We start from the raw sequence: 57,671 nt of genomic DNA on the forward strand, positions 1-57,671 counted from the left end.
GGTTGAAGACGCCGAGCCGGCTCCAGCGAATGAAACGATTATAGATGGTCTTATGCGGCCCGTATTCACGCGGCACGTCGCGCCACCGCAAACCATTGCGCAGGACGAAGATGATGCCGCTCAATACCAAGCGGTCATCGACACGCGGCACGCCATGTGACAGCGGGAAGAAAGGTTCGATCCGGCGCATCTGTGCATCCGACAAAAGCATCAGGTCACTCATGGCAGTGTCTCCTTTTGATCTTAGTGAATCAAAACAAGGGGCACATCGCAAGAGCTTTAATGGGTCCTGAGCCTAGAGTGCTCAATCAGCCATACTATAGCCCTCAAGGCACCTATCTTCCAGCTGGTTTAATTGATTAAGACGCGGTGGCTCTCCGAAATTTGTTGATAGATTGCCACCTCCGGCACATGCCCCACCGCATGGACGGGTGAAGCCAACACGTTCAGCGGTATATTTGCCATCCGACGCCTCCCAGGATCCGGATTCGGTACCGCCGATAACAGCTCCCGCGTATAGGCGTGTTGCGGATTGCTGAAGATTTCAGCGCGCGGTCCGATCTCGACAATCTGCCCCATGCACATCACTGCGACGCGATGGCTAATCCGTTCGACTACTGCCATATCGTGACTGATGAAAAGGTAAGAGAGGCCGAGCTCCTGTTGCAGTTCTATCATCAGGTTGACGACCTGCGCCTGAATGGACACGTCGAGAGCCGAGACAGGCTCGTCTGCAACAATGATCTTGGGAGACAGCGTCAAAGCGCGGGCAATGCACAGGCGCTGCCGCTGCCCGCCGGAAAACTCATGCGGATAACGTTCGAGATGATCCGCAGACAGGCCGACCCGTTCCATCAACGAAACAACGCGATCGCGAAGAACAGACCCGTGATCGACCTTGTGGATCACCAATGGTTCGGCCACTTGATCGAAAGCGGTCAGGCGCGGGTCCAGCGCGGCATAGGGATCCTGAAACACAATCTGCATGTCGCGTCGCCTCGCGCGTAATTTATCGCCGGTGAGGCCAAGAATATTTTCTCCCGCCAACTCGACTTTGCCGGAGGAAGGTTCAACGAGACGCAAGATCGACCTGCCCGTCGTGGACTTGCCGCAACCGGATTCACCCACAAGTGCCAGCGTGTCGCCCTGCCCCAACTCGAAGGAGACACCTTCGACCGCGTGGACATTGGCGACATGCCGTTGCAACGCACCTTTCCGAACGGGAAAACGGGTCACCAGATCGTTGACTTTAAGCAGTGGCTTTACCTTGGCTGGAGCCTCAGCACCATCAGGCGTCGTATCTCCAAACTGGCGCGGACCGGAAAATGCCGCCATTGAACCGAGTTTCGGGACGGCATTCAGCAATTGGCGCGTATAGGTCTCGGCAGGTGCGGAAAACAACTTCTCAGTTCTGTTTTCCTCAACCTTGCGACCATGACGCATGACGACCACCCGGTCGGCGATCTGGGCGACGACACCCATGTCATGAGTAATGAACAGGAGAGCCATGCCGGACTGCTTGGCCAATTCCTGCAATAGATCAAGGATTTGCGCCTGAATGGTCACATCCAGCGCAGTGGTAGGCTCGTCGGCGATGAGCAAACGCGGCGAGCAGGCAAGTGCCATGGCGATGACGACGCGCTGTCGCATGCCGCCGGAGAGCTCATGCGGATACTGGCCATAACGGGTTTCGGCTTCTGGAATGCGAACACGGCGCAGAAGTTCAAGCGCGCGCGCCGTCGCCTCGGCGGAACTGACTTTCCGGTGCTGCCGCACGACTTCGGCTATCTGCTCGCCAATGGTGAAAACCGGATTAAGGCTGGTCATCGGCTCTTGGAAAATCATGGCGATTTCGTCACCACGGATCTGTTCGACCGCCGTTTCCGAGAGGCTCGCCAGATCGGCCACATTACCGTCGCGACGCTGGAAATGCAGTGCGCCGTGATCGATATGGCCACCATTGAAGGTGGTGAGACCGAGGATCGACATGGCCGTCACGGACTTCCCCGAACCGGACTCGCCGACGATTGCCACGCACTCGCCCGTCTGAACGGAAAAGGACAAATCCTCGACCGCGATGACCTTGCCGTTCGAGGTCTCGAAACGGATGCGCAGGTTCTGAACATCGAGCAGCGGTGTGACGGTCATGGATCGATCCCCAGTTTTGGAAATGGGACCGCCCACCAAGGCTGGCAAGCGGTCCGAACGATATTAGTTGGTGGCAGCGTTGATTGCGCCGGCGCGGAAATCCAGCACATAGGGAATGTGGCCCGGCAGCGGCTTCCAGTCGATTTTCTTGCTCATGCCGTAGGATTCGTAAGGACGATAGAGCACCAGCACGGGGGCCTCCTCTTTCACATAGGCCATCATTTCGGCATAGGCCGTCTTGCGCTCTGCTGTGTCGGTCGAGTAGCGGAAGCGTTCCCACATGGCGTCATAGGCAGGGGATGTGCCCCAAGAGGCCTCGGTACCAGCGCCTTTCGGTGCCCACATGGTGCCGAACGATCCAGCAGGGTCAGCGAAATACATCGGGTTCGACCAGTTGCGGGTGTTCATGTCGGCATCCGCACCGGTCCATTTTGGATCGACCTTGAGGTCCATCGGCACACCAACGGCGGCCCACATTTCCTTGATCGCCTGGGCTGCCAGAAGGCCGTTGGTATAATACACCGGGTCGGTGTCGTATCGGATTGGGGAGCCATCGTAACCGGCTTCCTTCAACAGTTGCTTTGCCTTTTCCGGATTGTATTCGAAAGTCTTCAGCTCCGGCATGTAGAGCTCGCCATATTGCGGATAAGTGTGTGTGCTCGGCACCACTGCCTTGCCCTGCCACAGCGCTTCGTTGAGCAGATCGCGGTCGATGGCCATGCTGAGTGCCTGGCGGATGCGCTTGTCGGCCAGCTTCGGATTGCGAGCGTTGAAGATCACGACGTGGAACAGCGGCGTTACGGCACCTTCAACCTTCAGCGCCGGATTGGACGAGATGCCATCCAGCTGGTCCGGTGGAACGTTGGTGATGAGGTCGACTTCACCATTGGCCAGCGCCGTGGTGCGGGTCGCCATTTCGGGAATGCGGCGCAGCAAGACGGTCTCATAGGGCGCCTTTTCGCCGAAAAAGCCATCGAACCGCTTGTAGGTCAACGTTTCGCCCGGCTGATAGTTGGTGATCTGGTAAGGACCGGTGCCGATGGGCTTCAGGCCGAAGGCATCGAAGTCGGACTTTTCGATAGCCTTTGGATCACCGGACAGGCCCATGATGTAATTCTTCGGGACAATCGAGCCTTCCGACGTGTTGAGCAGGGTCTCAAACAAAGGCTCAGGCTTTTGCGTGGTAAACCGCACCGTCTGGTTATCGATGGCTTCAACCTTGGTGAAGTTGGCGAAGAACTGCTTGTGAATTCCGGCAAACTCCGGTGTCATGTCCTGAAGAATACGTTCGAAGGTGAACACGACGTCTTCCACCGTCATCGGATCGCCGTTCTGGAACTTGACGTCCGTGCGGATGGTGACCTCGAACACGGTCGGCGATACGCGCTGCCATTTGGTGGCGATGCCAGGTTTGAAACTGGCTTCGGGCTTTGAATAATCCTTTTCGATCAGCGGATCGAAGGCGTTGTAGTAGATCTGAGAGCCATTATTGCCAAAATCCTTGCCGGGATCGAGGTACGGCGGCAGGTTCTGCGTGGCGACACGCAGTTCTGCCGACATGGCAGACGTGGACAGCAGCACGGCGGAAAAAACGAGAAGGAGCGACTTCGATGTCATGGCGCGTTTCCTTTTGCGGATAAAGCTCTGCCGTCCGTGCGAATGTCTCGGCCCGGCAGAATGGGATTGAAGCGGTGAATGAGCCGGCCAAGCGGGCCGGAATGCCTATTTCAGTTTCACGTCGAGCGTGGCGCGCAGCCAGTCCCCGATCAGCAGGACCAACAGCGAGACAAACATGATGACGAGCGCCGGAACCACGGCGATCCAGGGTGATGAGGCAAGATAATCGCGGCCAAGGCCTACCATTGAGCCAAGCGTTGCGGTTGGCGGCTGGACCCCAAGACCCAGGAAAGACAGCGAGGATTCCAGCAGGATCAGTGACGAAAAGGTCATCGTCCATACCACGATGATCGGTGACGTGACATTGGGCAGCACGTGGTGAAACAGGATGCGAAAATGTGAGGCACCAGCGGCTTTGGATGCCTCCACGAAAGGCTGGCGGGAGACTGTCAACACCTGCGCCCGCACAATCCGAGCATAGACCTCCCACCCGGACAAGCCGATGACGCAGACCAGAATTGGCAGCGCTGTACCGAAAATGGCCACAGCCAAAAGCGCAACCAGCGTAAACGGGACTGCCATCTGAATGTCGACAATAGCCATGACCAGCGCGCCAGTGCGGCCGCGGACGTAACCGGCAATGACACCACAGACAACGCCGACGAGCAGACTGATGACGCTTCCGATGAGAGCGATGAGCATCGTCAAACGCAGGCCGTGAAGCGTGCGCGACAACAGATCGCGGCCCAGTTGATCCGTGCCGAGGGGATGGATGGCCATGGCTCTGTCAAAACTGATGGGTGGGCAAAGGCGTGCCAGAAGTGTCTGGGCGTTTGGATCGAAGGGCACCAACATCGGGCCGAAAATGGCCGCCAGCAGCACCAGTGCGAATGCCAGAAGATAGAGCCGCGTTGTCCAGCGCGCCTTGCTCCAAAGTTTCGCAAGCCCCTTGGGCGGACGGCGGCGTTCAATGGAGGCAACAGGCGATGACAGGCCAGTGGCTTTCAAAGAGGGAGCGATGTGGCTCATGATGCGGTCACCTTCACACGAGGATCGATAAGGGCATAGAGCAGGTCGATCAGCACTGACGTGACGACCACAAGGGTGGCAATCAAAATGACGCCGAACTGAAGCACGGGATAATCGCGGCCGATGGCAGAAAACACCACCAAATCGCCGATACCCTTGGTAGCAAAGACAGCCTCTACGACGACGCAGCGCCCGACCATGCCAGCCACTTGCAAGCCAATGACGGTAACCACCGGAATGGCGGCATTGCGCAGCGCATGTTTGCCGACCACCAGAAATTTCGGCATGCCTTTGGCACGTGCAGTGCGGATATAATCCTGGCCCAGCACATCCAGCATGGCGTTGCGGGTAAAGCGGATGATCTCCGCCAGCATCAGCGCCGATAGCACCAGCGCCGGCATCAGGAAATGCAGTGCCGTCATTGAGCCGGAACTGGGCAACCAGTGCAGTTTCAGCGAAAACACCAGGATCATGATGATGGCGAGCACGAAATTCGGCGTGGCATAACCGATGAAGGCCAATCCCATGATTGCCGAACCGATGGCCTTTCCGCGTTTGAGCGCGGCGGCAATGCCAAGAGGCACGCCAGCGACGACTGAGATAAAGAGCGCGTAGGCAAACAGTTGCAGCGTATTGGGCAGACGTTCGGCATAGATATCGACCACCGGGCGGCGCTCGTAGAAGCTCAACCCCATGTCGCCGTGCAGCAATCCGCCAACGAAGCGGAAAAACTGCACCCAGAGCGGTTGATCCAGGCCGAACTGCTGAACCATGGCGACCTTGGTCTGCGCATCCGTACCCGGGGGCAGCAGATAATCCATGGCGTTGCCAGAAAGACGCGTCGCAAAGAACACCGCCGTCACGACAAAGCAGAGTGTTGCGAGTGCGCCAAGTATCCGGCGCGCCAGAAAATCAAGCACGTTGGCGCTCCATCTCGACAACGCGCTCTTCAAATGGCTGCATTGGCGCGACCCACGGGCGATCACCAGATTTGCGGAATGGCAAACGAGCGTAGAACGGATCGTTGCCATGAACGTCGATGGTGAACTGGTCACCCGTGATTTCCAGGGCGGCATAGGCGGCGGCCGTCAACGGCATGGTGGTGAACCGTTCGCTCAGCGACTGGATGGTGACGTGCTGGATATTGCCGACGTTGGTGACGGTGTTCCAGTGCACATGGCCGGATAGCCAAAGCGCGGCCTTTCCGGTCACTTCCACGGCGGCGCGCACCACGTCATGGTCGGGATAGGTCGAATATTGCGCATTACGCTGGAAGTAATAGTTGCCGATCTGGGAATGACCCGACAGCGGCACATGTGTGGCAATGATGGCCGGACGCTCGTCGGCGTTCAGAGCCTCTACCAGCCAGTCGAGATGCTCCGATGCCCTGTTAAAACCGGTGCCCATGGTGATTTTGACGTTTGGCTGCCATGCGATGAGGCGAACATCGCCCAGATCGGTCACACTGCTGGCCATCGATTGTCCGAAAATAGCTTCGTTGTCAGCAATGCTCAAGTTTTCGACGTCGTGATTGCCGATCACATGCACCCTTTTTCCGGGGAATGTCTTGAAGATTTCGGCCACTTCGGAAGCCACGCGGTAATCATCGGCATGGGTCGTATCGGAGATATGATCGCCCAGATCCAGCACCAGATCGACATTGTCTGCCGTCGCGCGATCAATGAATTGCTGCAGCACTGGCAGGCCGTTCCAAGCTGCGTCCTTGGTATGCGACTGAGGTCCGTGATGGATATCTGTGATGATGGCGATCTTCATGGCTTGCTCCTGATGTCAGGGCTTCTGGCCCGTCCTGATCGGCAGGATTAAACCTCTTGCATGACACTATTATGAATTAGTCTCATTTTTATTTACGGTTGACATTGAGCTTATCTCAATTCACATCAGACATGAAAACGAGGGATTAACGTGTCTGAATTTGCTTTTGATGCCGGTGGTTATCTGATCGATCTTGATGGTACGCTCATCAGCGGGCGAGTGGTTCTGCCGGATGCACGGTGGCTGCTGAAACAGGTGGAAGACCACTATATGGTCGTTTCCAACAATGCCGAGCATACGCCGGACCAACTGTCTCGCATGTTACGTAGCCTTGGCCTGCCACTTGCCAGCGACCGGATCATTCTCGCTGGCACCACGGCCATTGACTGCATCGCGCAAAGACATCCCGGCGCATCCGTTTTGCTGTTAGGCAGTGCTGGCTTGCGCAATTATGCCCGACGCAAGGGACTTAGGCTGCATCAGGAACGGCCCGACATCGTGCTCGTTACGCGCGACCGCAACTTTTCCTACATCAAGATTGCGACTGCTGCGGAGGCTCTTTGTGATGGTGCCGCGTTGTTCGTAGCCGCCCCGGATCTCAGTCACCCCGGGCCCACTGGAAAGCCCGTTCCGGAAACCGGGGCGTTGGCGGCTGCTATCCTTGCGTGTGCAGGCCCGCGCGAATACACAGTTATCGGCAAGCCGGAAAGGATATTGTTCGAGATGGCCTGTAAGCGACTGGGCGTGACGCCTGCTGATGCGGTCATGATTGGTGATAACCCGCAGACGGATGGCCTTGGTGCAAGTCGCGTCGGCATGCAGTTCTGGCAAGTGGATAACGGATTGTTGCGACGTCCCATGCGTCAAGCAGCAGAGTAACGGGAATTCTCATGGCATCGGATAAGACAATGAATAGCCAGGACTTCGCAGGCGTCGTCGACCGCATTCACGCGGTGCGCAAGGATCTGGCCCCCACCGCCGGTCGTATCGCGGATTTCATCACGCTGAATGCGGCAGAAGTCGTGCATATGTCAGTAACGGAAGTCGCGGAGCGCACTGAAGCCAGCGAAGGCAGCGTTATCGGTTTTTGTCAGACGATCGGCGCGCGCGGCTTCCAGCAGGTGAAAATCTCGCTGGCCCGTGAATTGGTGCAGCCCGTTCAGTTCATCCACGAAGACCTGACGCTGGAGGACGACACGGCATCGGTCATCGAAAAAGTGTTCCAGTCTGACATGCAAGCGTTGCGTGACACGCAAAAAGCACTTGATGTCCGCGCCCTTGCAAAAGCCGTCGAGGCCATACGCAAAGCAAAGCGCGTTGAGGTTTTTGGTATCGGCAGCGCGGCGACGGTTGCCGAAGACACCAATTACCGTTTGCTGCGCATTGGCATTCTGTCCCGTGCAAGCGTCGACAGCCACGTGCAGGCAATCACCGCCGCACTGGCTGATAAAGACACAGCAGTGATCACCATTTCACATTCCGGTGCCACAGTTGAAACTTTGACCGCAACGCGACTGGCCAAGGAAGCCGGTGCGACGACAATCGCGATCACCAATTTCGGCAAGTCACCACTGCTTGCCTTTAGCGACATTGTTTTGAACACATTGGCGCGAGAGACCCAGTTCCGCGCCGAAGCAATGACCAGCCGCATCGCCCAGCTTGCGATCGTCGATGCGCTGATCGCCTGCCTCGCATTGGCCGACTATGAGCGGTCCGTGCAAACCATCGCCAAGACTTTTGACGTTTTATCTACGAAACGGGTTTGAGCGCCAAAGAGCTTTCCACACACGCAATGGCTCATGTTTGTGAACGTTACGTATTCATCGACAGGAGGCGTCATCCGGCTGACACAAGTCTCGCATTACAACATGTTCAATGTGGACAACGCAATCTCAGGAGAGACGGCGCATGAATATCAGTGACCCAAGCCAACTTGACCGTATCAAAGCGGAGATCGTCGACAGTTTTGACGAAGAGCTGGAACTACAGATGGATGAGGACCGGCTGGATGACCTAGCTGCTGAGAGCATGAAATCCGCCCCCGGCAGGCTTCTCGACCGCAAGGTCTACTTCCAGGAACTGTTTCGTCTTCAGCACGAACTCGTCAGATTGCAGGATTGGGTTCAGCACCAAAAGCTCAAGGTCGTGGTCATTTTCGAAGGGCGAGACTCTGCCGGCAAGGGTGGTGCCATCAAGCGTGTAACCCAACGGCTCAATCCACGCGTTTGCCGCGTGGTTGCCCTGCCGGCTCCTTCAGAGCGCGAGCGGCATCAATGGTATTTCCAGCGTTATGTGCAACACCTGCCAACCGCAGGTGAGATCGTCCTGTTCGATCGGAGTTGGTATAATCGCGCAGGCGTCGAACGCGTCATGGGCTTTTGTACGGCAGATGAGCTGGAGGATTTCTTTCAATCGGTTCCGCAGTTTGAAAACATGCTGGTTCGCTCGGGCATCATCCTGATCAAATATTGGTTCTCCATCACCGATGAAGAACAGGAATTTCGCTTTAACATGCGCATTCAGGACCCGTTAAAGCAGTGGAAGCTGTCGCCGATGGATCTGGAAAGCCGCGTCCACTGGGAATCCTATACGAAAGCCAAGGAGGAAATGCTGGAGCGGACCCACAAACCGGAATCGCCTTGGTGGGTCGTCGATGCCGTCGACAAGCGCAAAGCGCGCTTGAACTGCATCTCACATCTGCTTCAGCAGATTCCCTATGAGGATGTTCCCAAACCATCCATCCATCTTCCGGAACGCGCCCGCAACTCCGATTACAATCGCGCTCCGGTTCCGGCAGAAATGTATGTGCCGGACATCTTCAGATGACAGAAAGGTTGTAGGACACGGTGACTTCGCATCAGCTTGGCCTTATCCACGCTTCGAGAATCGACGCGAGGCACTGATGACTTCCAATCAAGGTGAGACGAGACCGATGAGAGGCATTGCCCTCGCATCGGCAGGCTACGCCTGTTTTTCATTGCAGGATGCAATCGTTAAATGGTTGGTTGCAGATTACAGTGTACCGGAAATTCTCTTTTTCCGAAGTCTCGTCATCGTCTTAATCGCTGGTTCGCTCGCCTGGTACAGGAAACACCCATCCATATTGAAAAGCAAATACCGCGGAACGGTGGTTTTGCGAGCGATTTTAATGCTTGTGGCTTGGATGCTTTTCTACAACGCGGCCAGAGATCTGGGGCTTGCTGAGCTGACAACGCTTTACTTTTCAGCGCCTATCATTGCCATATTCCTTTCGATAGCAATGCTGGGAGAAAAGGTCAAAATAGGACGCTGGGTCGCCTGTGTCGCCGGGTTCATCGGCGTTTGCGTCGCAGCGAACCCAACCCACTCGCCCAACTTGATACCCGCAGCAATGTCCCTCGCCGCCGGTTTCTGCTGGGCATTGAGTACGATTTACATTCGCCTTGTGAGCAGAACCGAAACAACGCTCACGCAGATGTTCGCCACGAGCCTTTTATTCGGACTTGCCTGCGCAGCATCTTTTCCGTGGATATGGAAAACACCGGACGCAACGGGATGGGCACTGATGACGGCCCTTGGCTTGGTCGCAGCTCTTGGTCAGTATCTGCTTTACGAAGGTTTTCGTCACGCACCGGCTTCTGCCTTGGCACCTGTGGAATATACAGGCCTGATATGGGCATTCTTTTACGGGTACATTTTCTGGGCGGAGATACCGACCGCGAACGTCTTTGTAGGCGCGCTCCTCATAATCACCTCAAGCCTCATTCTGATATTTTGGGAACGCCGCGTAGAAAAGGGTGGAAATGCCCGTCAAAGCTGACGTCGTTTCCACCCATCTAAATTCTGCACTTCTGAGGAAAGTTACGCCCTCAGATCAATCAAGCAGTTCTGCTGGCACCTTGCCACCGTTTTCCGAAAGCTTCTTGAGGAGTGCCTTGTGAAGCCAGGTGTTCATTTCTGCCGAGCCATTGAGCTCGCCCGTGTATCCTAGCTCCTGCGCAAGCTCTTTGCGTTCGGAGAGGCTTGCATCCATGCCCAAAGCTTTCATAAGGTCGGTAATGGAGTGCTTCCAGTCCAGCTTCTGGCCGCTGTGCTTGACCGCGGCGTCAAGCTGGGATGCAACGTCAACGGAATGAGAGCCGGATGCCGTGGGTGCCGATGGCATCGAAGGCGAAGCGCCTGCTGTCGAGGGCACAGTCTGCCCGGTTCCCCCCACTGGCGGCGCGGTTGTCGCAGCTGGTTCGGAGATAGACGATGGTGCCGGGGTAGGCTCTGCCGCTGAAGGCGACGCAGGTGCTGCATGTGCAGAACCTCCAAATATGGCGTCCCTGATCTTGTTGAAAATGCTCATGATGTTTTCTCCTCACACTGATGTAACTGCAAGGTCCAACGGAGGCTGCGCCACATCCGTTCCGAAGAAATATAAGAAAAACCTAACGAAATCTTCGGGGTCATCGTCAATCGCACTGCAAAAAGACCGGATTGATGTTGGAAACGAAGGTTCCGGTCGCTATTTAGAGCCTATGATCTTCTTCACGTCCGATACGCATTTCAGCGACCCCCGCGTTCTTCGAATTGATCGTAGGCCCTTTTCCAACATGGCAGATCACGATGAGGCGCTGATCGCGAATTGGAACAATGTTGTCGGCCCGCAGGACGAGGTCTGGCATCTTGGGGATTTCCGACTAGCGGCAATGGAGACTGCGACGAACTTCTCTCCAGATTAAACGGCCACAAGCATCTCATCGTGGGAAACAACGACCCAGAAAGCACCACCACTGCGCCGGGATGGGCGAGCGTCCAGCAATACGCGGAACTCACGCTTGAGGGTCATCGCCTGATCATGTGCCACTATGCGTTTCGCACGTGGAACCAGATGGGGGAAAAATCGATCAATCTGCACGGTCACTCGCACGGGCGGCTAAAGCCCCTCCCCCGCCAGTTCGATGTGGGCGTGGATGCCCAGTGGCTCAAGCCGGTGACGCTTCAAAATATCCTCGAACGGAAACCGCACTGGGGGGCTGATTGTCACTGACGAAGCTGGCAATGGCCACTCCTTCTACGCTGACAGGTCAGCTCAGAGTTCTGGAGTGATGGAGAAACCCAACACGAACTCGATGACTTTCTCGGAGGACATTTCGCAAGGCTTCAGTATCGCAGCACCAGATTTTATCCTGTAGAGATTAAAGCTGACAATATCTGTCCCGGCAAGTTTCTCTGCGAACAGCCAGATGCGTCTACCATCTGCAGACCGTTTGATCGTAGCGCCCCATAGATGACCATCAAATTTGCCCCGCACATAGCCGTCTGGAATTCGAGAAAGTGCGCTCAAGAAAGTGGCGTCTGTCATCTGAGGCAACAAAGGTATGAACTCACCGCTTGTTGGGTCTGATCTGCTGGCGCAGTTCGACCAGACGGTCAAGGGTGGATAGGGTCCGATCTCTAGTTTTGCCGGCAAGGCCAAGGGTCAGAGCTTCTACGCAAACTAGTGAAGCCCCGTGCATGGCAACCTTTTCATTCTTGGCGCGGGGTAGAACGATCGCGGCCATTGCATGTTGAGTGAGAGCGGTCTCTTCCTTACCCACAATGGCAACGATTGGGATCGAAAGGCGTCCCGCTTCCGTAATCGCCGTCATCACCTCACGATGGGGGCGGCCCTGCGCAAGAACAAGCAGGACATCGCCAGTCTCCATTTGGAGAAGTTGTTCGGCGAGCATGATGCCTGTTTGATTCAACGCATAGGAGGGATAGCCCGCTCTGACGAAGTTGCGCGACGCATAGGTTCCGATAATGCCCGATGCGCCGATCCCGAAGACGCCGATCTTTTTGGCGGTGGACAACAGACTGACAACGTTTGCCATCGCTCGCCTGTTTTCGTCAGACGATAGTGCTTCCATGGCATGACCCATATCTGCTATTACGAAGTCAATGGCGGAATTGGTATCGTCCTGAAGTTCGTTCGTGGTGGCTGCCATTTTCTCGGACGGTGAATCCGTCTCTCCAAGATGGCTTTCCAGCGTATCCTTGAGGTCGACTAGCCCCTCGAAACCGAGGGCTTGGATTGCCCTTATGACCGTGGCGTCCGATGTCCCAATCTCGCGACCTATCTCAAGCGCAGATTTCGCCAGCACCGCATGGCGATGTTTGTCTATGTATTCTGCAACGGCCAAGAGCCCTGGCGAGAGTGCGTCCCGCTTTTTCTTCAGTCGCTCTCCGAAGCGATCTAAGTGACGTTTCTTCGGAAATGAATTGCCCATTGAGACCATTGTCGTTCATGTGAATGTCAATTTGGGCACAATGCCTGACACGGTGCGTTTTTTAAAGTCGAAAGCTTATTTCGCACCAGGGCGTGGTGAGATAGAGGATTTGACGACCGCCGTCATAAGCGCCATGGCCGCATAACTGTTTGAAATGGCTTCTTCTCTAGAGACCATGATGTAACGGCCCTCGACACAGGCTTTCAGGAAGCCACAAAAATCAGGCACGACCTTCTCCATCGCATCGATCTCCTCTTTTGACGTGCCGCCGGTGTCCGAGCGGTATGGATCGAAGATAAAGTCTGCATCGACATCTGGAAGGCGCTCACCGCTAACCTCTATGCGCCCACCGTCGGGGATATTGTCGATAATCTCGGGAAACTTGAAGCCTGCATCTCTCAGCACCTGACCGAGTGCGCGGTAGGTATGATAAAGACTGATCTTTCCATTCAGTGGCTGGATGACCGAGACAGAGACGTCTTTGGTATTGATAGCAGTTTTCAGCTCCTCAATTCCCGCACGGTATCGATGATTGAGAATGGCAAGCCGGTTTTCGGTTCCGGTCAGTTTGGCCAGTTGACGATAGGCATGCGCTGTTCCCAACTTGGTCGGATCGATGACGATGGTTGGTGCTATTTTCTCCAGCGTCGCGATGGGGGTGGGCCGTCCCGTCGAGGTTATGATGACATCCGGCTTTTGTTCGGCCAGCGTCTCCAGGTCGATATCGACTGCGCCAAGAAAGACCATGCCGGAGTTTCCAAAATCGACACCGGTCAGGATTGCACTGGAGCGCAGGTAAGGCTTGCCGTCGATCCCGTTCCTGCCATGGCTGGCAATCGGGATGATGCCAAGTTCGATCAGCGGAATGGTGACGTCGATATCGTGGAGCGATGCAATGCGCGGCGGCCTGTTGGGGACGACGACAGTGCGTCCCGCATCATCCTGGAATGTTCGCGTATCCTGTGCTGCCACAACACTCGGAACGACGAGAAGGAGAAGCGTAAAAACAAGCATTCGCATCATGGGAAACCTTTCACAGTTGATCGCGACGGTGCCAGAGGAGCAGAAGTAAAATCGGGACGCCCACAAGCGCGAGCACGATGCCCGCAGGGATTTGCAACGGCGCGAACGCGGTCCGTCCGATCGTATCTGCCAGGACGACGAGTGCTGCACCGATCAGCATGCTTGCAGCGAGCAGCGCAGTCTGGCCACCGCCAATCGTCATCCGTGCCGCATGCGGCGCGATGAGCCCGACGAAACCGATACTGCCGACGCAGGAAACAGCGGTTGCGGTCATCAGAACGGGTGCCAAAAGGCTTATAATCGCAAATGCTTTGGCTCGAACGCCCAGCCCGATCGTTGCGCTGTCTCCCAGCATCGCAACATCTGCGGAGCGCGCAGTCGCGAATAAAAGGGTGGCACCCACGCATAACCCCGTAACGGCAATTGGGACCATGTCCAGCGTTACGGTGGCAAGGCTGCCTGCCATCCACGTCAAAGCGACCTGAATGCGGTCAATGTCGGAAATCGTCAGCAGCAGAGTGATGGCCGAGGACAAAGCCCAGGAAAATCCGATGCCGATCAGCACGAAACGCAGGCGAGACAGCGATCCTGCCAGGAGTGCGACCGCGGCAGCGACCGCAAATCCTCCAGCCATGCCGATGAATGGCCGCAGCACCAGAGGGGTTTGCGGAAAAGCGATGATGACGGTAACGATTGCAAGTGCTGCTCCCTCTCGCACACCCAGAAGACCCGGATCGGCCAGCCCGTTTCGCGTCAGGGATTGCAACGCCGCACCGGAAAGCCCGAGCATTGCTCCGCAACTCAGCGCCATGATGATGCGCGGCAGCCGAAGGTCTCCGATGACAGATAAGTCGCCCGAAGACGCAGGACCGGTGATGAATGCCACGAGGTCACGGATCCCAGCGCTCCCACTTCCGGATACGAGCGCCAGCAGTACCAGAATGATAACAACCGCCAGAAAAGCCATTGTCATGGCCAGTCTTTTGGGATGTAGCTTCAGACTCACATCAAGAAACTGAAGCAGGCGATAGCCGCCGCCGATCATTTTGGCTTTCATCGCAATACCCGCGTAACGGCTGCGATGAAGACTGGAGCGCCGATGAAAGCGGTCAGAACTCCCGTTGCCAAGTCATGAGGGGCGGCAATGGTTCTTGCGGCGATATCGGCAGCGAGCATGAGATTTGCGCCGAGCATTGCCGCTAGTGGAATCGAGATCATGTGCCGCCCACCAACCATACGGTGAGCAAAACCGCCGACGATGAGGCCGATAAAGCCGATTGGGCCGCAAAGTGATACGGCGGAACCGCAAAACAGTGCCGTGGCTATCAGCCCGATCATCCTTGTCTGACGAACCGGCACACCAAGACCCTTTGCGGTTTTGTCTCCCAGAGACATGATATCCAATCGCGACGTGATCATTGCAGCGGCGATGACGGCGACACCTGTGATCGGCAACACAGCCTGAAGTTCCGACAACGAAATGCCCGAAAGATCGCCCGCAAGCCAAAAACGCATCTGCTCGAGCGTTTCCTGATCGAGAATAAGGATCGCCGAAACGCAGGCCGACGCTAGGGCAGACAGCGCGATACCGCAGAATGTGACTTTGATCATCGACAGGCCGGTGCGTCCTGCCGATGATAGAAACAGAACAAGCGCAAAAAGAACGCCGCTTCCAGCCGCGGCAATGAGCGGACGACTGACTGGAAACATCATCAAGCCCGCAGGCAACGCGGTTGTTGCCACTATGGCAAGGCTTGCTCCTGCATTGAGGCCCAGAATATGGGGCTCTGCAAGAGGATTACGGAGGATCGATTGAAGCAATCTGCCGGCAATGCCGAGCGATGCGCCGCACAGGATGGCGGCAAGCAGGCGCGGAAGACGAAGCTTGAGAAGTATCTGTTGCTCGAAACTGGTATGGTCACGGGCCGTCAGAGCGTCGATGAGGAATTGAGGTGACACGGGTCTTGCACCGACGCTGAGATGCACAAGTCCAAGAAATAATAGCAGAGCGAAGCAAGCAGGAAGCCAAAGCCAGACCACTTCCTTTCGCGATGGTTCTGTATTCCAAACATGCGTCACTGCACGGATGTCCCGGAAAAAGTATCGGGCAAGAACACCGGTTTGCCGGTGGTCGGATGTCTCACGGCGATGACCTTGGTATCAAAGACGCTTTCGATATGGGCGGCGGAGCATTCATCGATGGTTTCCACCACGTGATGAATCGCACCGCCTTTGAGGAAGACAATGCGATCCGCATATTGCAGGGCGGCGTTCAGATCGTGCAGAACGGCGACAACGGTTCGGTTGGCCGTGCGGCTGAGGCTTGAAAGAAGCTCCATGACCTCGACCTGATAGCGCAGATCGAGAAACGTCGTCGGCTCATCGAACAGTATCGTTGCCGTGTCCTGCGCAAGAGCAAGGGCTATGAAGCAACGTTGGCGCTGCCCGCCGGACAGACTATCCACCGGTCTCGACGATAGGTCGCTCATGCCGGTAATGTGCAGCGCCTCGTTCACGGCGTCTTCGTCGCCTTCGTCCCAGGATTTGAGAATGCCTCGATGCGGATAACGTCCGCGCGACACCAGATCATAGACGCTGAGGCCTTCAGGCGCGATCGGGGCCTGCGCAAGCAAGGCGAGCTTGCGTGCCACCTCCTTGGTTGGCAGCCGGTGCACATCCTGTCCGTCAACAAGTACCGTTCCACCAGATGGCTTGAGGATGCGTGAGAGCACGGCCAGCAACGTTGATTTTCCCGAACCGTTTGGACCAGCGAGAACGGTGAACTTTCCTTTGGGGACAACCATGGAGATATCGACAAGCACGTTAGAGCGGCCATAGCCCGCCGTTACCTGTTCGGCATCCAGCGCATTGTCTCTGCCATCCGATCGCATCAAACCAACCGTTTTCTTCCCTTTAAATCGCATGTTCATTTGTATTTTATGAATGTAGTAGTCAACAATTAACGTATCAAAATTTTCTTCGCCAGATACCTTTCCATGCCATGAAAGCAGGTTTTTCGGTCAAAAACGCTGCTCTCGCTCGAAAATGGGGAGGTCCAATAGCACAGAACAGAAAATCAAAGTTGACTACTACATTCATGAAATACAGAAGGCCAGCATTGGGGTGATGTCACGCGTGTTGATGGGGACTAGATAACGATGGAATTTGACAGATTTGACAGGCCGGTGGCTTTAGCCATGATTGCGCTGACGGGTGTGATGTTCGCCCTGCCTGTAAATGCGCAGGAAACCGTCGAGGTCAAGAAGACCTCGCGTCAGTCTGATGCGGCTCAGTCCAATCCATCGGAAACGTCCACCGTGCTCGCGCCTATCGTGATAGATGGTGCCGGCGCAACGCAAGGTTATCAGCCCAAATCGACCAGTACCGCCACACGTACGGATACTCCGCTGATCGACATTCCACAGGCGGTCAATGTCGTCAGCGAACAGGTTCTTAAAGACCAGAATGCGAGCAATCTGGATGAAGCGCTGGGCAATGTCAGCGGCGTGACGCAGACGAATACGCTGGGCGGCACGCAGGATTCCGTCATCCGCCGAGGCTTTGGTGATAATCGCGACGGTTCCATCCTGACAAATGGCTTGAAAACCGCTCTGCCGCGCTCGTTCAATGCCATGACGGAACGGGTCGAGGTTCTCAAGGGGCCCTCTTCCACGCTTTACGGTATTCTTGACCCCGGCGGTATGGTCAATGTCGTTACCAAGAAGCCGGAGGATACGTTCGGCGGCGAAATTTACGGCAGTCTCTCCAGTTTTGGCGGTGGCACAACGGGATTGGATCTGACCGGTCCGATAGAAGGAACAGACTTCTCCTATCGCCTGATTGGTGAGTACAAGGACGTCGATTATTGGCGCAACTTCGGTGAGACCAAGAACTGGCTGATTTCTCCGTCGCTAAAATGGACCGGCGAAGATACCGAAATTACGGCGACCTACATGCACGAGGATTACAGCGTGCCGTTCGATCGCGGCACCATCTTCGATGACACCACAGGCCGTCCGGTCAATGTTGATAGGAAAATTCGCTTCGATGAGCCGTACAATATCACCGACGGGAAATCAGACCTTTTCCAAGTCGAGATTGATCATGAATTATCAGAAAACTGGAAGCTAGGCATCGACTACAGCTACAGCCGCAATGTCTACTCGGACAATCAGGCGCGTGTCACGGCTTACAACGCTACCAACGGCAACGTAACGCGCAGGGCGGATGCAACTGACTACTCGACGATCTACAACCACGCCGTCCGCGCGGATTTGACAGGCGACGTCGAGATCGGCGGAATGCAACACGATCTATTGATCGGGGCATCCTATGACTACAGCGACACGCTACGCACGAATATGATCCGGTGCCTTCCTTCTGTAAATTTCAACATTTACAATCCCGTCTACGGCAACATGCCGGAGTGCACGACTGTTTCCAACAACGATAGCGACCAGACAGAAAAACTGTCGACTGCCTCCCTTTACGTGCAGGATTCGATTCACCTCAACGATCAATGGATCGTTGTCGGTGGACTGCGTTATCAATATTACGATTTGCTGGCCGGCAAAGGTCGCCCCTTTAATAATAATACCGACAGCTTTGGCGATGCGCTCGTTCCAAATGCGGGAATTGTCTACAAGCTGACGCCTGACGTTTCGCTGTATGCTAATGCCGCCAAGACCTTCCGTCCACAATCCTCCATTGCAAGCCTCTATGGCAATCTGGAGCCGGAAGAGGGTGTGTCCTATGAAGTCGGTTCAAAATTCGAACTTCCCTCCGGACTGACAGCGAATGTTGCGCTCTACACATCCGACAAGGAGAACGTCGCCTATACCGACGCTAACAATATTGTCAAAACCGCAGGCTTGGTAAGAGCACGGGGCTTGGAGGTGGATGTCGCCGGGTCTCTGACGGATGACCTCGATTTCATCGCAAGTTATGCCTTCACCGACGCCGAGGTTTTGGAGGGTGAAAATGCCGGGAAACGCCCTGTCAACGTTGCCCGCCACACCGGCTCGCTTTATCTCGCCTATGATGTGGGAGAAGTCGGCCCATCAGGCAACAGCCTGAAAATCGGTGGCGGTATTCGCGCGGTGGGTGATCGCGCCGGCATCAACAATAACTCCTATGATCTGCCTGGGTACGCCGTCGTGGATGCTTTTGCGACATATACGTTCGAGCTTGAGCGCCCAATCACCCTGCAACTCAATCTCAAGAATATTTTCGATCGCACCTACTACACGTCATCCATCGGTAGCACGGCGCTCGGCAACCAGATTGGCGAACCCTTCAACGCGACGTTGACGGCACGAGTAAAGTTTTGATCGTCAGTGAACAGCGAGGGTGAAAGATACTGCCGTCTTCGCAGCTGAAGGCACGGAGCGTCAGGACACCTCAGTCTGCGTAAAGGAGCGACCGAGCATAGACTTGAGCTCGGTTTTAGCTACCTCCGACAAATAGGGTCTGAACAGACTCGCCACCTGGTTCAGACCCCAATCAAGATGTTCCGGTCCAAGATCGTCAATCCCCTCCTGTAGACTGAGGTATACAGCCCAGTAGGTTGAAACGATCCAGACATTTGCCAGCAATTGTGGGGCATCGTCCTCTGGAACGACGATCAGACGCGCATCCGCCATCTGATGAAGCGTCCCTTCGACCACAAGCCGCATCCTCATGCTGAGTTCACGCGTCGGATCACGGAGGGACGGTGCAATGGCGATTATGCCAGGCAGATCTCGGAAGATATACCGGTGTGCCCATACGATGGAAAACCAGCGCCGCATGAAAATCGAATAGATGCCGGGTTCGGTGATGGTGTTCGAACCCGCGTCCATCATGAAGGCCGTCGCATCTCTTTCCAACTTTTCGAACAGCGCTCGTAGAAGCGCTTCCTTTGTTTTGAAGTGGTAATAGAGATTACCCTCGTTGATGCCGACCGTGCGTGCGATTTCGGCGGTCGTTACCCGGTCGGGGCTCCTTTCGTTAAACAGTGTTAGAGTGGCTTCCAAAATCCGCTCACGCGTACTGACGCCCTTTGTCTTTCCCTTCACAGCGTCCGCCGCCATTTTATATCCCGCCCATTGTAATTTTAAGGTGAACACCTTACATCAAAATAATGCGAATACCTTAGGCTGGTACTTTATCGTCCGCTTGCAATCAAGGACCCACGTCATGGACACAGCGTCTCACACCGATAGCAATCTGAAGACGGACTTTCCTTTAACGTCACAATCCACGCTTGGCGCGCTGGTGGCTATTCTACGCAACCCGCTTGATGCGCTGCCTCCATCTGTCTTCAACGAGCCGCTCGTTTTCTCCAAGACAGCCGGGGAGTTGAAGGTCTATTTGGCCGATCCGGCATTGATCCACGAGGCCTTGGTCAAGAATGCAGATGCTTTGGGCAAAGGCGATCAGGTCCGACGCGCGCTTGGGTCGGCGCTTGGCGAGGGGCTGCTGACCGCAGACGGGGCGCACTGGAAGTGGCAGCGGCAGTCGGTCGCAGGCGCGTTTCGACACGACAAGCTTCTCGAGCTACAGCCCACGATGATTACGGCGGCTGAGCGCACCCGCGACAGGTGGCTTGAGAAAGGCAACGGCACACTCGACATCAGCCACGAGATGATGCGCACGACCTTCGACATTATCGTTGAAACGATGATGTCAGGCGGCCATGGTATCGACGTGGCAAAGGTTGAGAAGGGTATCTCCGACTTCCTCGAGCCCACCGGATGGAATTTTGCGCTGGGCCTTTTGCATGCACCGGAATGGATTCCTTACCCTGGAAGGCGCAAGGCGCAGGCAGCCGTCGAATTCCTGCGCTCAAGCCTCGGCAGCGTCATCGAAAAGAGGAGAGAAAATCCCGACGACCGCCACGATCTCGTGAATATGCTTCTAGCGGCATCAGACCCTGAGACTGGAAGGGCAATGACCAATGCCGAGATTGTCGACAATCTCATGACCTTCATCACAGCAGGGCATGAGACGACAGCGCTTGGGCTTGCGTGGACATTCGACCTTCTTGCCCGGCATCCAAAGGTGGAGAAGAAAGTTCTAGCCGAGATCGACACGGTGACGGAGGGTCGATCAGTTACCGCGGACGACGTATCGAAACTGGTTTATACGCGCCAAGTGTTTTCTGAAGCGATGCGCCTTTATCCGCCTGCTCCCATCATAACCAGAACGGCTCTCAGAGATTTCCAGCTTGGTGAATACCTCATTCCAGAAGGTACAGTGTTGATCGTGCCGATCTACGCTGTTCATCGCCACGCATCGCTTTGGTCCGATCCAGACGTGTTTGATCCGGATCGGTTTTGTCAGGAGGCTTCCAAGACACGACATCGCTACGCCTACATGCCGTTTGGTGCTGGGCCCCGTGTGTGTATCGGAAATGCCTTCGCAGTCATGGAAGCCGTCGTCATTCTTGCTGTCGTGCTTCAAAAGGTTCGGCTAGCCGCACTTGAGCCGAAAGCGCCGACACCAATTATGAAGGTGACCTTACGGCCAAACCAGCCGCTCAGCATGAAACTCACTCCGCGCTAGAGTTAACCGTGCCTCGGCCATTCCCTTACTTGGTGGCCGCCGAAAATCATTTCTGTTGGCATCTGAAATATGAAGTACGGGTTGAGCAACGGCAAACTTGTGGCCTTTTCCAAGCTTGCAAGCTGATCATCACTTATAGTCAGATCAAGAGACGCGATGTTTTGATGCAGCTGTCAACGCGGCTGGCACCGATCAGGACGGAGGAAACGCCTAGTCGGTTCGCCACCCAATTCAATGCGACTTCCGCTGGTGATCGACCGATTTCTGATGCCACGGCTTTCAAGGCATCGACAACGTCGAAATTTCGTTCGGTAAACAACATGCCACCGAACGGATTGTCGCCGTTCAATCGTCCATCGCTACCAGTTTCCAGGACCTCAGAACCGCGATCCGGAAGGGCAGTCGCGCGCTCTGTATCAGCGATTTTGTCCCGGCCGTATTTCCCGGTCAACAGGCCAGCCGCAAGCGGGCTCCACGGCACCATACCAAGGCCAAATTCCTGCCCAGCCGGCAAAAGATCGAGTTCCACGCCGCGGTCGATGAGCGAATACGCGTATTGCAAGCCAATAGGCTTGGGCAATCCATGCGCTTCGGCCAGCGTCGCGACCTTCGCCACGTACCAGGATGGTGTGTTGGAAAAGCCGTAATGTAATATTTTCCCGGCGCGTACCGCATCGGCTAGCGTTTGTAGAACCTCTTCAGCAGGCGTCGTACGATCCCAGACATGCATCCAGTACATGTCGATATAATCTGTCTGCAAACGTTTCAGCGAACCTTCTATCCCAAGCCGGATATTCTTGGCACCATTGCCGCCCCATAATGGGGTACCTTGCCCGCGCGGAAAACCGGATTTGGTGGCAATCACCAGCCGGTCACGAATACCGCTATTGGAAAGAAAACGGCCCAGCATCTTTTCGCTTTCGCCACCGGAATAGATATCGGCCGTATCGATGAAATTGCCGCCCGCATCGACATAAGCGTCGAAAAGTGCCCGCGACGTTTCTTCGTTGGCACCCCATCGGCCGGCACCAAACGTCATCGTACCAAGTGCCAACGGACTGACGATCAATCCGGATTTTCCAAGTGTTCGGTGACTGGTGAGGTCCATCTTCGGTCTCCTTTATGTTTGCTGCCAGATGATGTAGCGGTTCGGAGCCGACAGGATTAGCCGTTGCGAAACGCATGAACTTATGAGCAGAAGCAACAATGGAACGCGGTGAACTCAATGATCTTCTGACGTTTGCAGCGGTCGCACGTGAGCGCAGCTTTACGCGTGCCGCAGCCATTCTAGGAATGTCGCCATCGGCGCTCAGTCATGCGGTACGCGGATTAGAGGAACGGCTTGGTGTTCGACTTCTGGCGCGAACGACCCGAAGCGTTGCCCCGACAGAGGCAGGAGAGCGGTTACTTCAATCGCTCAATCCAGCCTTGGAAGGGATCAGGGACGGACTGGAAGCATTGGCCGAGTGGCGCGATAGCCCCTCCGGAACAGTGCGGATAACGACATTCGCCTACGCTGCGCGAATGGTGCTGCTGCCAAAACTACCGAGCTTCTTGCTGGCTCATCCGGAGGTGCAGGTCGAGATCAACATCGATGATGGACTGACGGATATTGTCGCTTCGGGCTTTGACGCTGGAATTCGGTTCGGTGAATCCGTGGCCAAGGATATGATTGCGGTGAAGCTAGGGCCAGACATGCGCACGGTCGTGGTTGGTACGCCAAGCTATTTCGAACGCTACCCGCCACCATTGACACCCTATGATCTCCAGCGTCACGCCTGCATAGGTTACCGACTAACGACGTCTGGTGGGCTTTTGCCATGGGAGTTCGAAAAGGACGGGAAGGAGATCAAGATTCACACGAATGGCCCACTGGTGGCAAACGACGGAGATATTCCTGCCGCCGCCGTACGTGCAGGAGCAGGCCTTGGATATATCATGGAATGTGATGTCGCAGAGGAAATCGCCTCCGGTACTCTTGTTCAGGTCCTGAAAGAATGGTGCCCAACTTTCCCGGGGTTCTATCTCTACCATCCAAGCCGGCGACAATCCCCACCGGCACTGCGGGCACTTATTGAAACCTTAAAATATGGATGATGCCAGTTTCTTACGACACGTTTCTAACGCGAACACGCAGTGAAAGTTGGTGATAGGTAAGATGCATACATCCTGACGATTGTTGGACCTTCCCATTTTCAGCTTGAGACTCCACCGCGTGCTGCCCCAAGCGAAAACACCTCATCATGAGTGGCGACAAAGAAATTGCCCTCCGGCGTGACCCAGCCACGGAACATGCCATCCGTATTGTAAGGTGCGGCAATCGAACCGTCAGCACCGACGGCGACCAGCCCGGCACCGATGCCGTGGGGCTTTAGATCGTGCTGGATGACCTCGGAGGCTGCCTGTTCCAAGGTTTCGTTCAAATATCCAATACGGCTCGCAACTTCGTGGCCAACCGCGTAGCGGATGAAGAACTCACCCTTGCCGGTTCCGGATACCGCACAAAGGCCATCTCTGGCATAGGTGCCTGCACCCACAATCGGGGTGTCACCAATGCGACCGACCGGCTTGTTGTTGTAACCGCCCGTCGAGGTCGCAGCCGCCAGATGCCCTGCCGCATCGAGTGCAACAGCACCAACGGTGCCATGTTTTTCGGATTCGCTGGCCGCCGCTGCGGTGCCAGCCGCCGCATGGGCTTTCATCGCGGCCAGCGCTTTGACGCGCTTTTCGGTGGTGAAATAGGTCGGTTCTACGATATCGAGACCTTCTGCCTCGGCAAAATCATCGGCGGCGCTTCCGCCCATCAACACGGCATCACCTTTCTCCATAACGCGTCGCGCAGCTTTGACGGGATTGCGGATGCGTCTGACCAACGTCACGGCACCGGCTTCCAGCGTCGCACCGTCCATGATCGAGGCATCGAGTTCATGCTCGCCAGCGGCATTGAGTGCAGCTCCATAACCAGCATTGAAATGCGGGCTGTCTTCCATCACCACGACCGCTGCTTGCACAGCATCAAGCGCCGAACCATTGGCCTGGAGCACGGCCCACCCGGCATTCAAGGCATGGCCAAGATCGACGCGGGCGGCTTCCCACTCCGCGTCAGTCAGACCGAGCTTTGCCATGACGCCGCAACCACCGTGAATTGCCAGTGCGATCTTGCCCATTATCTTTCCTTACCTTCAACGAAATCAGCCGGGCAAAATCTTGCCCGGCCGGGTCTGTAAAGTCTGTGCAGCTTACTTCGCAGGACGAATGTTCATCGCCAGCGTGTCCTCATCCGAACGCGGCACGATGGTGATTGCCTTCTTCATGCCCCAGGCCGAAATGATCGAGGCAATCGACAGGTTGGGGCGGTCAGAGGCCACGATTGCGTTGGCATCTTTGAGATACTGCTCGCGCTTGCCAGCGTCCATTTCGACACCGGCCTGCTCGATCAGCTTATCTAGTGCTGGGTTCGAGTAACCGCGGATGTTGAAGGCACCCAGCTTCTTGGCAGGCTCATTGGTGTGAACCAGCGATGACAGCGTATAGTTGGCTTCACCTGTCAGTGTTCCCCAGCCGGACATGGTCAGCGAATAATCGCCGCGCGTGTTGGCGGGGAAATAGACAGCCCCGGGCTGGGCATTGGCTTCGACCTGAATGCCGATCGCGGTCAACATCTGCGCAATCGTGGTACCGGCATCCTTGTCTCCGGGAAGACGGTCATTGGTGAAGGAGAAGGTCACCTTGAAACCGTCGGGATAACCCGCCTCAGCAAGCAGAGCCTTCGCCTTATCCACGTCAGACTTTGTCGGCTTAACATCCGGATTGTAGCCGAAGATGTTCGGCGTTACGAGCTGCGACTGGACCGTGCCCATGCCTTCCATGGCGATTTCGGTGATGGTTTCCCTGTCGATGGCCAGATCGAAAGCTTCACGCACTTTTGGATCGGTAAAAGGGTTCTTCGGTAGCGGAGAGCCGTCCTTGGCACTGATCTGCGGTGACTTGTCGCGGAAGTCGAAGGCGATGTTGAACAGGTAGACGCTGTCCTGACGAACGATGGTGAGCTTCGAATCCTGCTCCAGCGTCGGCACGTCGGAGGCCGGAATACGGGCGATGAGATCGACCTGACCGGCCTTCAGCTGTGCCACGCGGGCAGCATCGTTCGGCAGTTCCTTGCGGATGATCTTATCCCATGGCTCCTTGCCGCCCCAGTAACCATCGAACCGTTCCAGAACGAGCTGTTCCTTCGGCGTCCACGAGACGAACTTGTAAGGGCCGGTGCCAATGGCAGCTTTGCCGGAATTGAAGCCTTCGGACGCCTTTTCGGCGCTGTCGGAATAATCCTTGGCGGCGATGTGGGAGACGACGAACAGACGGATGAAATCATTCGGTAGGTTCGGAGCCGGGCCGTCTGTCTTGACGCGGATAGTCAACGGATCGACAATTTCGACACCCTTCACGCGGCGAACATAGATCGTGGTCGGGTTCGGGCCAGCAACACGCGGAATGCGCTCGATGGAGAATTTCACGTCCTCGGCGGTGAAGTCAGATCCGTCATGGAATTTGACGCCTGGGCGCAATTTGAATTCCCAGGTGCTGTCGTCAATCGCGGTCCAGCTGGTGGCAAGGCCAGGCTCGAGTTCGAGGTTGTTGCCGGATTTGATCAGCGAGTCGTAGATATGCTTCATCGCTTCGGCGTGGGTGCCGGCGGCGGTGAAGTCCGGGTCGATCGACAGCGGTCCGGCGCGTACGCCGATTGTCAGATCCGCGGCAAGGGCGGCACTTGAAAAGCCGCCGAGCAATGCCGTTGCAAGCACGGCTGTGCGGAATGTTTTCGAGATTATCATTCTTCGTTCTCCTCTGTCGTTGTCATAGGGGGCCAGTTCGGTGAATCCACGACGACCTTGGCGAGCAGCTCCGACAGCATCAGCTGTTCGGCGGGCGTCAGCGATGAGACCATCGCCTTCTCGCGCTCGACCATCGGCTGCATCGCCTGTTCGACGATACGTTTGCCTTCGTCGGTGATGTAGAGGACAAAACTTCTCAAATCCGTCTGGTCGATTTCGCGGCGGATGATGTTCTTGTCGATAAGCTTCTGGATGGCCCGGCTGATCGTATTCTTGGGAAAGCCGGAGGAACTGCAAATGGCGCTGGCGGTCAGCCCGTCGGACAGGCCGAGCGAATAGAGAACGACGAATTCCGGTCGCGGAATGCCGTGTTCCTTTTCGATCAGCCGATAAATCGGCTCGTTGAATTGCAGCGCCAGAAAGTTGAAGCGAAACGACAGCCAACAGGGATTTTGCCAGAGCTTGACGGAGACAAGGTCCTCCACGCCATGGCTTCCGGCAGCGACTTTGCCACCTTCCCGCAGCAGAGCATCCAGTGTTGGTCCCCGTGATTGTCGCAATCCACCCTCGCTTCGCTGAAATTCATTTTAGTCCCGTATGGAACTTGACGCGGGATTAAATGGCTGTCAATTTCTTTTTTTAGTTCCATTTAGAACTTTGTTTGATGAGGCGCAGATAGGCAAAAAGCACAAATATTGTGCTGAAACGCCAAATGGTAGACGTTCTTTGCGCGTTTGCGTCGCAAATGAGAATGAGGATAGCGAGTTGAAGATAGCCGACATGAATTGGATGCGGGTTGAAGAGCGCGTCGCGGAAAACGATTGCTGCATTTTACCCATCGGCAGCGTCGAACAGCACGCTTATCTCAGTCTCGCCACCGACATGATCCTTGCCGAGAAGATCGCGATCGATGCCGCCGAGCCGCTGGGCATTCCGGTTTTCCCGGTCATGCCCTATGGCTTGGCGTCGTCCTTTGCGACCTTTCCGGGAACGCTGACCCTGTCGCTTTCCACCTATATCGGCGTGATCAAAGATCTGCTCGACAGCATGTACCGTTCCGGCTTCCGCCGCATCCTCGTCGTCAACGGCCACGGTGGCAACGTGCCAGCCACGACCGTCATTTCCGAGTGGCTGAACACGCACCCGGATGCATCCGTCAAATTCCATGACTGGTGGCGAGCACCCAAGACGCTGGCCAGGGTGCAGGAGATCGATCCTGCCGCTTCGCATGCCTCATGGATGGAAAACTTTCCATGGACACGCACGACGGACCAACGCCAGCCGGACGCCTCCAAACCGCAGATCGACTACGCTGCTTTGGCGCGCGTCGGCGCTGCCCGCAAACGCGAACTGCTGGGCGATGGCAATTATCATGGACTCTACCAGCGACCGGACGAAGACATGCTTGATATCTGGGATGTGGCCGTGAAGGAAACGCGCGCGCTTCTGGAAACCGACTGGCACTGACCACCACACGCATATCGTAAAAAGACGGGCAAACCCGCACAAGACGGGAGAACTGGGAACGCATGTTTGGTTTTATCCTGCAAAGACTGTGGCAGGCGCTCATCGTGGTCATAGCCATGTCGGCGCTCGTGTTCTGCGGCGTCTATGCCGTCGGCAATCCGATCGACGTGCTGATTTCTCCCGATGCGACGCAGGACATTCGCGCCGCCGTGATTGCGCAATATGGTCTGGACCAGCCGCTGTGGCAGCAATATTTCACCTTCGTCGGCCGCATCCTGCACGGCGATTTTGGGCGGTCTTTCGTCTACAATATGCCCGTCAGCGAATTAATCCTGACACGCCTTCCCGCGACGCTGGAACTGACGCTGGCGGCGGTGCTGTTTGCCAGCCTCGTCGGCATACCCATCGGCATGTATGCCGGATACCGCCCACATAGTCCGATATCGCGCGCCATCATGACGCTATCCATCCTTGGCTTTTCCGTGCCGACCTTCTGGTTCGGGCTGATGCTGATCATGGTCTTTGCGGTTCAATGCGGTTGCATGCCCGCCGGTGGACGCGGGGAAACGGTCAGCCTGTTCGGTGTCGATTTCAGTTTCCTGACCGGGGATGGGCTCGCCCATCTGATATTGCCTGCGCTAAATCTCGCGCTGTTCAAGTTCTCGCTGATGATCCGCCTCGCGCGGGCCGGAACCCGTGAACTGATGCTGAGCGATACCGTGAAATTTGCGCGTGCCGCCGGTCTTTCTGAATTCACGGTGCTGAGCCGTCATGTTCTGCGGCTGATCTCTATCCCGCTTGTGACCGTTTTCGGTCTGGAACTCGGCTCGACGCTGGCATTTGCGGTGGTGACCGAGACGATCTTTTCGTGGCCGGGGCTCGGCAAACTCATCATCGACAGCATCACCTCGCTCGATCGGCCCGTGATGGTCGCTTACCTGATGTTCGTCGCCCTTCTGTTCATCGTCATCAATCTCGTGGTCGATCTCGTTTATGCGCTGCTTGACCCGCGCTTGAGAAAGGGACGTGCCTGATGCGCGACACTCCGTTCTACCGGTTTCTGGAGGAATTTCGCGGCAACAAGGTCGCTCTTGGTGCTGCGGTCATGGTGTTCATCATCGTGCTGGTCGCCCTGATCGCACCGCTGGTCACGCCGCAAGACCCATACGACCTTGCGCATCTGGTGCTGCGCGATGCTCGCCGTCCGCCCGGCTATGTCGGCACCGGCGGTTACACCCACTGGCTCGGCACGGATTCGCAAGGCCGCGATCTGCTGTCTGCCATCATCTACGGCCTGCGCATTTCGCTGCAAATGGGCATTATTGCCGGTGGCGTTGCCTTCGTCATCGGGGCCGTCGTCGGCTGCGCTGCGGCATATATTGGCGGGCGTTTCGAAAGCCTCGTCATGCGCATCGTGGATTTGCAGCTTTCGTTTCCGGCCATTCTACTCGCTTTTGTTATCGCTGCCGTGCTGGGACAAGGTCGTTACCAGCTGATCCTCGCGCTGATCTTTGCGCAATACGCCTATTTCGCCCGCACCGCCCATGGGGCCGCAGCGGCTGAACGGCAGAAGGATTATGTCGAGGCCGCGCTGTCCATCCCATTGTCGCCTTGGCGCGTGGTGCTGAAACACATCCTGCCAAATTCTCTGCCGCCGCTCATTGTGGTCGCGACCGTTCAGGTGGCCAGCGCCATTTCACTAGAAGCGACATTATCCTTCCTCGGTGTAGGCTTGCCACCAACCGAACCATCGCTGGGCATGCTGATCGCCAACGGCTTCCAGTACCTGCTGTCGGGTCGCTACTGGATTTCGATCTATCCCGGCGTGGCGCTGATCCTCTTTATCGTCTCGCTCAACATCGTCGGTGACCAGATCCGCGACCAGCTCAACCCGAGGCTTCGCAGATGACCCCAACAACATCTGCAACATCTGCGACACCGCTTCTTGACGTCACCAATCTGAAGACCTGGTTCCCAAATGGACGAGGCGAAGTGAAGGCCGTCGATGGTATCTCCTTTTCCGTCGCGCCCGGCGAAGTTCTGGGTCTCGTCGGTGAATCCGGTTCCGGCAAATCGATCACCGGTTTCTCCATCATCGGCCTTATCGATGAACCCGGCCGTATCGTTGAGGGCTCCATCAAACTGGAAGGCCGGGAGCTGGTCGGCCTGCCTGCCCACGAATTGCGCGCTATTCGCGGTAAAGTCATATCCATGGTCTTTCAGGACCCGATGATGACGCTGAACCCGGTGCTGAGTATCGGGACGCAGATCAAGCTGGCGCTGGAAGCCCACGAAAACATCAGCAGTTCGGACGCACGTGAACGGGCGATCAAGGCTCTGGCTCAGGTTAGGATCAGCGATCCCGAACGGAAGGTCGATTTCTTCCCGCATCAGTTTTCCGGCGGCATGCGCCAGCGCGTGGCAATCGCCATTGCGCTTCTACACCGGCCCAAATTGATTATCTGCGATGAGCCGACGACCGCGCTCGACGTCTCGATCCAGGCAGAAATTCTGGCTGAGATGAAGGAACTGGTCGCTGACCTCGGCACCGCACTGATCTGGATCAGCCACGACCTCGCGGTCGTCTCCTCCATTGCCGACCGCGTGGCCGTGATGAGGTCCGGCAAGATCGTTGAAATTGGCCCGGCGCTGGGTGTGTTGACGAAGCCGCAGCACGAGTACACCAAGGCCCTGCTTGAAGCGCTGCCATCGCGCGCCAAACCGGGAGAGTTGCTGTTGCGCGGCAGTGGTATTGCAGATGCGGCACCGCCGCCGCGAAAAACAGCGACCGCCAATCTGCCTCCGCTTGGCAGCCCATATCTTGTTATCGATAACGCGGTAAAACGCTTCGAAAAGCCGGTCGGGTTTCTGCATGGGTTGGCCATCCGGTCAGGCGTGTCGCAGCCCGTAGCTGTCGTCAAAGCAGTTGATGGTGTCTCGATCACTGTCAATCGCGGCGAAGTGCTGGGTCTGGTCGGCGAATCCGGTTCTGGCAAATCGACGCTTGGGCGCATGGCAGCCGGTATCACCGTGCCGACATCGGGCGCGATCCGTCTCAACGGTCAGCCTGTCATGAGTGCCGGACGTAGCCCGTCCAAGATCACGACGCGGATTCAGACCATTTTTCAGGACCCGTTCGCATCTCTCAATGGCCGCATGCGCATTGGCGATATCGTCGCCGAAGGACCGCTCGCGCACCGTTTGGTCAGCCGCGCGGAGGCACCCGATTACGTCAGAAAATGGCTGGCTGCGGTGGGATTGGACCCGACATTTGCCAACCGTTTTCCGCACCAGTTCTCCGGTGGCCAGCGGCAGCGCATCGCCATTGCCCGTGCGCTCGCCATGCAGCCTGATGTGATTGTGTGCGATGAACCCGTCGCATCGCTGGATGTCTCGATACAGGCGCAGATCATCAACCTCTTGATCCGGTTACGGACAGAGCTTGATCTGTCGCTGCTGTTCATCAGCCATGATCTGTCCGTGGTTCGCCACCTCTGCGACCGTGTGGCCATCATGTATCAAGGCCGGATCGTTGAAGAGGGCGAAACGAGCGCAATCTACGCAAATCCGCAGCATGACTACACGAAGCGATTGCTCGCTGCCGTTCCGGTTTTGCCGCAAGCTGCCGAATAAAATACGAGGGAGAACGTTATATGGAACCGTGGGAATGGGATGAGGCCACATGGCGTGGCAGGGTCGAGAAGGTGCGGGCTGGCCGTTCTTTGAAGCCTAAGGTCTGGAAGAATGGTGCACGCTGTGCGGTTGCCCTCTCTTTCGATAGCGACCACGAGACCAATGAATTGCGTGACGGCGGTGAATCTATCGGTCGACTGTCGCAGGGGCAATATGGCAATCGCAAGGGCGTGCCGCGCATTTTAGAAACTTTGAAGCAAGCCGACGTGCCCGCCACATTTTTCGTGCCAGCCGTTGCCGCCCTTCTCTATCCCGATGAGCAGAAACGAGTGATCGCCGAAGGCCATGAGATCGGCCTACATGGCTGGATCCACGAGGTGAATACGAAAGTGCCGCCGGAAAAGGAGCGCGAACTGCATCTGCGCGCCGCCGATACGATCGAGAAGATCACCGGCGTGCGCGCCGTGGGCATGCGCACCCCTTCCTGGGATTTTTCCGCCGTCACGCTGGAGATCGAGCGCGAACTCGGGCTGCTCTATGATAGCTCGCTGATGGCCGACGATGATCCCTATGAGCTGGTCGAAGACGGTGAGCCGACCGGCATGGTCGAGCTGCCGGTGGAATGGATCAGAGACGATGCGGTCTATTTCAACATGAACCGCTTCACCGCCCATCGACCCTACACCCCGCCACCTGCCGTGCTCGACATTTTCAAGCGCGAATTTGATCGTGCCTATCAGGAGGGCGGCCTGTTTCTTTTGACCATGCATCCGCATGTGTCCGGTTACCGCTCGCGCATCTTCATCCTCGAAGAACTGATCCGGCATATCCAGAGCCATGACGACGTGTGGTTCGGCACACACGCAGACATCGCCCGCTACGCCAAGGAGAATGCTGATGTCTGACGTAACCCGCAAAGTGGCTCTCGTTACCGGCGGCGGTCGAGGCATTGGTCGCGCCTGTGCGCTGGATCTCGCAAAGCACGGGTTCGATACCGTTCTTGTCGATCTGATCGAGGACGATCTGGCGCGCACCGCCGCAGAAATCCGCGACCTGTCGCGCGAAGCACTTACCTTCGTTGCCGATGTGCGTGAACACAAGCGTGCCGCTAAGATCGTGGCGGATGTCGATGCAGCATGGGGGCGGATCGACGTTCTCTTCAACAATGCCGGTCGACCGATGCCGAAAGGGATCGAGGATATCTCCGAGGAAGAGTTCGACGCCACCATCGACATCAACCTCAAGGGCGCTTTCAACTATATCCAGCCGACAGTTCCCGTCATGCGCCGCAACGGCGGCGGGCGCATCATCAATATGTCCTCGATGAACGCACACACAGGCGGCGTCACCAGTGCGGTCAGCAAATTTTCCTACACCGCGGCCAAGGCAGGCATTCTGGGAATGACGAAGGCGCTGGCAAAAGAACTCGCGCCTGAGATCGTCGTCAACGCCGTCTGCCCCGGCGTCATCAAGACCGAGCGCTCGAACGCCATGATCGACGCACGCGAAGCGCAGCTCGCAGCTGGCATTGCGATGAAACGGGTCGGCACGCCAAAAGATGTTGCGAGCGTAGTCACGTTCCTCGCAACGTCCGAGCCTAATTTTCTGACGGGTCAGGATATTCAGATCGATGGAATGCAGTGGGTGCGGTGATTGTGCTGCAAGGCCAGTGCCGCTTTCCCCAATCTCAACTTCACAACGGAACGAATGCCTGAACGGACAGTTTTGTATAGACCCTCTCGCACAGGCCTCTGGAGCAAAACATGTCCGAACTTACCCTGCACGATCTGTCAAAGAAAATGGCGAAGCTGGACTTCGCAATGCTGAACACGCGCTCCCCCTCAGGCAACCTCACCTCTCGCCCTATGAGCAACAATGGCGACGTCGAGTACGACGGGGACAGCTACTTCTTCGCTTACGAGACCTCCCGTAAGATTGCCGACATTCGTGCCGACAGTGAAGTCAGCCTTACTTATACCGGTGCAATCGGTATGCTTGGTGGATCACCGCTTTTTGTCGCCGTCGAGGGGGTGGCATCGCTCATCACCGACAAGCCAACCTTCGCAGATCATTGGACCAAGGATCTCGATCACTACTTTCCGGACGGAATTGACACCCCCGGTGTCGTGATGATCCGTGTCCAGGCGAAGTCAATCCGTTATTGGGACGGGAAGGACGAAGGGCAAATTTCTCTGTAATTCGTCACCAGCATGTGACTGTAGGTCGATAGCCTCTGTACCTTGGCCTACAGTCTCACTGCCTCAAAGAAAACGCGTCACTGGTCTAGCCATCATGTTTTTCTAAATTTTTTGATCACGACTCGGAAACGAGATGGCCGGGCGAGACTTCCCTGAACAATGGTACCGAGACTTCGTAATCGACTGGCCGTATCGGACTAGTCAGCTCTTCCGCTGCGGCCCCACTTTTGGTCCTGCGTCGATTAGGATCTGGTACTGGCACCGCAGACATAAGGCGTTTCGTATAGGCATGTTGAGGGTTGCCGAAGACGGCGGCACGTGGCCCGATTTCGACAATTGCCCCGAGATACATGACTGCGACCCGATGGCTGACACGCTCCACGACGGCCATATCGTGGGAAATGAAAAGAAAAGCGAGATCGAGACTTTGCTGTAAATCCAGCATGAGGTTGATCACCTGGGCCTTGATCGAGACATCGAGCGCCGACACGCTTTCATCCGCTACGATCACCTTCGGCTTGAGCGCCAGTGCACGGGCAATGCAAACACGCTGGCGCTGACCGCCGGAGAATTCATGCGGGTAGCGTTTTGCCATGTCAGGTGTTAGCCCGACTTTCACCAGCATATCGGCAACCACGTCTTTTGCTTGTTTCTTGTCGCCCATCTTGTGTTCGAGGAAGGGTTCGGCGATGGCAGCACCCACCGTCATACGCGGATTGAGCGATGCGAACGGATCCTGAAAGATCATCTGCACGGTTTTGCGCATCTCACGCATTTCCCGTTTATCCAGCGTCAAAACCTCACGACCATCGACTAGCACCGAGCCGCTTCCCGGCTCTATCAACCGCATGATGGCACGTCCGGTCGTGGACTTACCGCAACCGGATTCGCCAACCAGCGACAGCGTTTCGCCTGCATGCAGGTCAAAAGAAACATTTTCCACTGCGTGAACACGCCCGCTTACCGCACCGAACAGACCGGAATGAATATCAAAGTGCTTGGTGAGATTCTTGACATCCAACACCGGCTGGCCTTTGGCGACCGTATCACTGACCTCCACAGGGACATCGGATTCGCCTGTGGCGACGTTGACGACGGGAAAACGGCGCGGTCGTTGATAATCCTGCATCGAGCCAAGCACCGGCACGGCTGAGAGCAATGCGCGTGTGTAAGGATGCTGGCCGCGATGGAAGATGTCAGCGGTCGCACCTGTTTCCACCTGCTCACCTTGATACATGACGACAGTCCGGTCCGCGATTTCAGCGACGACACCCATGTCGTGGGTGATGAAGAGAACCGAAGTCCCCTCCTCTTCCTGCAAGGTCTTGATGAGATCGAGGATTTGGCCCTGGATAGTAACGTCAAGCGCCGTCGTCGGCTCGTCGGCGATCAGCAACTTCGGCTTTGTGGCAAGCGCCATGGCGATCATCACGCGTTGGCGCATACCGCCGGAAAAACGGTGCGGATATTCATCGAAGCGGGAAGCGGCTGAGGGAATGCGGACCTTCTCAAGAATGCGGATGGTTTCCACCCTTGCTTCCCGCTTGCTCATCGGCGCGTGGCACAGCAACGCCTCGGAAATCTGGTCGCCAATGGTGAAGAGCGGGTTGAGGCTCGTCATCGGCTCTTGGAAGATCATCGCGACGTCATTGCCGCGCACCTTGCGCATCTCGTGTTCCGGCAATGCTAGCAGATTGCGACCACCCAGCATGACTTTGCCCTCGATGCGGCTGGTATCCGGCTGCAACAACCGCATGATCGACAGCGATGTGACCGACTTGCCTGAGCCGCTTTCGCCCACGATCGCGACCGTTTCACCGGGCGCAACCGTGAAGGAAATATCGCGAACGACCGGCTTCCAAACACCATCGACTATGAAGGACGTGCGCAGCTTTTCAACCGACAGAACCGGGTCGGAGGATAGCGGCACACTGGGCATGGTCTGGGCAAGATTGGTCATGGTCGTTCCCTTTTTTTCGGTCTTCCGCTGTATCAGATGCTCAATCGGGCCAGCGCAACGCGCCATCGAAACGATGACGCGATAAATCCTCGAATGGTGTCGCGATGATTTCATTAGAGGCACGAGCCTTGTCGAGTTCCTTCGCCAGTCGCGACGCCACGATGGTTTCCTGTCCGGGATGCAGATTGCAGGGGTCGAGATAGAAGTAGTGATGCTCGACCTCATGATCCCGCACGATGATCGGCTGCGGGCCTTGGCGCAGGGCCGCCGCAAGGTCCCAGGCGGTGATATGCGCTTCTTCCGGTGAGATGATAACGCGCATACGATCAAGCGGGTTGTTCGTTGGGTCGGGCTCGATCAGTGCGGTGACGCCGGGGCGGTTGGCAAGTGTCTTCGCCCACAGGTTCAGATAACCAGTTTCGCGCTCGCGGATGCCAACATGATCCCGCTTTTCCCACGCTTCCAAAGCCGCCATGACACCATAGATGCTTTCCTTGCCGACTTTCATGCCGCGGCCAACACCCATGTTTTGCAGGAAGGCATTGCGCACAAGGTCTTTCTTGCCGGCGACGACACCCGAGGTCGGGCCGCCAAGAAACTTGTGGCCGGAGTACAGGACAATATCGGCACCCTGTTCAAGAAACAGCTTCAGGTCATATTCCGATGCTGCATCGACAATGACCGGAACGCCCTTTGCATGAGCGATCTCAACAAATTCCTTGAGATTGAGGAGACCGTAATCCACGACATGATGAGAAACGACATAGACCGCGGCGGCTGTCCTATCGGTAATCGCATTTTCCATGTGATAGCGATGTGTCGAGGTTGCCTGCCCGATCGTCACCACCTTACCACCTGCGAGCCGAATGGACTGGTCCACCGGCGCGCCATAGCTCACTACGTGTCCCATTTGCACAAGAACCTCGTTCTTGGGCGTGAATGTTTCGGGCAGCCGTTCAATGGCGAGAAGGTCTGGACCGGTAATCGTTCCTGCGACTGCAAGGGTGATGCCCGACGAACAAGAGGCGGTGACGAACCCGGCTTCACCACCCGTCAAACGCGCAATGATCGTGCTCGCCTTGCGCTGCAAATCGTTGATTTCCACGAATTGCGGCAGGATCGCCGCTATTGCGGCAACCGCTTCCGGCAGCACGATGGAAGCCCCGAGGCTTGTCATCGTGCCGGATACGTTGATCACAGGGCGTAGGCCAAGCTTCGTGCGGATATCATCGGACATTGTCATTCTCCAGTCTGTAAGCAGGTGATCCCGCCTTTGATTTCGGTTGCCCTGCACGCACCTATGCCATAGTAATGCAATAGGTTCTTTAAGGCGCAGGAGCGTGATTTTGGATTTGAAGACATCATCGGAAGCTCTTTCCGAAGAGACCGCTGAAGCCGAAGGCAAAGTCCGCCGTTCGCGCGTCAGCGGCATCGACCGCGCCTTGCAGGTGATCGATTATCTCTACGAAACCGGTGCGCCCGCCGGAGCTTACGCCATTGCCAAGGCCGTAAAGGCTCCGCTTTCCACGGTCTATGTCATCATTGATGATCTCGTGGAAAAGAACATGCTGGCCCGCAATGCGGACGGCATGATTTGGCTTGGCGCACGGCTTTATCATTACGGTCTCGCTTACGCCCGCTCGCTGGACTTCATGAGTGTTGCCACCCACGAAATGCACGATCTTTGCCGCGAGGCGGGCGAGACCGTTCAGGTCTGTGGCCGTGATGCCGAACATATGCTGGTGCTGGCCATGGCGGATGGCCCCAGCCATTTTCAGGTGGCATCCCGTGTCGGCACCCGTGTTCCGCTCAACTGGACGGCGTCCGGTCGTCTTCTTGTCGGCCATATGCCGGAGGCCGAGCGTATTGAGTTGTTCAAACGTGGCGCGCGCATATCGCCGACCGGTCGTGCGACCATTGATGCGGCCACGCTGTCGGATGCGGCGCGCAAGGCTTTCGAAGAGCGGTTGTCGATCCAAGCGGGTGAGTCCGATTACTCCGTGGCCTGCATCGCCTCGCCAATTGTCGACAGCAGAGGCGACTGCGTGGCGACGATTTCCATCGTGCTTCCCGAACAGAAAGTCCTTGCCGACAAGTCCGGCTATGCCGACCGCGTTAAGGCGTCGGCAGCGCGGATCGAAAAGCTGATGGGCTGGCGCAACCACTGACCGTCTCCCTTGACGTTACCCGTGCAATGCCACGATGGCTTCGATCTCGACCGTGATGTTGCCCGGAAGCGAACCAAAACCGACCGCGGAGCGGGCATGCTGCCCCGCCTCGCCAAACACGGCATTGAAAAGATCGGAGCAGCCGTTGATGACCTGCGGATGATCCAGAAAATCAGGAGCGGCATTGACCATGCCGAGCAGTTTCACGACACGGCGCACGCGGGACAAATCGCCCAGCGCGTCGTGCATGACCGCCAGCAGGTTGACGCCAGTCAGCCGCGCATCGGCATAGGCCTTTTCCGCTGAAACGTCCGTTCCGACCTTGCCGGTGTGCATGAAACCATCGGCCTCGCGCGGGCCTTGGCCGGAAAGATACAGCATGTTGCCTTCGATGACATGCGTTACGAAGTTGGCAATGGGCGGCGCTGGCGGCGGCAGTTTGATGCCGAGCGCGGCAAGCCGGTCATAGGGCGTTTCAGCCTTTGCTTCTGACTTGATCGGGGACTGGGTCACGCAAACTCCTGTGTCATGCGAAATTCGTTGTTCATGTCTGGCAGCACTCAGCGATAGGAATAACCGTGGCTGTGGCGAACCAGTTTGCGCGCGCGCGGAATGTAACGGCTGGCAACAGTGGCCTCCGCGCCAATGACAGCATAACTCGGCTCGAACAGCTGCTTCAGTTGCGAGACGTCGCCATTGGAATCCGTCGCTTCGAGATCGGAATCGATAACATCGAAAATGGTGAAATCGGCGCGCGCGCCAACCGACAGGCGGTCTGCCATATCGAGCTTGATGACTTCGGCAGGTGCATGTGTGACGGCGTTGACAACCTTGTCGAAAGGCATGCCGACCGACAAAAGCTTCGACATGGTCGTCGCCAGATCCCAAACCGGGAAGTTCATGGAATGGCCGTGGAGATCGGTGGAGATGGAATGTGGCAGCAAGCCGCGCGCAATCGCCGCTTCCGCAACTTTGAACGAAAAGGACGCGCCGCCATGGCCGATATCCAGCCGCACGCCTTCCGATGCGCAGCGTTCAGCGAGGTTGAACAGGTCTTCGTCTTCCAAAATGGATGACCCCGCCTTGCCGTTGAAGCAGTGCGTGACGACATCGCCGGGGCCGAGGATTTCCAGCACTTCGTCATATAGCGCAGGCGGTTCACCGACATGCACCATCATCGGTATCTTCAGGATTTTGGCGATCTTCTTGCCGAGTTTGACCGGCGTCACGCCCCATGAGCCGGTGATAACGTGGCTCGCACGCACCTTCAGCCCAACGATGTGTTCGCTGTTTTCAGCATAACATTCGATGATACGATCAAGATCGATGTCTCTAATGTCACGCAGTTCCGCCACACGGTTGCAGGCGACAAGCCCAATGGAACCGAGATTGAGGAAGGCTTTGATGCGCTCCTTGGATGGCTCGATGATATATTCACGGAAGCCATGAAAATTGGCTTCACCGGCAGAACCTGCATCGACCAACGTGGTAACGCCGCGTTCCGCACCGCATTCCGAAGGACGGATCGATATGTCTGTGCCGCCGTGCCAGATGTGGACGTGCAAATCCACCCATCCGGGGGAAATCCATGCGCCCTTGCCGTCAATACGGGTGGCATCTGCGGGAGCAGCGATGGACTGACCGATGGCGGCAATCTTGCCGTCACCGCCGACCAGAATATCGGTCGTGCCAGTCTGTGCGCTATCGCCAAAAGCCATCGGCTTGACGTTGGTGAGGAGGAGCGGTTTTGCGGTTTCCCCTGTCATATTACAAATCCCTTCGCAGTCTTGGATCGAGCATGTCCCGCAAGCCATCGCCGACCATTTGCAGCGATAGAACGGAAAGAATGATGGCAAAGCCGGGGAAATAGGTCATCCAGTCGGCCTGCCCGATATATTGGCGACCGCTGGCGATCATGGTTCCCCAGGTTGGAATTTCAGGGCTTACACCGAGCCCGAGAAAGGAAAGACCAGCCTCGGCCAGCATGGCGCTGGCAAACAGGAACGTTGCCTGCACGAGGATCGGCGAGAGCAGATTGCGCAGCACATGCCGCGTCATGATGTGGAAGGTGGAGATGCCAAGCGCCTGCGCGGCTTCCACATAAGGTAGTTCACGGATCACCAACGTCGAGGCGCGGACGATGCGGGCAAGACGCGGTGAGTACACAATCGACAGTGCGATGATGACGGTGGTGAGTGATGGGCCCAGCGCGGCCACCAGCGCGATGGCAAGAAGAATATCCGGAAAGGCCATCATCGCATCGATCAGCCGGGCAATTGGCGTATCGAGTTTCTGGAAGAAACCAGCCAGAAGTCCGAGCGTCACACCGATAGCCGCCGACAGCACGACGACTGAGGCACCAATCAGCAATGACAACCGCGCGGAATAGATCGTGCGAGAGAAAACATCGCGACCGAACTCGTCTGTGCCAAACCAGAAGATTTCACTTGGAGGTTTCAGCCGGTTGACGATGGAAAGCTTCGATGGCGAGTAAGGCGCGATCCAGGGCGCAAGCGCCGCCAGCACAACGAAGACGACCAATATGATGAGGCCAAAGGCCACAGTCTTGCGCTTCAGGAACCGCCGCAGGAACTTGGAGCCTTCGCTGGCGGCGGGTTTCGGCGTGGTTGCTGAAATATCGACCATCCGTCGCGCCCCCCTAATAACGCACACGCGGATCGATTGCCAAGTACAGCATATCGATTGCGAAATTGATGAGGACGTAGAGCGCCGCAATGACCAGCAAAGCCCCCTGAATGACCGGATAGTCCCGTCGCAAAACAGCCGACACCACCAGACTGCCCACGCCCGGGAGACCAAACACCGTTTCGCTAACGACGGCGCCAGAAATCAGCACGGCAGCCGTCAGGCCGATGACGGTCAAGATAGGGATCAACGCGTTCTTCAACGCGTGTTTGAGAATGACGCGGCGCTCAATCAGGCCTTTGGCCCGAGCGGTGCGAATATAGTCGTCGCCGAGGACATCGAGCATGGAAGCGCGCGTGAAGCGCAGGATAAGCGCTGAAGAGACAATGCCGAGCGCAAAAGCGGGAAGTGTCAGATGATACATCCGTTCCATGAAGCTAGATCCCGGCCCGCCATAACCGGATACCGGAAACAGGTTCAGCCTTACCGCAAAAAATTGCATGAGAATGAGGCCGAGCCAGAAGCTTGGTATGCTGGCCGCCAGCATGGCAATGGTCGTTGCCGCCTGATCGATAAATGAGCCGCGGCGATAGGCTGCATAGATACCGATGGGCAGCGCTATGACGCTGGCGATCAGAAGCGAGAACAGCGTGAGAAAGAAGGTTGGCTCAGCCCGCGCCATCAGCGCAGAGGTGACGGGCATGTTGAGAAAGATCGACTGGCCGAGATCGCCCTTTAGCATCTGGCCGATATAGATCAGATATTGCACGATAAGGGACTGATCCAGCCCCAGCCGCATGCGCAAATCGGCAATGTCCTGCGCGGACGCATCTGGACCCAGCATGACAGCAGCGGGATCACCCGGCGTGACGCGCACAATGACGAAGACGATGGTCACGACGAGAAACATCACGACGATCATGCCGAACAGGCGCTGGAGAATATAACGGATCATAGATGTCTCTCTTCATGCTCCAAGACGGAACCAATTTCGAAACCGGAGCCGCGGCAAGGCGGTATCCGGCCGATCGAAAAAGCGTTACTTCTTGATTGATGCATTCCAGAAATACGGCCATGGAGCGGGGTCGACACCCTCGACCTTCTTGGCCTTGGCGGTCAGACCGTTGAAATCGCCGATCTTCATGTAAGGAATTTCCGCATACATGGCCTTTTGTACATCAGCCCACAGCGCAACGCGCTTTTCAGGGTCGGATTCGGCCGAGAAGGCTTCGACCGTCTGCTTGCGCAGCGGCGTATCCCACCAGCCGGGAGATGTTGGGGCGAGCGAACCGATCAATGCCGGTTCCGGCAAAAACGGGCTGTGGGTAATGTAGATATCCCAAAGCCCCTTGTCGGCGCGGCGCTGTGTCAGCGTTGCCCAGTCGACGACCTGCATATCCACCTTGAAACCGGCGAGCTTCAGATATTCGGCTGCGACCTGCGCCATCTTGTAATGGAATTCATACTGACGGCTGGTCAGAATACGGATCGGCTTTTCGCCGTCATAACCAGCTGCCTTGGCAGCTGCGGCAGCGCCTTCGGGGTCGGCAAGATTATAATTGCCCTCGACACCTGCATTGGTATTCCAGACAAAATTCTTCGGATAGATATCGCCATCCAGCGCATAGAAGTCGGTGCTGCCGAAGGCCGCAGCCATCATGTCTTCCATGCTGAGCGCTTGGCGAATGGCCTTACGAATGGCGACATCCTTGGCAATGCCTTCTGCTGTGTTGAACACGAAAACAGGATAGCCGAAGGGCTTGAGGACTACTGGCTCTGTGACGGAAGACGACTTGATCTTGTCAAAGGATTCGACCGGGAGACTGTCGATATAGTCATACTGTCCGGAAACTGCCGCTTCCACACGCGTATTCGCGTCCGGCACCGGCACGAAGCGGATCTCATCCAAATACTGATGGCGCGCACCACCATATCCGTTGCTTTCGCCGGACCGTGGGGTGTAACCATCGAAGCGCACGAGCTGAATATACTGGTCGGCTTTACGCTCTTTCAGCATATAGGGCCCGGTGCCGATGAATTCTTTCATCGGCTCATCCTGCTTTTCCGCGGGTAGAATGATTGCCGCAGAATTGTTGAAGGCGAGCAGTGAAACAAGCGGCGCATAGGGCTGCTTCAGCGAAATCGTCACCGTGGATGGATCTGTTGCTTCGATCTTGTCGATAAAGGAAGCCGCCTGCTTGCCGCGCGATGCAACCTTGATCCAGCGGTTCAGTGAGGCCACAACATCATCAGACGCCATGTCCGAGCCGTCATGAAACTTGATGCCGGAGCGCAGCTTGATGGCATAAGTCTTACCATCAGCGCTGATCTCCGGAAGGCTTTCAGCCAGCAGAGGCGTTGCCTTCCAGTCCTTGTCGAACGTGTAGAGCGTCTCAAACATATGCTGCGTCACGATCCCGACCAAATCCGCAGTCGAAGCCATCGGGTCCAGTGTAGGCGGCTCGCCAATCGTCGCTACATTGATCACGCCGCCCTTTTCCTGAGCGAACAGAAGCGAAGGTGTTGCGACAATAGCCGTGGCAATCAGAAATGCTAACTTGAGTTTCATGCAGAGCTCCCGGTTTTCACTTGTTCCATTATTATGTTATTTAGATTGTTATAACAGAATAACCGAAAGCGCCAATGTGTCAATCGGCTTGTCGCTCACGTCGAACGTCGCACGTGATCAAGCTCTGCACTCGATACGTCATCATTTTTGACTGGTGTTGGTTTGCTCTCGGAAGCGAGGATGGCGAACATATCTGCGACCGATTTCGGCTTTGGTGTACGACCGCTCCTGTCCTTAATCACAGCCAGGCTGATGTTCTGGTGGCCCAACATCACGCATTTATCGCTAAGAATGACGACGTCATGACTATGATTGGTCGTCATTCTAAATTTTGCGTGGGATAGCTACACGGATGTGCCGCCTATAGGCTTAACGCGTCGTGATCGGCAAGCGGGTTCGCGAACAACAGATAAACGCTTAGAAGCGGCGAGTATTCAGGATCTGTTCCGATTATATTCGGCAATCAAGTTTTTAGCGCGATTCAAGCTTGCAGGTTGTTCGGCGTGATAACGGCGACCTATTTCCATCATCATGACCGTTTCGGGCAGGAACGTCAGCTCCGAAAAAATGTCTTCCCAATCGATGTCGCCCCAACCGAGTGGCATATGGAGATCACCAATGCCGAGCGCTGTGTTCTCTTGAAGATGATACGGCTTATAGAAAGCCTGTGGGCGGCCGAAGCTATCGTGCACATGCAGATGTCCGGCAACCGGTGCCATGGCGCGCAACTCCTCGCGGAAATTCAGGCCGCGATAGGTGGATTCGATATAGGCATGGCTGAAATCGATCAGCGCCACGAGATTGGGGTGACCAACTGTTTTGACGGTCTCAGCGATCTGCGTTGGTGTCTGGCGATATTGGCCGAGTTCCGTGGTAAAGATGTTTTCGAACGCGATGCGCACGCCATAAGGCTTGCAGAACTCCGTCAGTTCAAACAGGGCTTCGCGTTCGCGGCTGTCGGCATCGGCGCGTTCCGCCAGTTGGTCGGCACGCAGGCATCCGCCGTGCTGGACGAGTATGCGAGCACCGATACGGTCGCAAACAACGGCGAGCGCTTTGGCGGCATCGATCTGGTATCGGCACGTTGCCGGGTCCATGAAATTGGACGAGACGAGACCGTGGACGGTGTAGCGGAAACCGAACTGCTTTGTGATGGCGACGAGCCTTTCGGCACGCTCCTCGATAATGCGCCCACCGGCGATGAGGTCGAGACTGGTGAGACCCAGTTCGACGGTATCGACGCCGATATCTGCGAGGACGCGCAATTCCTGCTCGAGGCTTGCCAACTCGCCGTCTGTGGAGCCAGCGTTAAAGCCGGTGCCGATGATGTTACCCATGGTCGTAGTCCCTCTCAGGCCGGTTGCGTTTGGAGTTGGATGTCGCGGTGCAGCCGCAGCGCAAGGTCAGGGCTGTCGGATGTGAGGTGGCCTATGCCACGCTCCAGCCAAGGTCGGATCAGCGCCTCGTCGTTGAGCGTCCAGACGCCGAGCCGGTGGAGCGGCAGCATTTGCGTGATCAGCGTCCACTCCGCAGCCATCAGCTCATGATGGATGGCGACGATATCGACGAGGCCTTCGACGCTTTTCAGAAAGGCCTCAAGACCGCCCTGCTGTTGCGCCCATTCGGCATTGACAGAAACCAGACGTGCGATGTTCGGGGCAACGCGGCGGCACTCCTCCAGCACCGAAACGTCAAACGATGTGAGGTGGCAGCGGTCTGCGAGACCGAAGCGCTCGATCTCTGCGACCACCTTTCCTGTAATACCAAGATAGGGCTGGTCAGCCTCATCGGATTTGATCTCGACATGGAGCCGCTTGCCATCGGCTTTCGCCAGAACGGCGAGAACTTCTGCGAGCGTCAGCACGGTGTCCGAGGAGCATTCCAAATGCGCTGTCGCGCGGTCTTGCGGCGTCAGCGCACGGACGGGTCCCGTCTTGTCTGTCGTGCGATCAAGCGTGGCATCGTGGATGACCACCAGTTCGCCAGCGTCGGTCAGGTGCACGTCGAACTCGACGGCATCGACATCCAGCGCCAGCACGTTGCGGAAACCGGTGAGCGAATTTTCAGGCCAGATGTCGCGCGCGCCGCGATGGCCGACAATTTTTGTCATTTGACTATCCTTGATTAACGCAGGGTCGGGTCGAGCTTGTCACGCAGCCAATCACCGACCAGCGAGATGGAGAGCGTCGTCATCATGATGACGAAGGCAGGGGCGAGCATGATCCAGGGCGCGCGGGTCAGATATTCACGACCGAATCCGACCATGTTGCCGAGGCTGGTTTCCGGTGGCTGTACGCCAAGGCCGAGGAAGGAAAGCCCGCTTTCCATCAGGATGATTTCGGGGAAGGTCAGCGTCATGGAGACGATCAGCGTTGCGGCGACATTGGGCAGGATGTGGCGCATGTAGACGCGCGCCGGCGTGGCACCCAGCTGCACGACAGCCGAGGCATAGCCCTGAGCACTTGCCGAGATGGCCAGACCACGAGCAATACGGGCGTAGCGCTCCCAGCCATAAAACCCCATCAGGCCGATGAGCAGTGGCATGGACGATCCGAAAAAGGCCAGCACCGCCAGGGACATAACCAGGAAGGGCAAAGCGGCCTGGAAATCGGCCAGCATGAGGACGAATTGCTCGACCGCGCCACGGAACTTGGCGGCCAGGAAACCGAGCGTCGTTCCGAAAACGGCTGAGATGATCGTTGCTCCGAAGGCGATGGTGAAGGACACCCGGATGGACTGGATGAGACGCGACAGCACATCGCGGCCAAGCTCATCGGTGCCGAGAAAATGCGCCGGGTTGCCCGGCAGCGACAGGCGGGCCCGCAAATCCATAGCGGTGATGCCATAGGGACGGATCATGTCTGCGAAGAGGGCAACCAGGATCATGGCCGCAAGCCAACAGATGCCGAAGGTGACGGAGAACGGAATTTTGCGCAGCTGCCGGATGAAACGGCTGAAGATGGAGGCTTCGGGTGCGGGCTGACGGGTTGTGTCTGCGATGGTCATCACTCAAATCCTCAATGGGCTGTCTGGCTGCGAAGGCGCGGGTCCAGCCAGCCGTAGAGCAGGTCCACGATCAGGTTCGACACGACCATGGTGGCAGCGATCAACAGCAGGATGCATTGCACGACGGCGAGGTCCCGGTTGGTGACCGACACCACCAACAGGCGACCGATTCCCGGCCAGGAGAAGATCGATTCCACGACGACGGCACCGGCAATCAGCGTGCCGACCATGAAGCCGACGATGGTGACGATCGGCACGGCGGCGTTGGGCAGCGCGTGCCGCCAGACCACATCCTGCCACTTCATGCCCTTGGCGGAGGCCGCGCGGATATAGGGCTGGCCCATGACCTCGATCATGGCGCTGCGCGAAAAACGGGCGAGGATGCCGATGCCGCCAATGCTCATGGTCAGCGTCGGCAGAACGCCGTGCTGCCAAGTATCGTGGCCGCCGGATGGCAACAATCCGAGCGTGATCGAGAAGATCAGCACCAGCAACAGGCCCATAACGAAGGAGGGAATGGTAAAGCCGAAGATTGCCGCCAGAATGACGCCTCGATCAACCGCGCTTTGGCGGTGAAGAGCTGCATAGACGCCTGCGGGTATACCGATCAGAACCTTGAGGAAAAGCGCGGGGATCGTCAGTTGCAAGGTGGCGGGAATGCGTTCGATGACGAGTTGCATGGCGGATGCCTTGTCGCGCATGGAGACGCCGAAATCGCCTGTCAGGATCGACTTCATATAGGCGAAATACTGCACCCAAAGCGGTTGATCGAGGCCCCAGGCCTTGCGGAAAGCATCGACTGCCTCTTGCGGCACATCGGGGCCGAGCATGATCTGGGCGGGATCTCCCGACATGCGCAGAACGATGAAGGCAAAGGTCATCACCGCGATGATGGTGACAAATGCGCGGAGAAAGCGGACGGATATGTAACGCAGCATGGGATGTTCCTTACGCCGCAACCGGCTGATCGGCACCGGCCACCAGATGGCAAGCAGCGGTGCGGCCACCAGACACCGGCCGCAGTGCCGGAACGCTTGTGCGGCAAAGATCGACGGCAACAGGACAGCGCGGATGGAAGGCGCAGCCGGGTGGGCGATTTGCAGGGTTCGGCGGCTCTCCCTGCAATATCGTGCGCCCCTGAAGGGGCTTGCCGGGCACCGGAACGCTGGAGACCAGCGCCTTGGTGTAGGGATGCAGCGGCGTGGCGAAGATGACGTCGGACGACGCCTCTTCAACGATGCGGCCCAGATACATGACGGCGACACGATCCGCGATGTTGCGCACGACCTTGAGGTCATGGCTGATGAAGACCATGGCGATGTGGTTTTTCTCTTGCAGGTCGCGCAGCATGTTGACCACCTGCGCCTGGATGGAAACGTCGAGCGCCGATACAGGCTCATCGCAGACCAGAAGCTTTGGCCGCGAAGCGAGAGCCCGGGCGATGACGACACGCTGACGCTGGCCGCCGGATAGCTCATGCGGATAACAACCCGCCTGATCCGGCCTCAAGCCCACCGCAGACATCAGTTCGGCCACGCGGGTTGCGCGATGTTCCTTAGGAACAAGATTGTGTATGGCGAGCGGTTCGCCGATCTGTTCGGCAATGGTCAGTCGCCGGTCAAGCGCCGCCAGCGGGTCCTGATAGACAAGCTGCATCTTGGCCCGCAGCGCCCGCCATTCCGCCGTGCCGAGCTTCGGCATCGGCTGGCCCTCGAAAAATGTCTCGCCCCATTGCGGCGGATCGATGCCGAGAAGCATGCGGCCTAGCGTCGATTTACCGGAGCCGGATTCGCCGACAATGCCAAGCGTTTCACCGGGCATGACTGTCAGGTCTATGCCATCGACGGCGCGGACCGGCGTGGCTTTTCCGAACATGCCCTGACGAACTTCATAGGTTCTGACGAAGTCTTTGACCTGAAGGAGAGGCGCGGTCACGATACGGCCTCCAGAACACGGGTTTCCGACGCCGACCTGGTGCCAACCGGGTGGTGGCAGGAGAGCAGGCGGTGATCATCCAGCGCGGTCAGGTCCGGCTGGCGGATGCGGCAATCCAACGCCACGTTGGAACAGCGCGGTGAGAATGAACAACCGTGTGGCAGATCGCGTGGATGCGGGACGGTGCCAGGAATAGGGATAAGCCTCGCGCGCGGGCCGTCCAGCCGCGGAATGGCATCGAACAGGCCGCGCGTGTAGGGATGTCTGGGATTTTCAAACAGTGTCGCAATCGGCCCCTGCTCCACGATGCGACCGGCGTACATGACGCAGGCGCGTTCGCAGACCTGGCTAACCGCACCCAGATCATGGCTAATGAAGATGGTCGCCATGCCGGTTTCAGCCCGAAGGGCGATCAAGAGATCGAGGATTTGCGCCTGGATGGTGGCATCGAGTGCCGTGGTCGGCTCGTCGGCTACCAGAAGGTCGGGCTCTCCGGCCAAGGCCATCGCGATCATCAGACGCTGACATTGTCCGCCGGAAAACTCATGCGGAAAAAGATCGAAGCGATTGCGGGCATCGGGAATGCCAACCATATCGAGAAGGCGCAGCGCCTCTTTTTTCGCGGCATCGCCCATCAGTCCGCGATGAATGGCAAGCGTCTCGGTAATCTGCCTGCCAACCTTGAGAACCGGGTTGAGCGAGCTTGAGGGGTCCTGAAAGATCATGGCGATCCGTTTGCCGCGCACACCTTCCAGCACAGAACGCGGTGCGCCGAGGATTTCTTTTCCGTCGATTTTGACTGAACCAGTGACCGTCGCCTTGCCCGGAAGAAGGCCCAACGCTGCCAGCCATGTGACAGACTTGCCGCAACCGGATTCGCCAACGAGACCGATCGCCTCACCGGGGGCAACATCGAGATCGATACCGTGCAGAACCTGAATACCATCGAAAGCGACTTTGAGGCCGCGCAGTTCCACGAGATTGGAAGCCATGGGAGCTCCTCTCCATTTTCATAAATAAAAGACGCCGGCCGTACAGAGACGGCCGGCGCAAAAGGGTAAAAGGATCAAGAATTCCAGTTGGCGGTGCGGAAATCCATGGCAAAGGCAGGTGCTGCCTTCCATTTCAGTGAGGACTTCATGCCGGTGAAGACGGCGTTCTGGTGCAGAACCTGATAGGCCGGGTCTTCGCGCTCGCAGATTTCCAGCATGCGGGTGATGGCCTTCTTGCGCAAAGCGCGGTCCGTGGAGGTTTCCATGACCACGGAGAGCGTGTTCATCTCTTCGTTAGTCCAGTCCTTCTTCTGCTGAGCTTCACCGTTAGGTCCGAACTGCACGACCAGAGGTGTGATCGGATCGTTGATCGAGTTGCCGGCAGACCAGTCGCGAACGCCCTTGACGCCTTCGGGATCGTGGATCTGCGCCCAGTTTTCCTTCATCTGTATCTCAACGTTCAGGCCAACCTGCTTCCACATCTCCACCATGATCTGCGCCGTCGCAGTCTGGTTGGTGTAGTAGTTGTTGAGCAGGCGGTAAGGGATCGGATCGCCCTTGTAACCCGCTTCCTTCAGCAGTTTCTGGGCCAGTTCCGGATTGAACTCGGGTGTCGTCCAACCATCCACAAACATGTTGGTGGCCTTGAAGGATTCAAATTGCAAACCGGCGGGAACGACGGTCTGACCCGCCCAGAGCGCGTCAACGATCGCCTGGCGATCGATCGAATGCGTCATGGCGCGGCGAACCAGTGGGCTTTTGAGGATCGGGTTCTGAGTGTTGAACGTTGAAATGCGGTGGTTCCAGATGGTGGAGTTCTGCACTTCGAGGCCTGGCGCGCCCTGAATGGCGGAAATCTGGTCAGGTGGAAGGTCGCAGGCAAAATCATATTCACCTGAGAGCAGACCGTTGACGCGAGAGGCGACTTCCGGGACTTCGACGAAGCGGATTTGCTGAAGCGGCGGACGACCACCCCAATATTCATCGAAAGCCGCAAGCGTCAGCGAAACGTCCGGTCTGTAGTCAGCGACCATATAGGGACCGGTCGTTACAGGCTTACGCGCCCAATCGATATAGGTCTTGGCTTCGTCCCAGGAGCGGCGGCTGGTGATCTGGCTGCCGAAGGAGTAGAGGCGGCCTTCAAGCGTCACATCAGGCGTCGCGTTGTGGAAACGAACGGTATATTTATTAACAACTTCGACACCAGCCAGGGCAGGCCACAGACGACGGCCGACACCGGGAACGATGGCGGGCAGTTCCTTGGCGGTCACAGGCTTGTTGTCGTCCTCGAAAACCGTCTTGCCGCCCTTCGGCTCGGTATTGCCGAACAGACGTTCCTTGGAGAAGGAAAAGGCCACGTCTTCTGCCGTCAGTTCATCGCCATTGTGGAACTTCACGCCCTGGCGCAGTTTCAGCTCCAGCGTCTTGTCGTCGATGCGCTTCCATTCTGTTGCCAGACCCGGCACCGGGCCTTGATCGCCCATCCAGTTGCGGTTGATCAGACCTTCCCAAAGGTTCGGGAAGAAAACGCGCTCACCGACGTTCGACTGCTCGTTCCAGATATCCAATGTGTTGTTGTTGGTTATCTTCTGAACAGCGATCGTGACCGAAGGACGAGCACCCTGGCTGAATGACATGCGCGGCAGGATGATGCTGCCAGCAGCAGCGGACATGAGCCCCAGCGCGTGGCGGCGATTGATGGAAAGCATGGATCACTCCTGTATGAACAAAGGACGATACGGACGCGCAGAGACAAGCGCGGTGCCGCAGGCACCACGTCAGGTTCCGTTCAATTCGACTGTCGATTTCGTGTTGAGCGACGGGTAAATCTAAACCTCTTTACCGGCCTCTCGACTTCGATTACCTCTAGGTTACAAATGTTACGCTGTTGTGACATTTGGGAGGAGAAGCATATGCCTTATCAGCAGAGCATGGTGCGCGCTTCGTGGCTGTACCACGTGGAGGGGCTGACTCAGGCTCAGATAGCCGAGCGCATGTTGTTGACACGCCGCAGGGTGAACGAGCTTCTGGCTGCCGCTCTGGATCAGGGGGTGGTGAGGATCAGCTTCAATTCTCCGCTGACGGAAAACGTGGAGCTGGAAGCCGAGCTAAGGCAGCGCTTCGGCCTGACGGATGTCGTCATCGTTCCAACACCGGCCGACGAAGGCCAGACGGCGACCGTCATCGGTCGCGCCGCTGCGATGTATCTTGAGCGATTGATACAAGCAAGCGAGCCAAACGCACTGGGCGTGGGCTGGGGCGCGACGCTACGGGAAACCGTGCACCACATGGCTCCGACAAACGTGCCCAATGTAAAGGTTCGATCTATGATGGGTGGCCTCACCCGTGGCTCTGAGATCAACACATTCGAAATCGTGCAGCGTTTTGCAAAGGTGATGAGCGCAGAATGCCACTATCTAGCGGCCCCGATCTATGCCGATAGCCCGCAGTCACGTGACACGATCGTGGCTCAACCTGTTTTCGACATCCTGCTGCAGGAGGCGACATCAGTAGATATATCAATCCTCAGTGTCGGCGACGTATCATCAGAATCACTCCAGGTCCGCTACGGCCTGCCGCCCGACACAGATATCGGAGACATTAGAGCAGCCGGCGCAGTGGGCGATCTTTTGGGCCGTTATCTGGACAAAAGCGGCATGGAGATCGATCATCCCCTCAACCGGCAGGTCATCTCGCCATCCATCGAGGAATATCGAAAAATTCCCACGCGCATCATTGCGTCCGGGGGGCATCACAAGCATGAAATCTTGAGAGGTTGCATCGTTGCAGGCCTTGCAACAACATTGATTACCGATGCAGATAATGCCGCGTATTTGCTTGACCGTCACGTCAGCGAATGACAGCTGGACCTAAATAAACGACGCGCCCCATCAATCCGTATCTCTTAGGTTATCGCCGTGACGGGATCAGGAACCTCGACCCGGAAAACGCAAGTCGCTTATCGGCCAGTTCGTCTTTTGTACGAACACCTGATAGAAGCATTGATTACTGAGAGTGACGGTCGGACATCATCTTCAGAATTTGGAAACATTGGACCGAAACTGGAGAATATTCATGGGTTGGAAAACACCAAAGTTTGAGTATGTGAATGGTTATAAGATCGTCGAAATCGACGGGCCTGCCTTCGAAGTTTACGATGGCGACCGTCTAATCGGAGACCAATTCCCCTACTCCGGCGAAGCTGCAGCTTATGCAAAATCTTTGCCTAAACGAGATCATCAACGCAACTAGGCAGGAAGCCTTTTAAAAAATGGGCGAACTCTGTCAGCGAATGCGAAGTAAAATTTGACACACTCACATCTTCCCTCAGCCTTGGAATTGCTTGGTTGGTCTGACTTTTTCGCCGATCAGATCAAGCCGACCGAAGCGGACCTCATACCAACGCGCGTTGCCTCGGTTCACCGGGCGCGCATCGAGGCGATCAGCGTCGCGGGGCCTGTGAAGCTGGAGCTTCCAGCCCATGCCAACGTGGCTGACTTCGCGGTGGGAGATTGGGTGCTTGTCGACCCCCTGTCCGACATGCTTGTCAGCCGGCTCGACAGGAAGACCGTGTTTCAGCGACGCCCGGAATTGGGTCGTGCCCAGCAGCTTGTCGCTGCCAACATCGACACACTTTTTATCGTAACATCGTGCAATGCCGATTTTAACATCGACCGTCTAGAACGTTACCTGATCATGGCCAACCAAGCAGGCAGCAAGCCGGTGATCGTGTTGACGAAAGCTGACACTGCCGACGACATCGGCTTATTTCAGGCGCAAGCAGAGGCTTTGCAGCGTGACCTGCCCGTCGTTGCCTTGAATGGGCGCTCTGCCGATGCAAGCACTCTCTTGAAGTCCTGGTGCGGCATAGGCCAGACAATCGCCCTGGTCGGTTCCTCCGGTGTTGGAAAGTCGACGCTGGTAAACACTTTGACGGGACTTGAATCCGATTCACAGCAGAAAACCGGGACCATTCGCGAACATGACGCGCAAGGGCGTCACACCACGACCGCGCGATCATTACATGCTATTCCTGGTGGCGGCTGGGTTATCGATACGCCAGGCATAAGAACCCTCCTCGTCAGCGATGTCACCGACGGGATCGACACGCTTTTTGCCGACATAACGGAAATGGCAGCCCTCTGCCGATTTCGTGATTGTACCCATGCACACGAACCGGGCTGCGTCGTTCAGGCGGCTGTGAAAAGCGGCACTTTGGCACCCAACCGCCTTGAACGCTGGCGAAGCCTTGTGTCCGAAAACCGTGACAGGACGCCCGTTATGAGCGGACCGCGTGGCAACAAGGTCGTTCGAAAAAAGAAATATTAAGGCTCCGCACCCAGTGGAACCTGAAAGCAGGAGCGGTTGCGTGTCCGCTTAGGTGATCGCGACTTCACCTTCGATCAGGAAATCGCTGCGTGCGCTCTTTCCAGCTGCACGCTACCAACCGAGAGAATTACCTCCCGCTCGTCACTCGGCCGCCACCTTCTCAGCCGCCGTCCGGCTTTCCCATTCCTGCGGCGTCAGCGTCTTGATATCGAACTGATCGCGGGTGCGGGTATAAGTGCGTCCACCCATGCGGCCGACGGCATCCATGAGCTGTTGGTCGATATGAAGGTTGGCCGCGTTGACAGCATCACTGCGAACGAAGACGCCAACGACTTCTCCGAGAATGATTCGCGGGCCGGACCGACCTGGAGGGTCGTAAAGCTGAACGGGCCAGCGTTGGGTGTTCCGTCCTTGCTGACCGTTGTGACCAGCGCAATAGGGCGTGGGATGACGGTGCCTATAAGGATTTTGTAGCGTTCCCGCTCACTGAGCTTGGCGAAATCAAAATGGGTGTGTTCGGTCATATCAGGCCTCGGCAGCGATGCAGTGGGTTTCAAGCTGGGTGTGGCGGGAAAGGTTTTCGAACCCGTCCCTCGTGACGACATACATGTCGCCGACATTACAGCCCGCCGACAACGGCTCAAGCCATTGCGTGTGCAGTACGAACACCATGCCCTCTTCCATCCGATCATAGTTGTGGGAGAAGATGTTGAAACTGTTTTGGCCGCCGGCCATGCCGACCGAGTGGCCGATGGGGTTATGCGGCCCATGCGTCGCCGGGTAAACATGCATCAAAGTGCGGCCCTGCGCCTCCCAGTCGATATTCTTGACATATTGGCGCGGGATCAGCCGCTCGCTGCCATCATCCATAGGAGCCCAATTCTAAGGCATGGTGCGGGCTTCGGGTGAAGTCAACATGCCGCGCTCGATCATAGGCTCGACCGTGCATGTTCAAAATGGCTGGAGGTCCGACGATCCGGAGGGAGAGACACGTTGGCTTTCCTCTCTCATCGAAACCGAAAACCTCGCCACTGTCTTTGTCGGCTATGCAAACCTTTCTGCCCCTGACATCGACCGAGTTCTGACCGATCACATCGCCTTTCCTGCGTTCAGGGGAATCCGTCAGATACTGAACTGGCATGATAACCCGCATCTGCGCGTTGCCTCCGCACCTGATATGATGGAGCAGCCGGAATGGAGACGCGGTTTTTCCTCCCTCGCGGGACATCATTTGTCATTCGATCTGCAAATTTACTGGCCGCAGATGGAAATGGCGCTCGAACTGGCGCAGGATTTTCCGCAGACGCAGATCGTTCTCAATCATTTCGGCATGCCGATCAATCGCTCGGCATCCGCGCTTCGCCACTGGTCCACGGCCATGGAACGCCTCGCATCAGCAGACAATGTCTTCGTCAAACTTTCGGGCTATGGTCTTGGCCATCCGAACTGGTTAAAAGCAGACACAATCCCCATCCTTCAAGACACAATCCGCACATTCGGCCCCGACCGCGTCGTGTTCGGCTCGAGCCTGCCGGTCGATCTGCTTTTTTCAAGAGCGGAAAGGCTCGTCGATACATTCGAAGCCGCAATCCTATTTCTGGCACCAGCCGACCGGGAAAAACTCAGGCACGCTAACGCCGAACGAATTTACCGGCGTTAGTACACTTTGTGAGATTACAGTCACACTAAAAAGTTCTCAATATCGCTTTCTTCTCGAGGCTCTCAGATCAAAGCATTTTGGAGAGCGAGCTGCTTCCGAACATCGGACGCCCAAGCGGAGGCCGATTGAGCCCGCAAGGCCGCTGCCGTGCCAGCCGCATGACCGGTCACGAAGGCTGTACCCATCACCCGCAGGGAGCCGTAGGCGGAGGCATCTGCGCCCGCAACTCGGCCGGCGAGAAAAAGATTGTCCGCGCCAGCAGCCTCAACGGACCCCATCGGTATATCGGCAAAACCCTCGCCGCCAAGATGAATGAAGCGCGCCCGTCCAGGCGCTTCGTGAACCTCCATCGGCCAAGCGGCACGACCGATGCCATCGTCGCGACGCTCCCCGTTTTTTAGCGCCGTACCCGTCAAATCTTCACGCGAGCGTGGCCGACGTGTTTCACGAATACCAATCTGCGGTCCCGTAGCTGCTATGAATGCACTTTCAAACCCCGACATCTGTCGCAGCAATTGCAGGTTCCTCCACGCTTCCAGCCGCGCTTGGCGCTCGGCCGCCCCTAAACTGGCACCGCTGAGACCGTCGGTCTCAAGATCGATCGTCATCCACCAATAATCGTTCGATGTTGGCAGCCGCAGCATCACACCGCCGTCCAGACGGTGGATCGGGGCATCGGAGCTGGCATTGTGCTGCGCAATCAGCTGTGCCATTCGCGCCCGGTCAAACGGCACGTCAGCCGCAACCCCGCCAATGCGAACCGGCATCGATGCAGGCTGGACATGATCGCCTGCCATGCTGTCGGTCGTCATCTCAAGTCCCGCCAGCGACGCCAATACGGCATCACCACTGGCATCGACAAATGCGTCGGCTGTGATCTCGTAGCTGCCAGCATGATCGGTCAACGTGATGGCGGAAATACCGTTCGGTTCGGTAGCGACAGCGGTGACACGACTGTGCAGCAGGACATCCAAACCAGAGACATCTGTCATCCGGTCGAAGGCGAATTTAACCGCCTCCGGGTCTAGCATGACGATCCAGTTCCCACTGCTCGATCTGATCGGGGTGATGTCCTGACTGATCCCATCAAGCGTGGCCAGCAGATCCGCACCGATCCCGCCCACTGCAAAAATAGGCTCAGGACCCTTCAGGAAGAACCCGCAATAGGCAAGCACCAGCGAATTGGCCGCAGCGCCCCCAAGGAAACCGTAGCGCTCTATCAGCGCGACTTTCGCACCCATCCGGACGGAAGCCACCGCCGCACTCATTCCAGCCGCCCCACCTCCGACGACCACGACGTCATATCGACCACCCCGCGCGTTAAACATCCGATGATCCCTCTTCGATCAGACCCATCGCTTTAGCGAGCGCAAAAAGCTGTGCTTTGGCCATTTCTTTACCCGTCTGGATTTTCAGGCCACGCCGCCTTGCCAGCATCAGTAACGGCGTAATGTCTGGACTGGTCACGACATCTGCCACCAGCCCGTGCGAGGGCATCATTGATAGAATGGAGTCCGGCACCGGCAGAGGATCGTCCGGATGCATGCCGGAAGATGAAGCGTTGACGACGAGATCGAAGCCGTGCTGGGGCATCGCTCCGCCAGAAACCGTGACGGCTGGGAACGCAGTGGCCAAGCGAGCGGCCAGATTGGCGGCACGATCTTCGTGGCGATCGGAAATAGCAAGATGCGAAACGCCGGCCGTTGCAAGCGCATAACCAATCGCGCTGCCCGCAGCCCCTGCCCCGACCATCAATATGGTTTTGCCTGCCGGTTCAAAACCATGTGTTTCGGAAGCCTTGAGAAAACCCTCCCCGTCGGTCATGTCCCCGGAAAGGCGACCATCGGCATGTCGTCTCACCACATTTGCGACGCCGAGGAACTGCGCCGTGGCGCTGAGTTCATCGACCAAGCCTGCGACTGCCCCCTTGTGCGGAATGGTAACGACGAAGCCGTCAAGATTCTGCCAGCCACGCACAGTTGATACGAAATCGGCCACACGATCGGGAAGGAGATCAATGGCGATCATGGCCCTATCCGCTCCCTCATCGGCAAAGTAGCGGTTGAAATTATCGGGTGATTTCACCTGGGATATAGGTGATCCGATGATCGCCACCAGACGTGTTTCGCTACCAATCACGACGCTCGCTCCCTGTTTCGCAACGACGATAGGAAGCGCCGGCTATTGACGCCAATACAAATTTAGGCTGATGACATAACTTCAACTTATAGGATGGAGGCGCTCGCACGGATGAATAATCCCAAGCTCAAAGAGCGGCAGATAGAGATTTTTCGCACGATCATGGCCACGAATTCGCTGACGGCGGCGGCCCGTCACCTTGGCGTGTCGCAGCCAAGCCTGTCTACCGCCATCAAACGGCTGGAAGATCAGCTTGGAATTGCATTGTTTGCACGCATTTCCGGCAGGCTTGTGCCGACGCAGGAAGCAGAGCTTATTCTTGCCGAAGTCGAGCGCGTCCATCAACAATCCGAGATGTTGTCAGAGGCCATCTATTCGATTGCCCGTGGGGATACCTCGACTTTTCGCTTCGGGTCGACGCCGAGCCTTGGCATGCGGCTGATCCCGAAAGCGCTGAAACGTCTGCAACAGGAGGGAGCGGCTGGCACCTATTATAGCGACTCTCTATCGCAGCGGGACGTCCGCGATTACCTGCTGTTCGGTCAGGGTGCCTGCGTCGCGACGATAGCGGAAGTCAACGATCCCGTTATCGAAACGGCACGAATAGCCAGTGCTGGCCTCGTCTGCGTGGTACCAAATGACCATGCTCTGGCTGGCCGCAAATCAGTAACGCCGCTGGCACTTGCAAACGAATCGCTCATCTCTTTCGGCACTACCACGACGCATGGTCTTCTGATCGATGAAACCTATCGACGCTGGGGCG

At 56.8% G+C, this 57,671-nt stretch carries 55 protein-coding genes and 3 pseudogenes (1 of these 58 running past the window's edge); 21 read left to right on the plus strand and 37 right to left on the minus strand.

Translation table 11 applies throughout. From position 1 onward, the window contains the following. The 6 genes from DSM25558_RS12055 to DSM25558_RS12080 form a co-directional block, all read right to left on the minus strand. The coding region (locus tag DSM25558_RS12055; RefSeq protein ID WP_143240089.1) for a transposase at positions 1-223 on the minus strand (223 nt) is incomplete at its 3' end. Between the two features lie 128 nt (positions 224-351). Beyond that, a complete protein-coding gene (locus DSM25558_RS12060) occupies positions 352-2,148 on the minus strand; it encodes an ABC transporter ATP-binding protein (RefSeq protein WP_077105015.1) in 1,797 nt (598 codons plus the stop codon). 63 nt (positions 2,149-2,211) lie between these two features. Next, entirely contained in the window at positions 2,212-3,765 is a 1,554-nt protein-coding gene (locus tag DSM25558_RS12065) for an ABC transporter substrate-binding protein (protein ID WP_077105016.1), read from the minus strand. A gap of 105 nt (positions 3,766-3,870) precedes the next feature. Then, positions 3,871-4,794 carry an ABC transporter permease gene (locus DSM25558_RS12070; RefSeq protein ID WP_077105017.1) on the minus strand — a complete coding sequence of 308 codons (924 nt, stop codon included), beginning with the start codon at positions 4,792-4,794 and terminating at the stop codon, positions 3,871-3,873. Then, a complete protein-coding gene (locus DSM25558_RS12075) occupies positions 4,791-5,714 on the minus strand; it encodes an ABC transporter permease (RefSeq protein ID WP_077105018.1) in 924 nt (307 codons plus the stop codon). The genes DSM25558_RS12070 and DSM25558_RS12075 overlap by 4 nt, the downstream gene beginning before the upstream one ends. Continuing rightward, positions 5,707-6,570, minus strand: a complete 864-nt coding sequence (locus DSM25558_RS12080; RefSeq protein WP_077105019.1) for a metallophosphoesterase family protein — start codon at positions 6,568-6,570, stop codon at positions 5,707-5,709. The genes DSM25558_RS12075 and DSM25558_RS12080 overlap by 8 nt, the downstream gene beginning before the upstream one ends. A 150-nt stretch (positions 6,571-6,720) precedes the next feature. Between DSM25558_RS12080 and DSM25558_RS12085 the strand changes: the two genes are divergently transcribed. The 4 genes from DSM25558_RS12085 to DSM25558_RS12100 all read left to right on the plus strand — a co-directional run bounded on the left by DSM25558_RS12085 (position 6,721) and on the right by DSM25558_RS12100 (position 10,369). Further along, entirely contained in the window at positions 6,721-7,449 is a 729-nt protein-coding gene (locus tag DSM25558_RS12085; protein WP_083716423.1) for an HAD-IIA family hydrolase, read from the plus strand. A gap of 29 nt (positions 7,450-7,478) precedes the next feature. Next, a complete protein-coding gene (locus tag DSM25558_RS12090) occupies positions 7,479-8,336 on the plus strand; it encodes a MurR/RpiR family transcriptional regulator (protein WP_077105021.1) in 858 nt (285 codons plus the stop codon). A gap of 142 nt (positions 8,337-8,478) precedes the next feature. After that, complete coding sequence (gene ppk2 / locus DSM25558_RS12095; protein ID WP_077105022.1) at positions 8,479-9,396, plus strand: polyphosphate kinase 2; 918 nt, start codon at positions 8,479-8,481, stop codon at positions 9,394-9,396. A gap of 76 nt (positions 9,397-9,472) precedes the next feature. Next, positions 9,473-10,369: a DMT family transporter gene (locus DSM25558_RS12100; protein WP_077105023.1), complete on the plus strand. Its 897-nt coding sequence runs from the start codon at positions 9,473-9,475 to the stop codon at positions 10,367-10,369. A 54-nt stretch (positions 10,370-10,423) separates the two neighbouring features. Here DSM25558_RS12100 and DSM25558_RS12105 read toward each other — a convergent pair whose 3' ends face one another. Next, positions 10,424-10,900 (minus strand): DUF3597 domain-containing protein, encoded by a 477-nt coding sequence (locus DSM25558_RS12105; protein ID WP_077105024.1) that lies wholly within the window; start codon positions 10,898-10,900, stop codon positions 10,424-10,426. 172 nt (positions 10,901-11,072) lie between these two features. Between DSM25558_RS12105 and DSM25558_RS12110 the strand changes: the two are divergent. Then, positions 11,073-11,584 (plus strand): annotated as a pseudogene (locus tag DSM25558_RS12110) (metallophosphoesterase family protein). 42 nt (positions 11,585-11,626) lie between these two features. Here DSM25558_RS12110 and DSM25558_RS12115 read toward each other — a convergent pair. The 6 genes from DSM25558_RS12115 to DSM25558_RS12140 form a co-directional block, all read right to left on the minus strand. Then, positions 11,627-11,899, minus strand: a complete 273-nt coding sequence (locus DSM25558_RS12115; protein WP_077105025.1) for a hypothetical protein — start codon at positions 11,897-11,899, stop codon at positions 11,627-11,629. 22 nt (positions 11,900-11,921) lie between these two features. Continuing rightward, positions 11,922-12,815, minus strand: coding sequence for a MurR/RpiR family transcriptional regulator (locus tag DSM25558_RS12120; protein ID WP_077105026.1), 894 nt, complete (start codon positions 12,813-12,815; stop codon positions 11,922-11,924). A gap of 66 nt (positions 12,816-12,881) precedes the next feature. Further along, on the minus strand, positions 12,882-13,829 hold the full coding sequence (locus DSM25558_RS12125; protein ID WP_077105027.1) for an ABC transporter substrate-binding protein: 948 nt from the start codon (positions 13,827-13,829) through the stop codon (positions 12,882-12,884). A gap of 10 nt (positions 13,830-13,839) precedes the next feature. Next, on the minus strand, positions 13,840-14,886 hold the full coding sequence (locus DSM25558_RS12130; RefSeq protein ID WP_077105028.1) for a FecCD family ABC transporter permease: 1,047 nt from the start codon (positions 14,884-14,886) through the stop codon (positions 13,840-13,842). Beyond that, a complete protein-coding gene (locus DSM25558_RS12135; RefSeq protein ID WP_244554176.1) occupies positions 14,883-15,788 on the minus strand; it encodes a FecCD family ABC transporter permease in 906 nt (301 codons plus the stop codon). The genes DSM25558_RS12130 and DSM25558_RS12135 overlap by 4 nt, the downstream gene beginning before the upstream one ends. 116 nt (positions 15,789-15,904) lie before the next feature. Continuing rightward, on the minus strand, positions 15,905-16,720 hold the full coding sequence (locus DSM25558_RS12140) for an ABC transporter ATP-binding protein (RefSeq protein WP_143240090.1): 816 nt from the start codon (positions 16,718-16,720) through the stop codon (positions 15,905-15,907). Positions 16,721-16,987: 267 nt separating this feature from the next. On the opposite strand from DSM25558_RS12140, the gene DSM25558_RS12145 reads away from it, so the two are divergent. Continuing rightward, positions 16,988-19,159, plus strand: a complete 2,172-nt coding sequence (locus DSM25558_RS12145) for a TonB-dependent siderophore receptor (protein WP_083716426.1) — start codon at positions 16,988-16,990, stop codon at positions 19,157-19,159. Positions 19,160-19,219: 60 nt separating this feature from the next. On the opposite strand, the gene DSM25558_RS12150 is transcribed toward DSM25558_RS12145, so the two are convergent. After that, positions 19,220-19,900, minus strand: coding sequence for a TetR/AcrR family transcriptional regulator (locus tag DSM25558_RS12150; protein WP_077105031.1), 681 nt, complete (start codon positions 19,898-19,900; stop codon positions 19,220-19,222). A gap of 106 nt (positions 19,901-20,006) precedes the next feature. On the opposite strand from DSM25558_RS12150, the gene DSM25558_RS12155 reads away from it, so the two are divergent. Then, on the plus strand, positions 20,007-21,374 hold the full coding sequence (locus DSM25558_RS12155; RefSeq protein WP_077105032.1) for a cytochrome P450: 1,368 nt from the start codon (positions 20,007-20,009) through the stop codon (positions 21,372-21,374). Positions 21,375-21,513: 139 nt separating this feature from the next. Here the strand turns inward: DSM25558_RS12155 and DSM25558_RS12160 are convergent, their stop codons facing one another. Further along, positions 21,514-22,482: an aldo/keto reductase gene (locus DSM25558_RS12160; RefSeq protein WP_244554177.1), complete on the minus strand. Its 969-nt coding sequence runs from the start codon at positions 22,480-22,482 to the stop codon at positions 21,514-21,516. A gap of 98 nt (positions 22,483-22,580) precedes the next feature. On the opposite strand from DSM25558_RS12160, the gene DSM25558_RS12165 reads away from it, so the two are divergent. Continuing rightward, positions 22,581-23,471 (plus strand): LysR family transcriptional regulator, encoded by an 891-nt coding sequence (locus tag DSM25558_RS12165; protein ID WP_077105033.1) that lies wholly within the window; start codon positions 22,581-22,583, stop codon positions 23,469-23,471. Positions 23,472-23,569: 98 nt separating this feature from the next. Here the strand turns inward: DSM25558_RS12165 and DSM25558_RS12170 are convergent, their stop codons facing one another. The 3 genes from DSM25558_RS12170 to DSM25558_RS12180 form a co-directional block, all read right to left on the minus strand. Next, complete coding sequence (locus tag DSM25558_RS12170; protein ID WP_077105034.1) at positions 23,570-24,541, minus strand: isoaspartyl peptidase/L-asparaginase family protein; 972 nt, start codon at positions 24,539-24,541, stop codon at positions 23,570-23,572. Positions 24,542-24,613: 72 nt separating this feature from the next. Further along, positions 24,614-26,206, minus strand: a complete 1,593-nt coding sequence (locus DSM25558_RS12175; protein ID WP_077105035.1) for an ABC transporter substrate-binding protein — start codon at positions 26,204-26,206, stop codon at positions 24,614-24,616. After that, positions 26,203-26,766, minus strand: a complete 564-nt coding sequence (locus tag DSM25558_RS12180; protein WP_083212785.1) for a MarR family winged helix-turn-helix transcriptional regulator — start codon at positions 26,764-26,766, stop codon at positions 26,203-26,205. Before DSM25558_RS12180 ends, DSM25558_RS12175 begins: the two co-directional genes overlap by 4 nt. Before the next feature lie 205 nt (positions 26,767-26,971). Between DSM25558_RS12180 and DSM25558_RS12185 the strand changes: the two genes are divergently transcribed. From DSM25558_RS12185 to DSM25558_RS12215, 7 genes are all read left to right on the plus strand, one after another. Next, on the plus strand, positions 26,972-27,673 hold the full coding sequence (locus DSM25558_RS12185) for a creatininase family protein (RefSeq protein ID WP_077105036.1): 702 nt from the start codon (positions 26,972-26,974) through the stop codon (positions 27,671-27,673). A gap of 62 nt (positions 27,674-27,735) precedes the next feature. Further along, the gene (locus DSM25558_RS12190) at positions 27,736-28,707 is read left to right on the plus strand and encodes an ABC transporter permease (RefSeq protein ID WP_077105037.1); all 972 of its coding nucleotides are present in this window, start codon (positions 27,736-27,738) and stop codon (positions 28,705-28,707) included. Then, positions 28,707-29,582: an ABC transporter permease gene (locus tag DSM25558_RS12195; RefSeq protein ID WP_077105038.1), complete on the plus strand. Its 876-nt coding sequence runs from the start codon at positions 28,707-28,709 to the stop codon at positions 29,580-29,582. The genes DSM25558_RS12190 and DSM25558_RS12195 overlap by 1 nt, the downstream gene beginning before the upstream one ends. Next, positions 29,579-31,306: a dipeptide ABC transporter ATP-binding protein gene (locus DSM25558_RS12200; protein ID WP_077105039.1), complete on the plus strand. Its 1,728-nt coding sequence runs from the start codon at positions 29,579-29,581 to the stop codon at positions 31,304-31,306. Before DSM25558_RS12195 ends, DSM25558_RS12200 begins: the two co-directional genes overlap by 4 nt. 20 nt (positions 31,307-31,326) lie before the next feature. Continuing rightward, positions 31,327-32,211, plus strand: coding sequence for a polysaccharide deacetylase family protein (locus DSM25558_RS12205; protein ID WP_077105040.1), 885 nt, complete (start codon positions 31,327-31,329; stop codon positions 32,209-32,211). Next, entirely contained in the window at positions 32,204-32,959 is a 756-nt protein-coding gene (locus DSM25558_RS12210; protein ID WP_077105041.1) for an SDR family NAD(P)-dependent oxidoreductase, read from the plus strand. The genes DSM25558_RS12205 and DSM25558_RS12210 overlap by 8 nt, the downstream gene beginning before the upstream one ends. Before the next feature lie 110 nt (positions 32,960-33,069). Further along, positions 33,070-33,504 (plus strand): pyridoxamine 5'-phosphate oxidase family protein, encoded by a 435-nt coding sequence (locus tag DSM25558_RS12215; protein ID WP_077105042.1) that lies wholly within the window; start codon positions 33,070-33,072, stop codon positions 33,502-33,504. Between the two features lie 115 nt (positions 33,505-33,619). Here the strand turns inward: DSM25558_RS12215 and DSM25558_RS12220 are convergent, their stop codons facing one another. Together DSM25558_RS12220 and DSM25558_RS12225 are read right to left on the minus strand one after the other, a co-directional pair. Then, positions 33,620-35,464: an ABC transporter ATP-binding protein gene (locus DSM25558_RS12220; RefSeq protein WP_143240091.1), complete on the minus strand. Its 1,845-nt coding sequence runs from the start codon at positions 35,462-35,464 to the stop codon at positions 33,620-33,622. 40 nt (positions 35,465-35,504) lie between these two features. Then, the gene (locus tag DSM25558_RS12225; RefSeq protein WP_077105043.1) at positions 35,505-36,701 is read right to left on the minus strand and encodes an aminotransferase class V-fold PLP-dependent enzyme; all 1,197 of its coding nucleotides are present in this window, start codon (positions 36,699-36,701) and stop codon (positions 35,505-35,507) included. A gap of 109 nt (positions 36,702-36,810) precedes the next feature. Here DSM25558_RS12225 and DSM25558_RS12230 point away from each other — a divergent pair, with 109 nt between their 5' ends. Next, positions 36,811-37,632 (plus strand): IclR family transcriptional regulator, encoded by an 822-nt coding sequence (locus DSM25558_RS12230; RefSeq protein ID WP_077105044.1) that lies wholly within the window; start codon positions 36,811-36,813, stop codon positions 37,630-37,632. Between the two features lie 15 nt (positions 37,633-37,647). Here DSM25558_RS12230 and DSM25558_RS12235 read toward each other — a convergent pair whose 3' ends face one another. The 13 genes from DSM25558_RS12235 to DSM25558_RS12295 form a co-directional block, all read right to left on the minus strand. Next, the gene (locus DSM25558_RS12235) at positions 37,648-38,145 is read right to left on the minus strand and encodes a RidA family protein (RefSeq protein ID WP_077105045.1); all 498 of its coding nucleotides are present in this window, start codon (positions 38,143-38,145) and stop codon (positions 37,648-37,650) included. 47 nt (positions 38,146-38,192) lie between these two features. After that, entirely contained in the window at positions 38,193-39,398 is a 1,206-nt protein-coding gene (locus DSM25558_RS12240) for an amidohydrolase/deacetylase family metallohydrolase (RefSeq protein WP_077105046.1), read from the minus strand. Position 39,399: 1 nt separating this feature from the next. Beyond that, positions 39,400-40,278, minus strand: coding sequence for an ABC transporter permease (locus tag DSM25558_RS12245; protein ID WP_077105047.1), 879 nt, complete (start codon positions 40,276-40,278; stop codon positions 39,400-39,402). A 13-nt stretch (positions 40,279-40,291) separates the two neighbouring features. Continuing rightward, complete coding sequence (locus DSM25558_RS12250) at positions 40,292-41,233, minus strand: ABC transporter permease (protein ID WP_077105048.1); 942 nt, start codon at positions 41,231-41,233, stop codon at positions 40,292-40,294. Positions 41,234-41,317: 84 nt separating this feature from the next. Then, on the minus strand, positions 41,318-42,847 hold the full coding sequence (locus tag DSM25558_RS12255; RefSeq protein WP_077105049.1) for an ABC transporter substrate-binding protein: 1,530 nt from the start codon (positions 42,845-42,847) through the stop codon (positions 41,318-41,320). A 95-nt stretch (positions 42,848-42,942) separates the two neighbouring features. Then, positions 42,943-43,170, minus strand: coding sequence for a hypothetical protein (locus DSM25558_RS28830; RefSeq protein ID WP_077105050.1), 228 nt, complete (start codon positions 43,168-43,170; stop codon positions 42,943-42,945). 111 nt (positions 43,171-43,281) lie between these two features. Continuing rightward, the gene (locus tag DSM25558_RS12265) at positions 43,282-44,184 is read right to left on the minus strand and encodes a TIM barrel protein (RefSeq protein WP_077105051.1); all 903 of its coding nucleotides are present in this window, start codon (positions 44,182-44,184) and stop codon (positions 43,282-43,284) included. A gap of 14 nt (positions 44,185-44,198) precedes the next feature. Continuing rightward, the gene (locus DSM25558_RS12270; RefSeq protein WP_077105052.1) at positions 44,199-44,957 is read right to left on the minus strand and encodes a glycerophosphodiester phosphodiesterase family protein; all 759 of its coding nucleotides are present in this window, start codon (positions 44,955-44,957) and stop codon (positions 44,199-44,201) included. Between the two features lie 14 nt (positions 44,958-44,971). Next, the gene (locus DSM25558_RS12275; RefSeq protein WP_083716428.1) at positions 44,972-45,853 is read right to left on the minus strand and encodes an ABC transporter permease; all 882 of its coding nucleotides are present in this window, start codon (positions 45,851-45,853) and stop codon (positions 44,972-44,974) included. 11 nt (positions 45,854-45,864) lie between these two features. After that, complete coding sequence (locus DSM25558_RS12280; protein ID WP_077105053.1) at positions 45,865-46,791, minus strand: ABC transporter permease; 927 nt, start codon at positions 46,789-46,791, stop codon at positions 45,865-45,867. Between the two features lie 10 nt (positions 46,792-46,801). Then, positions 46,802-47,728 (minus strand): ABC transporter ATP-binding protein, encoded by a 927-nt coding sequence (locus tag DSM25558_RS12285; RefSeq protein ID WP_200800750.1) that lies wholly within the window; start codon positions 47,726-47,728, stop codon positions 46,802-46,804. Between the two features lie 56 nt (positions 47,729-47,784). Next, entirely contained in the window at positions 47,785-48,780 is a 996-nt protein-coding gene (locus tag DSM25558_RS12290; protein WP_077105055.1) for an ABC transporter ATP-binding protein, read from the minus strand. Positions 48,781-48,854: 74 nt separating this feature from the next. Further along, on the minus strand, positions 48,855-50,489 hold the full coding sequence (locus DSM25558_RS12295) for an ABC transporter substrate-binding protein (RefSeq protein ID WP_077105056.1): 1,635 nt from the start codon (positions 50,487-50,489) through the stop codon (positions 48,855-48,857). Positions 50,490-50,693: 204 nt separating this feature from the next. Here DSM25558_RS12295 and DSM25558_RS12300 point away from each other — a divergent pair, with 204 nt between their 5' ends. The 3 genes from DSM25558_RS12300 (at position 50,694) to rsgA (ending at position 53,109) form a co-directional block, all read left to right on the plus strand. Beyond that, on the plus strand, positions 50,694-51,641 hold the full coding sequence (locus DSM25558_RS12300; RefSeq protein ID WP_077105057.1) for a sugar-binding transcriptional regulator: 948 nt from the start codon (positions 50,694-50,696) through the stop codon (positions 51,639-51,641). A gap of 214 nt (positions 51,642-51,855) precedes the next feature. Further along, positions 51,856-52,032: a hypothetical protein gene (locus tag DSM25558_RS28975; RefSeq protein WP_167397928.1), complete on the plus strand. Its 177-nt coding sequence runs from the start codon at positions 51,856-51,858 to the stop codon at positions 52,030-52,032. Positions 52,033-52,086: 54 nt separating this feature from the next. Beyond that, the gene (rsgA, locus tag DSM25558_RS12305) at positions 52,087-53,109 is read left to right on the plus strand and encodes a ribosome small subunit-dependent GTPase A (RefSeq protein WP_077105058.1); all 1,023 of its coding nucleotides are present in this window, start codon (positions 52,087-52,089) and stop codon (positions 53,107-53,109) included. Positions 53,110-53,250: 141 nt separating this feature from the next. On the opposite strand, the pseudogene DSM25558_RS29310 reads toward rsgA, so the two are convergent. Continuing rightward, positions 53,251-53,633: pseudogene (locus DSM25558_RS29310) on the minus strand (hypothetical protein). 1 nt (position 53,634) lies between these two features. Beyond that, positions 53,635-54,048 (minus strand): annotated as a pseudogene (locus tag DSM25558_RS12315) (aminopeptidase P family protein); the annotation flags it as partial. Between DSM25558_RS12315 and DSM25558_RS12320 the strand changes: the two are divergent. Then, positions 54,026-54,769, plus strand: coding sequence for an amidohydrolase family protein (locus tag DSM25558_RS12320; RefSeq protein WP_077105059.1), 744 nt, complete (start codon positions 54,026-54,028; stop codon positions 54,767-54,769). The pseudogene DSM25558_RS12315 and the gene DSM25558_RS12320 overlap by 23 nt on opposite strands. A 62-nt stretch (positions 54,770-54,831) precedes the next feature. Here DSM25558_RS12320 and DSM25558_RS12325 read toward each other — a convergent pair whose 3' ends face one another. Both DSM25558_RS12325 and DSM25558_RS12330 read right to left on the minus strand, forming a co-directional pair. Further along, positions 54,832-56,097, minus strand: coding sequence for an FAD-dependent oxidoreductase (locus DSM25558_RS12325; RefSeq protein WP_077105060.1), 1,266 nt, complete (start codon positions 56,095-56,097; stop codon positions 54,832-54,834). Beyond that, complete coding sequence (locus tag DSM25558_RS12330; RefSeq protein WP_083716431.1) at positions 56,090-56,908, minus strand: shikimate dehydrogenase family protein; 819 nt, start codon at positions 56,906-56,908, stop codon at positions 56,090-56,092. The genes DSM25558_RS12325 and DSM25558_RS12330 overlap by 8 nt, the downstream gene beginning before the upstream one ends. 111 nt (positions 56,909-57,019) lie before the next feature. Here DSM25558_RS12330 and DSM25558_RS12335 point away from each other — a divergent pair, with 111 nt between their 5' ends. Further along, positions 57,020-57,671 carry the 5' portion of a LysR family transcriptional regulator gene (locus tag DSM25558_RS12335; protein ID WP_077105062.1) on the plus strand. It continues 281 nt past the right edge of the window, so only the first 652 of its 933 coding nucleotides appear in the window; the start codon lies at positions 57,020-57,022; its stop codon lies off the right edge, out of view.

This window comes from Agrobacterium sp. DSM 25558 (genome assembly GCF_900100825.1).
Classification (GTDB): Bacteria; Pseudomonadota; Alphaproteobacteria; order Rhizobiales; family Rhizobiaceae; genus Agrobacterium.

Coding starts and splice junctions, on each gene's coding strand:
- DSM25558_RS12225 (WP_077105043.1), bottom strand. CDS start 36,701: ATGTCCGATGATATCCGCACGAAGCTTGGCCTACGCCCTGTGATCAAC.
- DSM25558_RS12220 (WP_143240091.1), bottom strand. CDS start 35,464: ATGACCAATCTTGCCCAGACCATGCCCAGTGTGCCGCTATCCTCCGAC.
- DSM25558_RS28830 (WP_077105050.1), bottom strand. CDS start 43,170: ATGACGACCAATCATAGTCATGACGTCGTCATTCTTAGCGATAAATGC.
- DSM25558_RS12205 (WP_077105040.1), top strand. CDS start 31,327: ATGGAACCGTGGGAATGGGATGAGGCCACATGGCGTGGCAGGGTCGAG.
- DSM25558_RS12290 (WP_077105055.1), bottom strand. CDS start 48,780: ATGGCTTCCAATCTCGTGGAACTGCGCGGCCTCAAAGTCGCTTTCGAT.
- DSM25558_RS12070 (WP_077105017.1), bottom strand. CDS start 4,794: ATGAGCCACATCGCTCCCTCTTTGAAAGCCACTGGCCTGTCATCGCCT.
- DSM25558_RS12130 (WP_077105028.1), bottom strand. CDS start 14,886: ATGAAAGCCAAAATGATCGGCGGCGGCTATCGCCTGCTTCAGTTTCTT.
- DSM25558_RS12140 (WP_143240090.1), bottom strand. CDS start 16,720: ATGCGATCGGATGGCAGAGACAATGCGCTGGATGCCGAACAGGTAACG.
- ppk2 (WP_077105022.1), top strand. CDS start 8,479: ATGAATATCAGTGACCCAAGCCAACTTGACCGTATCAAAGCGGAGATC.
- DSM25558_RS12250 (WP_077105048.1), bottom strand. CDS start 41,233: ATGATCCGTTATATTCTCCAGCGCCTGTTCGGCATGATCGTCGTGATG.
- DSM25558_RS12165 (WP_077105033.1), top strand. CDS start 22,581: ATGGAACGCGGTGAACTCAATGATCTTCTGACGTTTGCAGCGGTCGCA.
- DSM25558_RS28975 (WP_167397928.1), top strand. CDS start 51,856: ATGGGTTGGAAAACACCAAAGTTTGAGTATGTGAATGGTTATAAGATC.
- DSM25558_RS12190 (WP_077105037.1), top strand. CDS start 27,736: ATGTTTGGTTTTATCCTGCAAAGACTGTGGCAGGCGCTCATCGTGGTC.
- DSM25558_RS12080 (WP_077105019.1), bottom strand. CDS start 6,570: ATGAAGATCGCCATCATCACAGATATCCATCACGGACCTCAGTCGCAT.
- DSM25558_RS12240 (WP_077105046.1), bottom strand. CDS start 39,398: ATGACAGGGGAAACCGCAAAACCGCTCCTCCTCACCAACGTCAAGCCG.
- DSM25558_RS12255 (WP_077105049.1), bottom strand. CDS start 42,847: ATGAAACTCAAGTTAGCATTTCTGATTGCCACGGCTATTGTCGCAACA.
- DSM25558_RS12125 (WP_077105027.1), bottom strand. CDS start 13,829: ATGATGCGAATGCTTGTTTTTACGCTTCTCCTTCTCGTCGTTCCGAGT.
- DSM25558_RS12300 (WP_077105057.1), top strand. CDS start 50,694: ATGCCTTATCAGCAGAGCATGGTGCGCGCTTCGTGGCTGTACCACGTG.
- DSM25558_RS12145 (WP_083716426.1), top strand. CDS start 16,988: ATGGAATTTGACAGATTTGACAGGCCGGTGGCTTTAGCCATGATTGCG.
- DSM25558_RS12060 (WP_077105015.1), bottom strand. CDS start 2,148: ATGACCGTCACACCGCTGCTCGATGTTCAGAACCTGCGCATCCGTTTC.
- DSM25558_RS12270 (WP_077105052.1), bottom strand. CDS start 44,957: ATGACAAAAATTGTCGGCCATCGCGGCGCGCGCGACATCTGGCCTGAA.
- DSM25558_RS12065 (WP_077105016.1), bottom strand. CDS start 3,765: ATGACATCGAAGTCGCTCCTTCTCGTTTTTTCCGCCGTGCTGCTGTCC.
- DSM25558_RS12170 (WP_077105034.1), bottom strand. CDS start 24,541: ATGGGCAAGATCGCACTGGCAATTCACGGTGGTTGCGGCGTCATGGCA.
- DSM25558_RS12215 (WP_077105042.1), top strand. CDS start 33,070: ATGTCCGAACTTACCCTGCACGATCTGTCAAAGAAAATGGCGAAGCTG.
- DSM25558_RS12175 (WP_077105035.1), bottom strand. CDS start 26,206: ATGATAATCTCGAAAACATTCCGCACAGCCGTGCTTGCAACGGCATTG.
- DSM25558_RS12100 (WP_077105023.1), top strand. CDS start 9,473: ATGACTTCCAATCAAGGTGAGACGAGACCGATGAGAGGCATTGCCCTC.
- DSM25558_RS12120 (WP_077105026.1), bottom strand. CDS start 12,815: ATGGTCTCAATGGGCAATTCATTTCCGAAGAAACGTCACTTAGATCGC.
- DSM25558_RS12150 (WP_077105031.1), bottom strand. CDS start 19,900: ATGGCGGCGGACGCTGTGAAGGGAAAGACAAAGGGCGTCAGTACGCGT.
- DSM25558_RS12280 (WP_077105053.1), bottom strand. CDS start 46,791: ATGCTGCGTTACATATCCGTCCGCTTTCTCCGCGCATTTGTCACCATC.
- DSM25558_RS12285 (WP_200800750.1), bottom strand. CDS start 47,728: ATGTTCGGAAAAGCCACGCCGGTCCGCGCCGTCGATGGCATAGACCTG.
- DSM25558_RS12115 (WP_077105025.1), bottom strand. CDS start 11,899: ATGACAGACGCCACTTTCTTGAGCGCACTTTCTCGAATTCCAGACGGC.
- DSM25558_RS12155 (WP_077105032.1), top strand. CDS start 20,007: ATGGACACAGCGTCTCACACCGATAGCAATCTGAAGACGGACTTTCCT.
- DSM25558_RS12200 (WP_077105039.1), top strand. CDS start 29,579: ATGACCCCAACAACATCTGCAACATCTGCGACACCGCTTCTTGACGTC.
- DSM25558_RS12325 (WP_077105060.1), bottom strand. CDS start 56,097: ATGTTTAACGCGCGGGGTGGTCGATATGACGTCGTGGTCGTCGGAGGT.
- DSM25558_RS12160 (WP_244554177.1), bottom strand. CDS start 22,482: ATGGACCTCACCAGTCACCGAACACTTGGAAAATCCGGATTGATCGTC.
- DSM25558_RS12105 (WP_077105024.1), bottom strand. CDS start 10,900: ATGAGCATTTTCAACAAGATCAGGGACGCCATATTTGGAGGTTCTGCA.
- DSM25558_RS12090 (WP_077105021.1), top strand. CDS start 7,479: ATGAATAGCCAGGACTTCGCAGGCGTCGTCGACCGCATTCACGCGGTG.
- DSM25558_RS12245 (WP_077105047.1), bottom strand. CDS start 40,278: ATGGTCGATATTTCAGCAACCACGCCGAAACCCGCCGCCAGCGAAGGC.
- DSM25558_RS12275 (WP_083716428.1), bottom strand. CDS start 45,853: ATGACCATCGCAGACACAACCCGTCAGCCCGCACCCGAAGCCTCCATC.
- DSM25558_RS12210 (WP_077105041.1), top strand. CDS start 32,204: ATGTCTGACGTAACCCGCAAAGTGGCTCTCGTTACCGGCGGCGGTCGA.
- DSM25558_RS12265 (WP_077105051.1), bottom strand. CDS start 44,184: ATGGGTAACATCATCGGCACCGGCTTTAACGCTGGCTCCACAGACGGC.
- DSM25558_RS12195 (WP_077105038.1), top strand. CDS start 28,707: ATGCGCGACACTCCGTTCTACCGGTTTCTGGAGGAATTTCGCGGCAAC.
- DSM25558_RS12295 (WP_077105056.1), bottom strand. CDS start 50,489: ATGCTTTCCATCAATCGCCGCCACGCGCTGGGGCTCATGTCCGCTGCT.
- DSM25558_RS12320 (WP_077105059.1), top strand. CDS start 54,026: ATGCCGCGCTCGATCATAGGCTCGACCGTGCATGTTCAAAATGGCTGG.